Annotated in this window: 58 protein-coding genes and 1 riboswitch (2 of these 59 running past the window's edge); of the genes, 31 read left to right on the forward strand and 27 right to left on the reverse strand. The window is 70.4% G+C overall.

What is annotated here, in order from left to right:
• From C8E87_RS08420 to C8E87_RS46785, 7 genes are all read left to right on the forward strand, one after another.
• Positions 1-339: the 3' portion of a nucleotide exchange factor GrpE gene (locus C8E87_RS08420; protein WP_166661121.1), read on the forward strand. Its footprint begins 204 nt before the window's first position; 339 of the gene's 543 nt are visible here — the last part of the coding sequence; its start codon lies beyond the left edge, outside the window; it ends in the stop codon at positions 337-339.
• Between the two features lie 5 nt (positions 340-344).
• Positions 345-1,970, forward strand: coding sequence for an Hsp70 family protein (locus C8E87_RS08425; RefSeq protein ID WP_133872561.1), 1,626 nt, complete (start codon positions 345-347; stop codon positions 1,968-1,970).
• A gap of 13 nt (positions 1,971-1,983) precedes the next feature.
• Positions 1,984-4,644, forward strand: coding sequence for a SaeA-related protein (locus C8E87_RS08430; RefSeq protein WP_133872562.1), 2,661 nt, complete (start codon positions 1,984-1,986; stop codon positions 4,642-4,644).
• Positions 4,645-4,658: 14 nt separating this feature from the next.
• Positions 4,659-5,858 carry a TRAFAC clade GTPase domain-containing protein gene (locus C8E87_RS08435; protein ID WP_133872563.1) on the forward strand — a complete coding sequence of 400 codons (1,200 nt, stop codon included), beginning with the start codon at positions 4,659-4,661 and terminating at the stop codon, positions 5,856-5,858.
• Between the two features lie 7 nt (positions 5,859-5,865).
• Positions 5,866-8,316, forward strand: coding sequence for a GTPase-associated protein 1-related protein (locus C8E87_RS08440; protein WP_133872564.1), 2,451 nt, complete (start codon positions 5,866-5,868; stop codon positions 8,314-8,316).
• Positions 8,316-9,905, forward strand: a complete 1,590-nt coding sequence (locus C8E87_RS08445) for a TRAFAC clade GTPase domain-containing protein (RefSeq protein ID WP_133872565.1) — start codon at positions 8,316-8,318, stop codon at positions 9,903-9,905. Before C8E87_RS08440 ends, C8E87_RS08445 begins: the two co-directional genes overlap by 1 nt.
• A gap of 106 nt (positions 9,906-10,011) precedes the next feature.
• Positions 10,012-10,386, forward strand: a complete 375-nt coding sequence (locus C8E87_RS46785) for a CATRA system-associated protein (RefSeq protein WP_369076866.1) — start codon at positions 10,012-10,014, stop codon at positions 10,384-10,386.
• On the opposite strand, the gene C8E87_RS08450 is transcribed toward C8E87_RS46785, so the two are convergent.
• Entirely contained in the window at positions 10,316-10,921 is a 606-nt protein-coding gene (locus tag C8E87_RS08450; protein WP_133872566.1) for a TetR/AcrR family transcriptional regulator, read from the reverse strand. The two genes, C8E87_RS46785 and C8E87_RS08450, sit on opposite strands and share 71 nt — an antisense overlap.
• Before the next feature lie 103 nt (positions 10,922-11,024).
• Between C8E87_RS08450 and C8E87_RS08455 the strand changes: the two genes are divergently transcribed.
• The 3 genes from C8E87_RS08455 to C8E87_RS08465 are packed head-to-tail and all read left to right on the forward strand — an operon-like array spanning position 11,025 to position 14,427.
• Positions 11,025-11,807, forward strand: a complete 783-nt coding sequence (locus C8E87_RS08455; protein ID WP_133872567.1) for an SDR family NAD(P)-dependent oxidoreductase — start codon at positions 11,025-11,027, stop codon at positions 11,805-11,807.
• 1 nt (position 11,808) lies between these two features.
• The gene (locus tag C8E87_RS08460; protein ID WP_133872568.1) at positions 11,809-12,936 is read left to right on the forward strand and encodes a DUF5938 domain-containing protein; all 1,128 of its coding nucleotides are present in this window, start codon (positions 11,809-11,811) and stop codon (positions 12,934-12,936) included.
• Positions 12,937-12,939: 3 nt separating this feature from the next.
• Positions 12,940-14,427 carry an acyl-CoA synthetase gene (locus C8E87_RS08465; protein WP_133872569.1) on the forward strand — a complete coding sequence of 496 codons (1,488 nt, stop codon included), beginning with the start codon at positions 12,940-12,942 and terminating at the stop codon, positions 14,425-14,427.
• On the opposite strand, the gene C8E87_RS08470 is transcribed toward C8E87_RS08465, so the two are convergent.
• The 7 genes from C8E87_RS08470 to C8E87_RS46305 all read right to left on the reverse strand — a co-directional run bounded on the left by C8E87_RS08470 (position 14,418) and on the right by C8E87_RS46305 (position 22,550).
• A complete protein-coding gene (locus C8E87_RS08470; RefSeq protein WP_133872570.1) occupies positions 14,418-15,611 on the reverse strand; it encodes a DUF1996 domain-containing protein in 1,194 nt (397 codons plus the stop codon). The two genes, C8E87_RS08465 and C8E87_RS08470, sit on opposite strands and share 10 nt — an antisense overlap.
• Before the next feature lie 84 nt (positions 15,612-15,695).
• Entirely contained in the window at positions 15,696-16,016 is a 321-nt protein-coding gene (locus C8E87_RS08475; protein ID WP_133872571.1) for a hypothetical protein, read from the reverse strand.
• On the reverse strand, positions 16,016-16,540 hold the full coding sequence (locus tag C8E87_RS08480) for a hypothetical protein (RefSeq protein ID WP_133872572.1): 525 nt from the start codon (positions 16,538-16,540) through the stop codon (positions 16,016-16,018). The genes C8E87_RS08475 and C8E87_RS08480 overlap by 1 nt, the downstream gene beginning before the upstream one ends.
• A gap of 24 nt (positions 16,541-16,564) precedes the next feature.
• Positions 16,565-17,155 (reverse strand): class I SAM-dependent methyltransferase, encoded by a 591-nt coding sequence (locus C8E87_RS08485; protein WP_133872573.1) that lies wholly within the window; start codon positions 17,153-17,155, stop codon positions 16,565-16,567.
• 103 nt (positions 17,156-17,258) lie between these two features.
• Positions 17,259-20,780 carry a helicase HerA domain-containing protein gene (locus C8E87_RS45385; protein WP_239080498.1) on the reverse strand — a complete coding sequence of 1,174 codons (3,522 nt, stop codon included), beginning with the start codon at positions 20,778-20,780 and terminating at the stop codon, positions 17,259-17,261.
• Entirely contained in the window at positions 20,780-21,400 is a 621-nt protein-coding gene (locus C8E87_RS08495) for a hypothetical protein (protein WP_133872574.1), read from the reverse strand. Before C8E87_RS08495 ends, C8E87_RS45385 begins: the two co-directional genes overlap by 1 nt.
• Positions 21,387-22,550: an endonuclease domain-containing protein gene (locus C8E87_RS46305; RefSeq protein ID WP_275409126.1), complete on the reverse strand. Its 1,164-nt coding sequence runs from the start codon at positions 22,548-22,550 to the stop codon at positions 21,387-21,389. The genes C8E87_RS08495 and C8E87_RS46305 overlap by 14 nt, the downstream gene beginning before the upstream one ends.
• Before the next feature lie 348 nt (positions 22,551-22,898).
• Here C8E87_RS46305 and C8E87_RS08505 point away from each other — a divergent pair, with 348 nt between their 5' ends.
• From C8E87_RS08505 to C8E87_RS08530, 6 genes are read left to right on the forward strand one after another with little or no spacing between them, the layout of a single operon-like run.
• On the forward strand, positions 22,899-23,666 hold the full coding sequence (locus C8E87_RS08505) for a hypothetical protein (RefSeq protein ID WP_133872575.1): 768 nt from the start codon (positions 22,899-22,901) through the stop codon (positions 23,664-23,666).
• A 4-nt stretch (positions 23,667-23,670) separates the two neighbouring features.
• The gene (locus tag C8E87_RS08510) at positions 23,671-24,024 is read left to right on the forward strand and encodes a hypothetical protein (protein WP_239080500.1); all 354 of its coding nucleotides are present in this window, start codon (positions 23,671-23,673) and stop codon (positions 24,022-24,024) included.
• Positions 24,025-24,033: 9 nt separating this feature from the next.
• The gene (locus C8E87_RS08515) at positions 24,034-24,405 is read left to right on the forward strand and encodes a YbaB/EbfC family nucleoid-associated protein (RefSeq protein ID WP_239080501.1); all 372 of its coding nucleotides are present in this window, start codon (positions 24,034-24,036) and stop codon (positions 24,403-24,405) included.
• A complete protein-coding gene (locus tag C8E87_RS08520; protein ID WP_133872576.1) occupies positions 24,398-24,712 on the forward strand; it encodes a type VII secretion target in 315 nt (104 codons plus the stop codon). Before C8E87_RS08515 ends, C8E87_RS08520 begins: the two co-directional genes overlap by 8 nt.
• Complete coding sequence (locus C8E87_RS08525) at positions 24,709-25,401, forward strand: WXG100 family type VII secretion target (protein WP_133872577.1); 693 nt, start codon at positions 24,709-24,711, stop codon at positions 25,399-25,401. The genes C8E87_RS08520 and C8E87_RS08525 overlap by 4 nt, the downstream gene beginning before the upstream one ends.
• Positions 25,402-25,447: 46 nt before the next feature.
• The gene (locus C8E87_RS08530) at positions 25,448-25,729 is read left to right on the forward strand and encodes a hypothetical protein (protein ID WP_133872578.1); all 282 of its coding nucleotides are present in this window, start codon (positions 25,448-25,450) and stop codon (positions 25,727-25,729) included.
• Between the two features lie 73 nt (positions 25,730-25,802).
• Here the strand turns inward: C8E87_RS08530 and C8E87_RS08535 are convergent, their stop codons facing one another.
• The 13 genes from C8E87_RS08535 to C8E87_RS08595 form a co-directional block, all read right to left on the reverse strand.
• Entirely contained in the window at positions 25,803-26,990 is a 1,188-nt protein-coding gene (locus C8E87_RS08535) for a Gfo/Idh/MocA family protein (protein WP_133872579.1), read from the reverse strand.
• Between the two features lie 27 nt (positions 26,991-27,017).
• On the reverse strand, positions 27,018-28,064 hold the full coding sequence (locus C8E87_RS08540) for a substrate-binding domain-containing protein (protein WP_133872580.1): 1,047 nt from the start codon (positions 28,062-28,064) through the stop codon (positions 27,018-27,020).
• 48 nt (positions 28,065-28,112) lie between these two features.
• Positions 28,113-29,129, reverse strand: coding sequence for an ABC transporter permease (locus C8E87_RS08545; RefSeq protein ID WP_133872581.1), 1,017 nt, complete (start codon positions 29,127-29,129; stop codon positions 28,113-28,115).
• The gene (locus tag C8E87_RS08550) at positions 29,126-30,733 is read right to left on the reverse strand and encodes a sugar ABC transporter ATP-binding protein (RefSeq protein WP_133872582.1); all 1,608 of its coding nucleotides are present in this window, start codon (positions 30,731-30,733) and stop codon (positions 29,126-29,128) included. Before C8E87_RS08550 ends, C8E87_RS08545 begins: the two co-directional genes overlap by 4 nt.
• Positions 30,730-31,956 (reverse strand): ROK family transcriptional regulator, encoded by a 1,227-nt coding sequence (locus C8E87_RS08555; RefSeq protein ID WP_133872583.1) that lies wholly within the window; start codon positions 31,954-31,956, stop codon positions 30,730-30,732. The genes C8E87_RS08550 and C8E87_RS08555 overlap by 4 nt, the downstream gene beginning before the upstream one ends.
• Positions 31,957-32,203: 247 nt before the next feature.
• On the reverse strand, positions 32,204-33,316 hold the full coding sequence (locus C8E87_RS08560) for a YihY/virulence factor BrkB family protein (RefSeq protein ID WP_133872584.1): 1,113 nt from the start codon (positions 33,314-33,316) through the stop codon (positions 32,204-32,206).
• Between the two features lie 265 nt (positions 33,317-33,581).
• Positions 33,582-34,394, reverse strand: a complete 813-nt coding sequence (locus C8E87_RS08565; protein ID WP_133872585.1) for an ABC transporter permease — start codon at positions 34,392-34,394, stop codon at positions 33,582-33,584.
• Positions 34,395-34,479: 85 nt separating this feature from the next.
• The gene (locus tag C8E87_RS08570) at positions 34,480-35,238 is read right to left on the reverse strand and encodes an ABC transporter permease (RefSeq protein ID WP_133872586.1); all 759 of its coding nucleotides are present in this window, start codon (positions 35,236-35,238) and stop codon (positions 34,480-34,482) included.
• On the reverse strand, positions 35,238-36,161 hold the full coding sequence (locus tag C8E87_RS08575) for an ABC transporter ATP-binding protein (protein WP_133872587.1): 924 nt from the start codon (positions 36,159-36,161) through the stop codon (positions 35,238-35,240). Before C8E87_RS08575 ends, C8E87_RS08570 begins: the two co-directional genes overlap by 1 nt.
• A gap of 39 nt (positions 36,162-36,200) precedes the next feature.
• Complete coding sequence (locus C8E87_RS08580) at positions 36,201-36,725, reverse strand: hypothetical protein (RefSeq protein WP_133872588.1); 525 nt, start codon at positions 36,723-36,725, stop codon at positions 36,201-36,203.
• Complete coding sequence (dnaG, locus tag C8E87_RS08585; RefSeq protein ID WP_133872589.1) at positions 36,722-38,581, reverse strand: DNA primase; 1,860 nt, start codon at positions 38,579-38,581, stop codon at positions 36,722-36,724. The genes C8E87_RS08580 and dnaG overlap by 4 nt, the downstream gene beginning before the upstream one ends.
• Before the next feature lie 11 nt (positions 38,582-38,592).
• Positions 38,593-39,807 (reverse strand): deoxyguanosinetriphosphate triphosphohydrolase, encoded by a 1,215-nt coding sequence (locus tag C8E87_RS08590; protein WP_133872590.1) that lies wholly within the window; start codon positions 39,805-39,807, stop codon positions 38,593-38,595.
• A 9-nt stretch (positions 39,808-39,816) separates the two neighbouring features.
• Positions 39,817-40,191 (reverse strand): VOC family protein, encoded by a 375-nt coding sequence (locus C8E87_RS08595; RefSeq protein ID WP_133872591.1) that lies wholly within the window; start codon positions 40,189-40,191, stop codon positions 39,817-39,819.
• A 283-nt stretch (positions 40,192-40,474) separates the two neighbouring features.
• Here C8E87_RS08595 and C8E87_RS08600 point away from each other — a divergent pair, with 283 nt between their 5' ends.
• The 6 genes from C8E87_RS08600 (at position 40,475) to C8E87_RS08625 (ending at position 45,186) form a co-directional block, all read left to right on the forward strand.
• The gene (locus tag C8E87_RS08600) at positions 40,475-40,855 is read left to right on the forward strand and encodes a roadblock/LC7 domain-containing protein (RefSeq protein WP_133872592.1); all 381 of its coding nucleotides are present in this window, start codon (positions 40,475-40,477) and stop codon (positions 40,853-40,855) included.
• A gap of 11 nt (positions 40,856-40,866) precedes the next feature.
• Entirely contained in the window at positions 40,867-41,928 is a 1,062-nt protein-coding gene (locus tag C8E87_RS08605) for a DUF4388 domain-containing protein (protein WP_239080502.1), read from the forward strand.
• A gap of 35 nt (positions 41,929-41,963) precedes the next feature.
• Positions 41,964-42,449, forward strand: a complete 486-nt coding sequence (locus C8E87_RS08610; protein ID WP_133872594.1) for a roadblock/LC7 domain-containing protein — start codon at positions 41,964-41,966, stop codon at positions 42,447-42,449.
• A 70-nt stretch (positions 42,450-42,519) separates the two neighbouring features.
• Complete coding sequence (locus C8E87_RS08615) at positions 42,520-42,891, forward strand: hypothetical protein (protein WP_133872595.1); 372 nt, start codon at positions 42,520-42,522, stop codon at positions 42,889-42,891.
• 72 nt (positions 42,892-42,963) lie between these two features.
• Complete coding sequence (locus C8E87_RS08620) at positions 42,964-44,040, forward strand: DUF2786 domain-containing protein (RefSeq protein ID WP_133872596.1); 1,077 nt, start codon at positions 42,964-42,966, stop codon at positions 44,038-44,040.
• A gap of 57 nt (positions 44,041-44,097) precedes the next feature.
• Positions 44,098-45,186, forward strand: a complete 1,089-nt coding sequence (locus tag C8E87_RS08625; RefSeq protein WP_133872597.1) for an MFS transporter — start codon at positions 44,098-44,100, stop codon at positions 45,184-45,186.
• Between the two features lie 134 nt (positions 45,187-45,320).
• Here C8E87_RS08625 and dusB read toward each other — a convergent pair whose 3' ends face one another.
• Positions 45,321-46,439 (reverse strand): tRNA dihydrouridine synthase DusB, encoded by a 1,119-nt coding sequence (dusB, locus tag C8E87_RS08630; protein WP_133876709.1) that lies wholly within the window; start codon positions 46,437-46,439, stop codon positions 45,321-45,323.
• A gap of 54 nt (positions 46,440-46,493) precedes the next feature.
• Between dusB and C8E87_RS08635 the strand changes: the two genes are divergently transcribed.
• The gene (locus C8E87_RS08635) at positions 46,494-46,958 is read left to right on the forward strand and encodes a hypothetical protein (RefSeq protein WP_239080503.1); all 465 of its coding nucleotides are present in this window, start codon (positions 46,494-46,496) and stop codon (positions 46,956-46,958) included.
• Between the two features lie 37 nt (positions 46,959-46,995).
• On the opposite strand, the gene C8E87_RS08640 is transcribed toward C8E87_RS08635, so the two are convergent.
• The 3 genes from C8E87_RS08640 to C8E87_RS08650 all read right to left on the reverse strand — a co-directional run bounded on the left by C8E87_RS08640 (position 46,996) and on the right by C8E87_RS08650 (position 49,308).
• Entirely contained in the window at positions 46,996-48,375 is a 1,380-nt protein-coding gene (locus C8E87_RS08640; RefSeq protein WP_133872598.1) for a glycine--tRNA ligase, read from the reverse strand.
• Between the two features lie 79 nt (positions 48,376-48,454).
• Positions 48,455-48,949: a hypothetical protein gene (locus tag C8E87_RS08645; RefSeq protein WP_133872599.1), complete on the reverse strand. Its 495-nt coding sequence runs from the start codon at positions 48,947-48,949 to the stop codon at positions 48,455-48,457.
• A gap of 17 nt (positions 48,950-48,966) precedes the next feature.
• Complete coding sequence (locus C8E87_RS08650) at positions 48,967-49,308, reverse strand: antibiotic biosynthesis monooxygenase family protein (RefSeq protein WP_133872600.1); 342 nt, start codon at positions 49,306-49,308, stop codon at positions 48,967-48,969.
• 31 nt (positions 49,309-49,339) lie between these two features.
• Between C8E87_RS08650 and C8E87_RS08655 the strand changes: the two genes are divergently transcribed.
• Genes C8E87_RS08655 through C8E87_RS08685 form a run of 7 tightly spaced genes read left to right on the forward strand, consistent with a single transcriptional unit; the run spans position 49,340 to position 53,555 of the window.
• A complete protein-coding gene (locus tag C8E87_RS08655) occupies positions 49,340-49,597 on the forward strand; it encodes a DUF6703 family protein (protein WP_438866027.1) in 258 nt (85 codons plus the stop codon).
• Between the two features lie 49 nt (positions 49,598-49,646).
• The gene (locus C8E87_RS08660; RefSeq protein WP_133872601.1) at positions 49,647-50,567 is read left to right on the forward strand and encodes a metal ABC transporter substrate-binding protein; all 921 of its coding nucleotides are present in this window, start codon (positions 49,647-49,649) and stop codon (positions 50,565-50,567) included.
• On the forward strand, positions 50,567-51,346 hold the full coding sequence (locus C8E87_RS08665) for a metal ABC transporter ATP-binding protein (RefSeq protein WP_133872602.1): 780 nt from the start codon (positions 50,567-50,569) through the stop codon (positions 51,344-51,346). Before C8E87_RS08660 ends, C8E87_RS08665 begins: the two co-directional genes overlap by 1 nt.
• Before the next feature lie 2 nt (positions 51,347-51,348).
• Positions 51,349-52,227 carry a metal ABC transporter permease gene (locus tag C8E87_RS08670; protein WP_133872603.1) on the forward strand — a complete coding sequence of 293 codons (879 nt, stop codon included), beginning with the start codon at positions 51,349-51,351 and terminating at the stop codon, positions 52,225-52,227.
• Positions 52,224-52,526: an ArsR/SmtB family transcription factor gene (locus C8E87_RS08675; RefSeq protein ID WP_133872604.1), complete on the forward strand. Its 303-nt coding sequence runs from the start codon at positions 52,224-52,226 to the stop codon at positions 52,524-52,526. The genes C8E87_RS08670 and C8E87_RS08675 overlap by 4 nt, the downstream gene beginning before the upstream one ends.
• On the forward strand, positions 52,523-52,930 hold the full coding sequence (locus tag C8E87_RS08680; protein WP_133872605.1) for a Fur family transcriptional regulator: 408 nt from the start codon (positions 52,523-52,525) through the stop codon (positions 52,928-52,930). The genes C8E87_RS08675 and C8E87_RS08680 overlap by 4 nt, the downstream gene beginning before the upstream one ends.
• A 16-nt stretch (positions 52,931-52,946) precedes the next feature.
• Positions 52,947-53,555 carry a hypothetical protein gene (locus tag C8E87_RS08685; RefSeq protein ID WP_133872606.1) on the forward strand — a complete coding sequence of 203 codons (609 nt, stop codon included), beginning with the start codon at positions 52,947-52,949 and terminating at the stop codon, positions 53,553-53,555.
• Here C8E87_RS08685 and C8E87_RS08690 read toward each other — a convergent pair.
• Both C8E87_RS08690 and C8E87_RS08695 read right to left on the reverse strand, forming a co-directional pair.
• Positions 53,521-54,069, reverse strand: a complete 549-nt coding sequence (locus tag C8E87_RS08690; protein ID WP_133872607.1) for a DUF6328 family protein — start codon at positions 54,067-54,069, stop codon at positions 53,521-53,523. The two genes, C8E87_RS08685 and C8E87_RS08690, sit on opposite strands and share 35 nt — an antisense overlap.
• A 31-nt stretch (positions 54,070-54,100) precedes the next feature.
• A complete protein-coding gene (locus C8E87_RS08695; RefSeq protein ID WP_133872608.1) occupies positions 54,101-54,922 on the reverse strand; it encodes an alpha/beta fold hydrolase in 822 nt (273 codons plus the stop codon).
• Between the two features lie 62 nt (positions 54,923-54,984).
• Positions 54,985-55,087, forward strand: a riboswitch (TPP riboswitch).
• A 72-nt stretch (positions 55,088-55,159) separates the two neighbouring features.
• On the opposite strand from C8E87_RS08695, the gene C8E87_RS08700 reads away from it, so the two are divergent.
• Positions 55,160-55,360, forward strand: the 5' portion of a protein-coding gene (locus C8E87_RS08700) for an ECF transporter S component (RefSeq protein ID WP_133872609.1). The gene runs 372 nt beyond the window's last position; only the first 201 of its 573 coding nucleotides appear in the window; it begins with the start codon at positions 55,160-55,162; the stop codon falls past the right edge of the window.

Consider the following 55,360-nt stretch of genomic DNA (forward strand, 5'->3'; position numbering starts at 1 on the left):
CTCTACGACGGCCTCGCCCAGCAGGCCGAGCGCCTGGCCGGCGAGCCCGGACGGGACGCCGACCAGCAGTTGTGGGCCGGGTTCGCCGACGATGTCGCGATGGCCCTCGCCCGGTACGGCGTGGACGTCGTCACGGCCGAGCCGGGTGAGCCGTACGAGCGGGGCCGGCACGTCGTGGTGGGTTTCGTCGACAACCCCGATCCGGCCGCCGGCGGGACGGTCGCCCGCACGCTCACCGCCGGGCTGGTCGATCAGGAGACCGGCGCGATCCGCCGGCCGATGCGGGTGCGATTGTTCCGGGAGCCGGCCGCCGTGCTGAGCACGGGAACGGCGGGCTGACCATTATGGCGATCTTCGGAATTGACCTGGGAACGACCTACTCCTGTATCGCGCAGATCGACGACACCGGCCGCCCAGTGGTGATCAAGAATGCGATCGGCGAGGATTCGACGCCGTCGGTGGTCTTCTTCGAAACGCCGGAAAACGTGGTCGTCGGCCGGGAGGCCAAGAACTCGGCGCGCATCTATCCCGATCTGGTCGTGTCCCTGATCAAGCGCCGGATGGGCGAGGACCACGCCGAGCTGGAATTCCACGGCGTCGTGCAGACCCCGGTGTCGATCTCGGCGTTCATCCTGCAGGAGCTCGCCCGTGCCGCCCAGCAGATCGGCCACGTCCCGGTCCGCGACGTCGTGATCACCGTGCCCGCCTACTTCGGGGTGAAGGAACGCGAGGCGACCCGGGCCGCCGGGGACGTGGCCGGCCTCAACGTCCTGAACGTGGTGCCCGAGCCGGTCGCGGCGGCCCTGCACTACGACGCGTTCGGCGCGGCGGGCGGCGAGCGCACGATCCTCGTCTACGACCTCGGCGGCGGCACCTTCGACACCACCGTCATCAAGATCTCCGACCGGGAGGTCACGGTCGTCTGCACCGACGGCGACCACCACCTCGGGGGCGCCGACTGGGACGAGCGGATCGCCGACCTGCTGCTCCAGCGCTTCCTCAAGGATCACCCCGACTCCGACGCGGGCGACAGCGACGAGTTCCTGCAGGAGCTCGCGGTGGCCGCCGAGGACGTCAAACGCGCGCTGAGCAGCCTCGAGAGCCGCCGGCAGAACATGCGGTGGAACGGCGCCAGCAGCCGGCTCGAACTGAGCCGCCAGGAGTTCGAGAACGCCACCGCCGACCTGCTGGAACGAACCCACGACATCACCCTCCGGACGGTCACGACGGCCCGCGAGAAGGGGGTCGAGCGGTTCGACGACGTGCTGCTGGTCGGCGGGTCGACCCGGATGCCGGCGGTGGCCGGGATGTTGCGGTCCCGCTTCGGGTTCGAGCCCAAGCTCCACGATCCCGACCTGGCCGTCGCCAAGGGCGCCGCGCTCTTCGCGCTCATCGAGTCGGTGCGGATCGCCCTGCCCGGCTCGGCGGCCGACGGGGAAGCCACCCCGGCCGTGCTCGCCGAGGCGGCCGCGGATCTGGGGATCGATGTGGACAGCATGAAACAGCTGGCGGGCAAGCGGGTGACCGCGGTGGTGCCGCGGGCCTTCGGCGTCAAGGTGCTCGCTCGCGACGACACGGACGCCGATCCCGACGGTTTCATCGTCGACCACCTGCTCCGGGCGAACAGCCCCCTGCCGGCCGAGCCTCCCGCTCAGACCTACGGCACCGCGTACGAGGGCATGGTCGGCATCACGCTGGAGATCTGGGAGCAGGCCGGGGCCGCCGAATCGGCGCGGCTCACGGACAACGCCAAGATCGGCGAGGGCCGGATCGAGAACCTGCCCCCGATGCCGGCGAACTCCCCGGTCGAGGTGACCTTCGCGATGGACGAGATGGGAACCCTGCGCGTCCACGCGGTCGAACGGCGCACCGACAAGGAGCTCCTCATGGAACTGGCGATCAGCGGCCTCAGCCAGGACAGCCTCGACGAGGCCCGATCCGCCGTGGCGAAGTACGCCGTGGGCGCTTGACCGGGAACCTGTCGTGGGCGCCGAGTGGGAAGAGGAATACAAGGTCAGGGTGCTCGATCCGGCCCGGCAGGCCGGGAACGAGCCGCCGCAGGACTTGTTCACGCGGTACGGGCTCACGGGCGCCCACCAGACCCCGGAACGGTTCGACGACCGCGTCCAGGAGGTCGTCCGGTACTGGAACCGGCTGCTCAACACCCGCGTGTACAAACCACTGGCGAACGCGTTGCTCACCGCGCACCAGGAACTGCGGAAGGCGGAAGCGCTCAGCCCGGCCGAGTTCACCCGCCGGCGTGACGAGGCCCGCGCCAAGGCGGCCGAGCGGCTGGCCGGGTGGATCGCCACGGTGGCGGCGGGCGTGCCGTACGTGACCCGCGGCGCGCTGGCCCACTTCGTCCGGCTCGGCGGCGGAATCCTCACCGAGAAGGAGGTCCGTAAGGCGCTCGCCGACGGTGGCGTCAAGCTGATCGATCCCGAGTGGGACCTCCCCTCCCAGGCCCCCGTGCCGGCCGCCGGGGCGGTGCCGCGCAACCTCCGCGTCCTCGGGCTGCGCCTTTCCCCGCAGGTGGTCTTCGCGGCCGAGGCGCTCGACGGCGGGTTCCGGATCAAGGACGGCTTCCGGCTCACCGGCGGCGACGGCGGCCGGCTCACCGCCGAACTCCTCCACCAGGCGAAGCAGGAACAGGCGAAACGTCCGCACGACACCCGCAAGACGGCCACCGAGACGGTCCTGACCACGATGCTGACCGCGTACGCGACCGGGGACCTCGATCGCCTGGTGCGGTGGGAGGCGGCCGAGATCGTACGGTCGGCGCTGGCCAACGGCCTGCCACCGACGCTCGCCGCCGACGCCCTGAACGAGCTCGGGCTGGACCGGGGTGAGGCGCTCGAACTCGCCGTCACCGTCGCCGCCGCCGGACCCGGCCGGACAACCGGCCCACCGGACGACGTCAACGCCGTCATCGCCGCCGAACTGGTGGCCGGGCGTCTGCGCGCGGCCCAGGCCGAGCTCGCCACCGCGCCCGAGAAGGCGGTCGACAAGGAGGTCCGCGACCGCGTCGACCGGGCGGCGGCCGCCGTCGACGAGTTCGCCGGGAAAGCCGGTGAGGCCGAGCGGGAGGGCCGGACCGAGGACGCCGCCTGGTTGCTCGCCGAGGCCATCCGGTTGGCGGCTGACGATGCGGGCCTGGTCGCGCACCTGGCTCGCTTCCCGCCGCCGGAGCCGGCCGAGGTGGTGGCCGGTCCGGGGCCCGGCCGGGTCACCCTGCGCTGGCAACCGAGCAGGACCCGGACCGGCGAGGTCTCCTACCGCGTCGTGCGTCGCGACGGCCTCCCGGCGATGTCGCCCGAGGACGGGGATCCGGTCATCGAGACCACCGCCACCAGCGCCTCCGACACCGCTCCCCCGGTGGCCCGGCCGGTCGTCTACACCGTCTTCGCCGTGCGGGGCGATGCCGTGTCGCGCGGGGCCGCAGCCGGCCCGGTCGTCCTGCTGCCGCCGGTCACCGGCCTGACCCTCACCGGCGACGGACATGCCGTCACCGGCTCCTGGCTCGTCGACCCGGCCGCCGTCCAGGTCACGGTCACGTGTACCCGGCTCGACGGGGACGGCCCGCCGCGGCCCGTCGCCACCCGGCCCGGCGCGGCCACCGGGTTCGTCGATCCGGAGGCCGAACTCGGCGTGGCGTACAGCTATCGGGTCACCGTCCACTATCACGGACCGGACGGCGAGCGGCTCGAGTCGGAGGCCGTCGCCGGTCACATCGTCGCCGACCACCCGCCGGCCGCCGTGCCCGACCTGAGCGCCGAGGTGGCGCCGGGCGACCGCGCACCGCACCTCGCGCTCAGCTGGACAGCGCCGCGGGGCGGGCGGGTCGAGATCCGGCGCGCCACGACCGCGCCGGCCTGGAACGAAGGCGACACCGTCCCGGCCGCCGAGGCCGACGGACACGGCGAGGTCATCGCCACCGCGGCCGGGCCGGACACCACCGGCCGCTGCGTGGCCAACGCGCCCGCCGGGCAGGGCCGGTTCTTCCTCACGGCCGTCACCCGTGGTCCCGGCATCGCCGTCATCGGGAACACCGTCGCCCTGGAACTGACCGCGCCGGTGAGCGGCCTGCGGCTGCGCCGCCGGGGCGCCGACGTCCACGTGTCCTGGATCTGGCCCGAGGACGCATACGAGGCCCGGGTCGAGTGGTCCACGAACGAGACGGCCGGCAATCGCACCTACGGCCGCCGCGAAGTGCGGGACAGCGGCGGCGTCCTGCTTCCGCTCGGGCTCGGCGCCGTCTCGATCTCGGTCCGTACGGTGGTCCGCGAACGCCACGCCGAGCTGCTGTCGGTTCCGGTCGCAGCCGAGCTGCCCGGCCGGTCACCGCGGGTGCTCTGGTGGCTCGAGCGCACCCGGATGCCCCGCCCGCGGCGGACCCTGCTGCTCAGCACCGACCAGCCCTGCCAGATCCCGGAGCTGGAACTCACCCTCGGTGAGAAGGGCGGCGACGGACGGCCCGAACCGGAGGTGCTGATCCGGCTCCCCGGGCGCTGGCTGCCTGCCGACCGGCTCAGCGCCGTCGACGTCACCTCCGCCGTGCCGGGCCCGCTCGTGCCGTCGGTGCGCTGCGACTTCGCCGAACCGCCCCCGCCGCCCGGCATCAGCCTGGCTCAGCGCCGAAAGTGAGAGGAGACCGGAGCATGGCCGCCCGGCTGCACTGCCCGTACTGCTACCTCCCCCTGCGCCTGTCACAGGTCGAGTTCCGATGCGCCGGACGGGTCGGCGACAACGGCCGCCGCTGCGAGGCCTCCATCGACTCGCTGCTGGCCGCGCACACCGGCGACAACACCCCGCGCCACCCCGCTTTCCAGGCCGACGGCAGCAAGCGGTCGGCCGTGCACCCGGACTGCCGGGTGCGGACGTACCTGCGGATCTGCGGCCACTGCCACAGCCAGCTGCCGACCCATTTCGGCGAGGCCGACACCCGGCTCATCGCCCTGGTCGGGGCCAAGGAGAGCGGCAAGACGGTGTACATGACCGTCCTGCTGCACGAGCTCCAGCACCAGGTCGGCAACCAGTTCGGCCTCGCCGTGCTGGGCGCGGACGAGCACACGATGGAGCACTTCCGCACCGAGTACGAGGACACGCTCTATCAGGACGGACGGCTGCACCAGCAGACCCGTACCGCCGTGGGCGACCGGGGACGGCGGCCGTTCGTGTTCAGCGTCTCCCGGGTACGCCGGCGCCGCATCGGCCGTGAGGTCGTCGATCGCAGCCTGTTCTCGTTCTTCGACACCGCCGGCGAGGACCTGCGCTCGGCCGAGAGCGTCGAACGGCACGTCCGCTATCTGAGCGCCGCCGACGGCATCGTCCTGCTGCTAGACCCGCTGCAGATGCGCGGCGCCCGGCCGCTGGCCGACCCGGGCACGCTGCTGCCCGAGCAGGGAGCGCCGCAGGACGACCCGGCGAACGTCCTGTCCCGGATCACGAACCTGCTGCACGACGCGCTCGGCACCCCCAAGGGCAAGCGGATCAAGCGGCCGATCGCGGTCGCCTTCACCAAGATGGACGCGCTCGACGGCACTTTGCCCGAGGACAGCGCGCTCCTGGCCAACTCGCCACGCGACTCCGGCGGGTTCGACCAGGGCGACAGTCTCGCCGTGCACGACGAGATCGGCGCGTTGCTGGACAAATGGCAGGGCGGCGGCATGCAGACGGTGCTCGAGCAGAACTACGACCACTACCGCTTCTTCGGCCTCTCCGCGCTGGGCGCCGGCCCGGTCAAGGACGAGCACGACGCGCAGCGCGTGTCCGGGTACGGGGTCCAGCCCCGCCGCGTTCAGGACCCGTTCCTCTGGCTGCTCAGCACGTTCGGCACCATCCCGACGAAGAAGGCGTAGGCCCGGCATGGCGTTCGGTCAGATGTACTACACCTCCTGCCGCCGGGGGCTGTCCGGCGCGCCGGGCTTCCAGTTCCACGCCGTGAGCCCGGGCCTCGGGCCGGACGTGCTGCGCGACGCCGAGGCGCTCACGTCGTACCAGCCACCCCGCGCGCTCACGCTCACGCCCAGCGCGGAGAACATCCGCCGGGCGCCGGTGAACCTGTGCTTCCGGCCAGGCCCCGTCGCCCTGTTGTCGAACGTCGTCTACGTCGGCACGGACTACTCCCGGCGCCCGGGCAACTATTTCGCGCACACTTTGGTCAGCCGGGACCCGGGGGCGGATCTGGGCCCGGTGCTGCCGATCGAGCTGTGGCGGGCGCCGTTCTGGGCCTGCGAGGAGATCGACGGAACCGAGTTGCCCGAGCTGGCGGGGCCGCCGCCGGCCGGCGCGATCGACCGGGCCGAGGTGGCCGCGTTCCTCAGCGGGCATCCGGGCGTACGGCATCTGCCGGCGCTGCTGACCGCGGCCGACGAGACCGTACGGACCCACCGGCGCAAGGTGGTCATCGTGGGCGCCGACTCCGACGAGGTGGCCCGGTGGATCGCCACGCTGAGCTACCTGCTGCCCCCGCCCACGGCCGCCCGGATGTCGTTCGCCACGTACGACGGTGACCCGCGCTACAGCCGGATGGACGTGATCGGCTCGACCGGGGACGCCGGCCTCGACCTCGGCGCCGACGAGCTCACCGCGTACCACCTGTTCGACTTCGCCGCCGACCGGGTCAGCGACGTCGCCGTGCACCCGCTGGCCCGAATCCTGGCCGAGCTCGAACCGGCCGTGTCGGACGCGGCGTGGTCGCGCGTCACCCGGATAGCGGCCGGCGACGAACAGTCCCTCGACGACTGGCTGCCGGTCGTCGCGGCCGCCCTGATGACCTGGCCCAGCGGGCCGGAGAGCGCGCGTGACGAACCGGCCGCGGTGGCCGCCTGGCTGGCCCGGCACGGGGAACGGCTGGAACCCGGCACGGTCCGGGAGGTCGGGCGGGCCGTGCTGGCGCTGCTCGCATCCGAGAACGGCGAGGACTGCCTGCGCGCCCTGCACGATCTCGGCGCCGCCGCAACCGGCTGCGGATCGGCCGAACTGCTGGAGGCGGCCGAGGTCAGGACGGTCGACGTCGTCGCGGCGACCGTTCGCGCGGACGGCCTGACCAGCGCGCCGGAGCTGAGCCTGACGTCCGCCCGCGCGCGGGCCCGGGCCGAGCAGTGGCTGGCGGCCGACCTGCCGGGCCTGCCCGCCACGGTGATCGGGACCCTGGCCGGGTGGGCCGGCTCGGCCGGGCTGTCCCTGGACGAGGAGGCCCTGGAACGGGCGGGCGAGCGGATCGTCGGCCCGGCGGTGCTGCACGCCCCCGGTGACGGCCCGCTCCGCGACGCGCTGGCCCGGAACGCTCCGCTGCGCACCGGCGTCGCCCGGTATCTGGAGTCCGTCGGACCCGACGAGCTCGACCGCATCGTGAGGGCTCTCGGGGAAGGGCTGGCCGAGCTGCTCGGCCCGCAGATGAGCTCGGCCGGGCCGTGGACGCGCCGGGCCGCCGTGGTGGCCGAGGTCCGGGCCGGCCGGCGCGACCCGGTCGACGGGCTGGCGGCTGTGCTCGACACCGCCGAGGGGCCGGGCGAGGCGTTGCTCGGCCTGCTCTTCGGCGACCGGCCGTGGACGCTCGATCAAGCACGCCGGATCCTGGCTCTGCTCGGCAAGGAGGGCACGGAGGCCCCGGCCGTGGCGCGGCGGATCGAGGACACCGTTCTCGCCGAGGGGGACGAGGAGGGCGTCGAGGCGTACGCCCGGTTCTGTCTCGGTTTGCGGCCGACCGGCCTCTACCCGCGCCTCGGCGGGCCCGCCCGGACCCGGATCGACCTCATGGCGGAGCTGTCTGGCTGGATCGACCGTCTGGCCGAGGCACGCAAGGAGCACAGCGGCCCGCTCACCGAGTTCCGCAAGTGGACGGCGAAGCACGACGCCGCGGAGCAGCGCCTGATCGAGGCGGTGCTGGCCGCCCGCTTCGACGACTTCTACGCCTCGGTCCGGGCCCGGCTGCTGGTCGACCTGCCGGGGGTGCGTCACTCGTACTGCGCCGGGCTGTCGAAGTCGCTGAGCCGCCGGACGATCGACTTCGAGATCGCCGCGACCGCGTTGCTGACGCTGGCCGCGGTGGCCCGGATGAACCCGGCGCCCCCGGTCCGGGCCGCGGTCGCCGAACTGGACGCCGTGCTGCGGCGCAGCGTCGGGCGCTGGAACGGGCGCACCCAGCAGCGGCTGCTCGAGGTGCTCGCGCTGGACGCCCGGCCCGCCAGCGTCACGTGGATAGACCGCTGGATGCGGCAGCAGCCACCCGGGATCCTCGGCCGCATGCGCGGTCTGTTCGGGGCAGGACGAGGCGCGGACGAGAGCGCCGGAGCGGGACGGCGGGGTCTCTGATGGCAGCGAGCGGACGCAACCCGGGTCACTACACCTACTACACGTACACACCGCCGCCCCGCGACACCGCCAAGTACTGGCGCCTCGGCTTCTGGGTGGTCGCCTTCCCCGTCATCGTCGGTTTCGGAACGGTGCTCCAGGCGGGGAAGTCCGTCATGGCGTACACGAGGGGGGTTGCCGCGGCGCTCGGCATCGGCAAGGACGCCCAGGAGCTGTCGCCGCCGGTGCCCGCGTACGAATGGGACGGCCGCCGGGAACCCGCCTACGTGCAGTACCTGTTCGGCCAGGCCTGGCGCGACGTCCGGCACACCATCGCGGTGGCGCTGCGCCGGCAACAGGAGAGCTTCAAGGCCGAGGGCGGGCGCGTCCTCAAACGACACGTCCACCCGCCGGAGGACGACGCGGCGGACAAGCGCAACCCCGTCCTCGGTGTCGCCCAGCTGGTATCGATCGGCCTGGGCGCGCTGGTGGCCGGGCTCCTGCTGCTGGTGGCCCTGGCCGCGCAGGCGGTCGTGCTGGGCCTGTTCTGGGCCGGCGCCATCGCCTTCCTGTACGCCCTGCGCCTCGCCGACTCGGGCGTGCTCTACGTACGCCGCATCCGCCGGATCACCTGCCCCAACCAGCAGTGCCACGAACGGGTGCCGTACCCGAGCTACAAGTGCCCCGGCTGCGATGTCCTCCACCACGACGTACGCCCCGGCAAGTACGGGATGATCCACCGGACCTGCCGCTGCGGCCGCCACATGCCCACGCTGCTCATGCTGGGCAGCCACCGGATGAAGGCGGTGTGCCCGCACTGCCTGAAGGAGCTCGAGGAGGGCGCCGGGCGTACGCGTGAACTGATCCTTCCCGTCTTCGGCTCGCCCCAGGCGGGCAAGACCCAGCTGCTCGCCGCGGTCGCCCTGGCCACCGTTTCCCTGCTGGACCGGGCCCGGGGGCAGGCCGAGCCGGTCGACGACTACAGCCGCACCTGGATGCGGACCGTGACGGACCTGCGGGCGCGCGGGGGCAGCGTCACCAAGACCACGAAGGCCAGCCAGCACGCGGTCTCCCTCCGGCTCTCGAGGAACGGCAGCCGGGTGGTGCTCAAGATGTTCGACGCCGCCGGCGAGACGTTCCAGAGCGCCGAGGGCATCCGTGACCTGGTCTATCTGCGCGGCGGGGGCACCTTGCTGTTCGTGCTGGACCCGCTGTCGGTGCCGGCGCTCTGGAAGGGGCTGGACGAGGACCGCCGCAGCCGGCTGGAACCCCTGCGGGCGGTCAGCGAGCCGCTCAAGGTCCTCGAGGAGACCGTCCAGACGCTGCACCAGATCGACATCGACACCCACAAGTTCCGGCTCGCCGTGGCGGTCAGCAAGTCGGACCTGGTGGCGCCCGAGCTCGCCGCGGCACACGTCGGCGACGACCGATCCATCCGCGAGTGGCTGGCCGGACCGCTCGACCAGGGACTGCTGGTCCGGTCGGTGGAGCACGAGTTCGGGACCGCGAGGTTCTTCCTCACCACGGCCACGCTCGCCGATCGCACCGTGCACGCAAGCGTCGAGACCCTGGCCACCTGGGTCCTCGACGGTGAGGGGATGAGGGTCTGATGGACGTCTATCGGCGATGGCGGCGGGGCCTGTTCGGCACCTGGCTGGCGCTCGGGGTGCTGGCGGTGCTGACGGCCGGGATCCTGCTGGTCTGGGTGACGACACCGTGACCCCGCCCCGGTGGGATGCGACGGAGGCTTTGACCGTCCTGACGGACATGTCGACGTGGACGCTGCCGCCGGACAGGTGGGAACTGGTCACCGAGATCCTCGACGAGTTCCTGGAGGCCTGCCACGGCCAGGACACCGAGGCGTGCGAGGCGGCGGTGGCCGATCTCAGCCCGCACGGTCCGGTGCGGGTCACGCGGATCGGCGCGGCGCCACCGACCGGCATCCCCCAGCCCGTCCTGGACAGACGTAACGTCCTGGTGCACGCCTTGTCCGGCAGGCCGGCCGTGCCGCCGGAAACGCTCAGCGCACCAGCAGGGGAAGCACCGCGCGGACCTGAGCGGCCAGACCGTCGAGAACAGCCTCACCGGTGATGGTGTAGGCCAGCAGCGCCTGGTGGAACAGGCCGTCGAGCATGGCGTAGGCGGCCGCCGGGGTCACCGCGGGCCGGGCGTCACCCAGGGTGGCGTAACGGTCGATCACCCGCCAGATCATGGCTTCCAGGGTGGCGTCGATCTCGGTGATCGCCTCGCGCAGGGACTCCTCGAACATGCTCTGGGTGCGCAGGTCGTACCAGAGGCGATGCATCGGGGCCTCGTCGCGGATGGTCTGGGCGAGCTTGGCCGCGAAGGCCTCGACCAGCTCGCCGGGGGTGGTGGACTCGGCGACCACGGCGTCGTAGCGGGTCACGCAGCGGGCCTTGTAGTGGCGGACGCTGTAGATGACCAGCTCGGTCTTGTCGGAGAAGTAGTAGTGGACCACCCCGTGGCTGAACGGGGAGTTGCCGGCGATCTCGCGCAGGCTGGCGCGCGCATATCCCAGCTCGCCGAGGGTCAGCAGCGCGGACTCGGCCAGCTCGTCGCGGCGGCGGTCGAACTTGTCGGCCGGGCGGGACCTCGCAGGGGGCACGAGGTCATCCTACGGCTTGACGCTCGTCCAAAGTTTTCTTGACAACTGTCAAAGACAGGCATGTGATGTAGGTCTCTCGGAAGCGAGCGGAAAAGGGGCCCCCATGACACCGATCGATCTCACCGGCCGGCGCGCGCTGGTCACCGGCGGCGCACAAGGCCTGGGCGAAGGCATGGCCCGCGCCCTGGTCGCCGCGGGAGCGCACGTCGTCGTCGCCGACCTGCAGGACGAGCTCGGCCCCAAGGTCGCCGAATCGCTGGGCGACGGGAACGGGTTCGTGCACCTCGACGTCACCGACGACGACAACTGGGCGGCCGCCGTCGAGCAGGCGACCGGGATCCTGGGCGGGCTCGACATCGTCGTCAACAACGCCGGCGTCGAGATCACCAGCCTGATCGTCGACCTCGACCCGGCCGCCGTCCGCAAACAGCTCGAGGTCAACCTGCTCGGCACGGCGCTCGGCATCAAGCACGCCTTCCGGGCCATGCGCGCCCAGCGGAGCGGCGTGGTAGTCAACGTCGCCTCGGTCGCCGCGACCATCGCCTTCCCCGGCATCGCCGTCTACTCGGCCACCAAGTCCGGCGTCGACCGCCTCACCCGGGTGGCCGCCATGGAATCCGGAAAGCTGGGTTACGGCGTACGGGTCAATTGCATTTATCCCGGTCTGGTCCCGACGGCCATGGGCGCGGGGCTGGCCAACGACGTGGCGCGGCTCGGACTGTTCGGCTCCCCTGAGGAAGCGGTCGGCGCGGTTGTCGACCTGACCCCGAGCGGGCGGCTGGGCGAGGTCGGCGACATGGCCGACGCGGTGGTGTTCCTGGCCTCCGACGCGGCACGGTTCATCAACGGCGTGGGCCTGCCCGTCGACGGCGGAATGGGGATGTGACATGGCCGCCAAACCCGTCGTCGTCTACGGCGCCTCCGGCTACACCGGCAGACTGATCTGCGAATACCTGCGCGAGTACAACGTCCCGTTCGTGGCCGCCGGTCGCGACGCGGCCAAGCTCAAGCAGTCGATGCACGAGAACGTGGCCGGCATCGAGACCGCCGACTACGAGGTGGTCGAGGTCGGCCACGACACCAAGGCGCTGGCCGAGCTGTTCGCCGGGTCGTCGGTGGTGTGCAACACGGTCGGGCCGTTCAGCGTCTACGGGCCCGAGGTCGCCGAGGCGTGCCTGGCCGCGGGCACGCACTACCTCGACACCACCGGTGAGCAGGACTGGATGATCACCTGCGACGAGAAGTACGGCGCCGACTTCGCCGCGGCCGGTCTGCTGCTCGCGCCGGGCATCGCGCAGATGTACACCACCGGCGAGATCGCGGCCGAGCTGTGCCTGGAGAAGCCGGGACTGGACACGCTGGACATCGCGGTGTTCTGGGGCGGCAGCCCGACGATCGCGTCCACGCTGACGATCCTGGTCAACGCGGCCACCTCGGGCGCCCACCGGCTCGAACAGAACCGGTACGAGGCCTGGGATCCCGACGCCGGGCTGTATCAGCTGGTGCTGCCCGGTCAGCACGAGCTCGCGCTGGCGCTGCCGTGGGGCGGCACGTCGCACCCGGTCTGGTACCGCCGCGATCCGCGGGTCGCCAACGTCAAGGTGCTCGGCGGCGTGTTCAACCGGGCGCTGATGAACGGCGTGCCGCAGATCGTCGCCGCGGCCGTGGAAGCGACCAAGGACATGCGGCCCGAGGAGCGGTACGCGGCCCTGACCGCCACCGCCGCGCAGGTCATGAACGTGATGCCGCCGCGCGAGAACCCCCGGCTCAACAAGTCGGTCGACTCGGTGCACGCCTCCGGGCCGCTCGGCCGCGCGCACTGCGTCATCTACGGCAACTCCAACTACAAGCAGACCGGCCTGATGCAGGCGTACGCGGCCTATCACCTGCTGCAGCAGCCGCCGCGCCGGGTCGGGTTCGCCTCCGGCTGCCAGGCGTTCGGGCACCGGGAACTGCTCGGGGTGCTGGAGAGCTTCGGCCTGGTGCGCGAGCCGACGGTCACGGTGGAGCGCTGAGGGATGCGGCTCGTCGACTACCTCGACAAGGGGGCCTCGCTCGACCCGGACGCGCCCTGCTTCACCACGGAGGGACAGACCCGCACGTACGGGGAAGTGCAGGAGCTCAGCCGGCGGGTGGCGGCGGCGCTGGCGTCGCACGGCGTCGCCCCCGGCGACCGGGTGGCGGTGCTCTCCGGCAACGACCCGACCGCGTTCACGTGCGTGTTCGGGATCAGCCGGGCGGGCGCGGTGTGGTGCCCGATCAACCCGCGCAACGAGGCGTACGAGAACAAGGAGCTGCTCGACCTGTTCGGCTGCACCGTGCTGCTCTATCAGAAGGCGTTCGCGCCGCTGGTGGACCGGATCAGCGACGGGCTGCTCTGCCTCGAGGTGGACGGCCTGGAAGCCGGCGGCGTCGTCGACCGGCCGGCCGTGGACGACCTGGCCATGATCGTCGGGACCGGCGGCACCACCGGGCGGCCCAAGGGCGTCGAGCTGACCGGGGCCAACCTGGAGGCGATGACAGCGATCACGCTGATGAGCTACCCGTGGCCGGACAGGCCGGTCTATCTGGCGCTGGCCCCGCTCACCCACGCCGCTGGGGTGCTGTGCTTCCCCGTGCTGGCCAAGGGCGGCGAGATCGTCATCATGCGCAAACCCGACGTCGGCGAGTTCGTCGCGCTCATCGGCGAGCATCGGGTGACGCACACCTTCCTGCCGCCCACGCTCATCTACATGGTTCTCGCGCACCCGGCGCTGGACGACGCCGACCTGTCGTCCCTGCGATGCTTCTGGTACGGGGCGGCGCCGATGTCAGCGGCCCGGCTCGAGGAGGCGCTGCGCCGGATCGGCCCGATGGCGCAGCTGTTCGGGCAGACCGAGGCCCCGATGATGATCTCGACCATGGCGCCGGCCGACCATTACGGGCCGGACGGCAGCGTGGCGGTGTCCCGGCTCTCCTCCGCCGGACGCCCGTCACCGCTGGTCACCGTCGCCATCATGGGCCCGGACGGCGAGCTGCTGCCCCGGGGCGCCACCGGCGAGATCGTGTGCCGGGGTTCGCTGGTGATGCGGGGCTACCACCGCGACCCGGACGCCACCGCGGCCGCGTCGGCCCACGGCTGGCACCACACCGGCGACATCGGCTACCTCGACGACGAGAACTACCTGTTCATCGTCGACCGCGCCAAGGACATGGTCATCACCGGAGGCTTCAACGTGTACTCGACCGAGGTGGAGCAGGCCCTGATGCAGCACCCGGCCGTGCAGGACTGCGCGGTGATCGGCCTGCCCGACGACAAGTGGGGCGAACGGGTGACGGCCGTCCTGCAACTCCGCCCGGGCGCGACGGTGGACAAGGCCGAGGTGGCCGCGTTCGTCAAGGAACGCCTGGGCAGCGTGAAGACGCCCAAGCAGATCGAGATCTGGGAGGAACTGCCCCGCTCGAAGGTCGGCAAGGTGCTCAAAGCCGACCTCCGCTTCCGCCTCGGCGGCGCCGATCAGCTGTAGTAGCCGTCGTTGTCGCAGGTTCGGCGCTCCCGGACGCAGTTCTTGGTCCGCTTGTTCATGGCGTCGGCGTCCCACATCACAAAGGCGTCGCCATGCATGGAGGAGGCGCTTTTGCCCTGCGGATCGGAGGACAGGTAATAACCCGCGCGCGTGCCCTTGACCCCGTACTGGATGTCGAAGGTGATGGCCGGGATGCGTACCGGATGCGTGGACGGGCAGCGCTTCTCATCCCCGTACGCGACGTGGTCCTTGTGGCTGGGGCTGTCGAGGTGCTTGCCGTCCCAGCAGTCCGGGAACTGCAGCATGAAATGCAGGGTGGCGGGCTTGCCACAGATGGGCCAGTTGCCGTTCGTGCTGCGGGCGACGCCGTCGAGGTCGCCGGGGCCGTAGAAGGCGCAATAGAACTGGCCTTGGGCGCCGCGCGGGGTGGGCACCTTCTTCTTGGCGTCGCCGGCGATCAGGCGCAGGCCGTTCGGCATCGGCATCACGTCCGACGAGTCCCGGCGCAGCGAACGGTAATAGACGCGGAAACCCGTGGTCTCGACCGGCGCCCCGGTCGCGTTGTCGTAAAGAGTCGGGACCCAGTACGCCGAATGGTCCTGCGCCGGTTTGCAGGTGCTCGCGGTGAACTTCATCAGGTCGCCGGCCGTGGTTCCCGCGTCGAGTCCCTTGTTGCCGTGGAACGAGTGCATGTGCGAGGCGCCCGGCAGCCCCGGAAACACAATCGGATCATCCGCGCGGCGGTGGCTGAATTCGCAGTCGGCCCGGAACTCCGGCAGATCCCCGACACCGGCCGGCACGGGGTCGACCTTGCGCGCCTGGTACGTGGCGACCTGCTTCTGCCACGCGGCTCGATCAACCGGGACCCAGCCCGCCCGCGGCGCCGCGACCGGCTTGACCGGGGTGGCCCCGGGAGACGGTAGGGCCGTGACCTTCCTGCTCGGCCCGGCGCCCGGATTCGGAACATCCGGGCTCGCGGCGCTGGGACCTGCGGCACTGGCGCCTGCGAGCGCGGGTGCCGGCGTGTCCTTCGCGTTGCCGCCGACCAGCGACACAGCCACCGCCGAGCCGGCGACGGCCATCACCGCAACCCCCGCGAGGAGCACCACCGCGACCCGCCGGGGTCGACGCCGATGACGAGCCTGCGGCACACCCCTACCGAACATTTCCGTCGGATCCGACATTGGCCGCTCCTCACCCGAGGTTTCTCGATCACCGGATGAGGAGACGGCCGCCCCACCGACCGATAACCAAAACTTCGACGCCGACTAACCGTCGTACGGGTCCGGGGGGATCAACCTGATCTCGGGGATGACGGCCGCTCTCTCCTCGGGTGTCGCGTCGAACGACAGCATCTCCGCGTCCTCGGGAATGCCGACGCGTGACAGGAAAATGCCGTCGTGCGCCGCATCGCACCACAGAGTCGCGAAACCGATCCGGCTCTCGGGGCTTCCTGTGTACGTGATGTGCAGCCGCCCGCCGTCGCCGTCCGGGCAGGGCGGCTCTACCCGCTCCGGCCAGGCATCGCGAATCCGGGTGAAGGCATCGAACCACGCCTCCCACCGCTGCTGCGACTCCGTCATCGCCATCAGTCCGACCCCGCCTCGAGCAGATGTTTGTGCGCCTGCCACCACCGTTCCTCATAGGCGTAGGCCCGGCTCTCATAAGCCGCGCGACCCGCCTCGTCCCAGGGGAACTCATGACCGTTGCGCAATTCGTCCAAGTGGAAGCGTTCGTGCGCCAACGTGCGAGCCAACTGTTCCTCGTTCATGAAGGCGTCGCGAGCCAGCTTGATCTCACCGTCGGGCATCGTCACACCATAGAACTCCCGCCCCGGGCCCGAGCCGCGGCGGTTCTTGTCCAGCGAGAACCGGACCCCGTGCATGTCCAATCCGTACTTCTCCGCTATGGCGAGGACGTTCTCCCGGCTCATCAGGATCTTTGCGCCGTTCCGGACGATGCCGTCGCCCTCCCGGAACAGGCCTCGAGCGCCCTGGCCACCCGCTCGGCCCGCCCGGGCGGCCTCGCCCACGGAGGCCTGGCCCGCGGCGATGTCGGTGACACGTGGCCGCGGGGTGGTCGGCTTGTGCGGATGTCCGGTGGGTCTGCCCACCCGCCCGAGGGTAAGGAAGCCCCGCTACGCCGCGCGGAGGACGGCGACCAGGAAGTCGGACTCTCGTGTGAAGGGGTGCAGGTCCCAGGTGCCCAGCAGGAGGTCGGGGGTCAGGGCGGCCGTGGCCGCGTCGGCCAGGAAGTCGTCGAAGGGGTAGCCGCGGCCCGCGCCGAAACCGGCGACGAAACGGGCGCCGTCGCGTAGGTGGCGTGCGGCTCGGCGGAGGATTTCGACGCGGGTGCTGGGGGCCACGAAGGTCATGACGTTGCCGGCGCAGACGATCAGGTCGAAGGCGCCGGGCAGGTCGAGCTCGCTCAGGTCGCCGACCAGCCATTCGGCCTTCGGGTGGTCGGCGCGGGCCGCCTCGATCAGCTTCGGGTCGAGGTCGACGCCGACGACGTCGTGGCCGGCCGCGGCGAGGTAACCCCCGACTCGGCCGGTGCCGCAGCCGGCGTCCAGGATCCGGGAGCCGCGCGGCGCCATCGCGTCGGCCAGCCGCGCCTCGCCGTCGAGGTCGGCGCCGGACTCGGCCAGCTTCCGGAAACGGTCGATGTACCACTGGGAGTGGCCCGGGTTCTCGCCGAGAAGTCTGAGCCAGCCGTTCTCATCAGTCATCGCCCCGATGCTAACCGGCGGCCCGCTTCACCAGGTCGGCAATCCGCCGCTCCACCTCGGATGTGAGCGCCTACGAACCCCCGCTTCGTGAATCCTGATCGCTTCAGCGGCGGGCCCGTTCGACCACCTCCTCCACGGTCAGCGGGCTGCGCGGGTGGTGGGTCAGCGACAACGGCGTACGGATCTTGCGGGGTGCTGCCCCCTCGGCGGCCAGGTAGAACTCGCCCGTGGTCAGGCGGGAGATGTCCGGGACGTCGCCGCCCTTCGCCTTGGCCATGTCGCGGGCCGCCTCGATCTGGATGGGGCTGTTCATCAGGCCGTACAGCTGGGTCGCGGCGTTGCCGGGGATGCGGTTGTGCAGGTTCTTCGGCGCCTGGGTGGCGAAGATCAGGCCGAGGCCGTACTTGCGGGCCTGCGCGGCCAGCACCAGCGTGCTCTGCGTGCAGGCGGTCATGGAGCCGGACGGCGCGAACGTCTGCGCCTCATCCATGATCAGCAGCCCCAGCAGCGGGCGGTCGCCGGCCGGGTTCCTCTTGATCCAGGCGAACAGCGCCATCTGCAGCTGGTTGACGAAACCTTGCCGGGCCTCGTCCGAGGGCAGGCCGACCAGGCTGATCACCGAGACCCGGGCCTGCTTGCCCGGCTCCGGGGTGAGCAGGCGACCAGGGTCCATGGGGGTGCCCTCGCCGCCGAAAAGCGGGTCGTTGACCATGGCCGCGGTCAGCGTCTGAGCCAGCCCGAGCGCGATCTTGTCGGCGCCGTCGATGTCGATCAACCCGTCGGGAAGGCCACTCAGCGTATCGATCAATCCCCTGAGGCGGCTTCCCCCGCGCCGTCCGTAATGCTCCACCGCGGTACGCAACACGGCCAGCCCCAGCTGCGCCTTCGTGGTCTTGCCGGTCACCCCGGCCCGTGGGGCGAGCGACGCCACGGCCGCCTCCACCGCCTCGGCGAACTCGTCCGGATCATCCCGTACGCCGCGGAAGTCGGGCAACGGCTGGAAGGTGAGGGGGCGGCCGGCTGCGCGTCTCGGCGTCCAGACGACCACGTCCGCACGGGAAAGGTAGTCAGCGGCCTTCGCCTCGTCGCCGGGTCGCCAGGCCGCGGGCGGTTCGGGCCAGGGCTCGCCGAGACGGGCCAGGTCGTTGTTGGGGTCGAGCACGATCGCCGAGACGCCCTGCAGGGCGCACTCCTCGACGATGCGGCGGATCAGCACCGTCTTGCCCGAGCCGGAACCGGCGAAGATGGTCGCGTGCTTTCGCAGCGCCTCAAGTTCCAGCCGTACGGGGTGACCGTCCTCATGCCCGTAACCGACGGTGAAGGCGGGCCCGGCGGTGGTCGACCCGGTGATCACGGGTTCTGCCCTCGCGGACGCCGATCCACCACCACCCAAGTCAGAAATATCCGGCTTGTTCGGCTGGAGGCCGTTCGCCTCTGATCTGTGCGATGCGGCCACTGATTGGTGCGATGCGAAGACGCTCATCTCTGAGGCCGGGACGCTCACCCCCGAAGCGGGAACGCCCACCTCTGAGGCCGGGACGCTCACCCCCGAAGCGGGAACGCCCACCTCTGAGGCCGAAACGCTCACCCCCGAAGCGGGAACGCCCACCTCTGAGCCGGGAACACCCGCCCCCGCAGCGGCGCCCAAGGCGTGTGCCAGGAAGGACAACCCGTGCGCCGGGCGGCGTTCGGTCAGCCAGCCCTGCAGGTCCATCGTGGTCTCGCTCAACATCACCCGCAGCGCCGAGAGGGTGCGCAGGTCGTCCTCGCTGAGCGGCAGCGTCCCGCCGCCCTGCTCCTCCAGCTTTCGCAGGGCCGCCCGCGTCTGCTCCCCCGCCGACCACGCTCCGTTACGCAGGAGGAAGAGCCGGCGCTTCGGCGTGCCGGCATCCACGGCCGCCGCCACCGACGCCTTACGGACGCGGGCGAGGGCCGCGGTGGGGTGATGCTGGTCGCTGATCGCGCGGAAGCTCCAGTGCGCCTGGTCCTCGGTCTGCTCGTTGAGGGTGAGCCGCAGCCGCGCGTGCAACGGTGGATCGTTGCTCGGCGGCGGGTCCACGTTGAAAGCGTCGCCGGCGTCGCCCCGTTCGAGGATCCAGGCGGTGAGCCCGGCGGCCAGCAGCGACGGCATCAGCTTGTCCTCGGTGTCCCGAGCCAGCGGCGCGACGACGTCGGCTGCCTTCCGCAGCTCGTCGAACCGGGCATCGAAGCCGGAGCCGCCACCGACTTCAGATCCGCCATCGACTTCGGATCCGCCGTCCACATCGGAGTGACCGGGCACATCGGAGTGACCGCGCGCATCGGAGCGCCCGACCACACCGGAGAGGGCGCGCCCATCCGAGCGCCCGACCACACCGGAGCGACCATCGACGTCGCGCGGGCCGGCCACGACCGTACGGCGTAATGGTTGTCCCGCCGGGGACGCCGGATCGCCGAGCCGTTCCAGAAGCCGTACGGTGTCGTCGTCTATGCACGCCCGGACGTGCTGGTCGATCTCTTTGAGCAGCTGCCGCGGGGTGTACCGCCCGGCACGCGCGAACGCCTGCGGCGCCACCGGCCACGTGGGAAACGGCGGGGTGAACCCGATCTCCTGGTAACGCGACCCGAACCGTTTCTCCACGATCGCCCACGCGAGGTCGTCGTCGTTGATGCGCTGCAGATGCGGCGTCAGACGGAACCGGTCGGCCACCGTGTCGGCCGCCGCCGTCGAGATGATCGTCCACGAGTTCGGGATGCAGGCCAGCACGGTGAGCGTACGGCGGGTGATCTGACGCAACGTCATCAAGCCGTCGGCCATCCGGGCGAGCATCAACGCCTGCTCCGGGTCGACGACGGCGCTCGCCGCCAGCGCCGGGTCGCTCTGCACGGCGACCTGGGCGATCAGCGTGTCGATCTGGTCGATGGCGATCACCGACGGGCCGGTGAGCGCGAGCAGCCACGACAGGTCCTGGACGATCAGCTGCGCCTGACGTGGCGCCCGGCGCATCCCCCAGGCGTGCCGCTCCCCCGGCACGTTCTCCTCGCCCGAGATGAAGTAGTTCTCGGCCAGGTCACGGTGGGCAACGTCATCGGAGGCGGCCAGCGCCAAGGCCCGGGCCGTCTCCTGGCTCGACCGCGCCACCTGCCGGTCGAACGCGCCGAGCCCCTCGATGAACGCGTCGAGGTCGGCACGGGTCAGATCGGTCTCCCCCATGACCGCCCGGCGGGCTTTGCGCGGCGCGCCGACCATCGCCGACAACCGGCGGAGCAACAGGGTGAGCTGGGTCTGGCCGGCACCGGGCACGGGACGGGCCAGCCCGTCGAGCATCGCGGCCAGCACGCTGTCCCAGAAACTTCCCGCGTCGAGCAGGCTGACCAGGAAGAAGTAGCCGTCGCGGGCCTGCACCTGTTGCCGCACCCAGCCGAGCAGATGCGTCTTGCCGGAACCCCGCTGCCCCTGCACGACCAGGCCGACCGGGCTGGCGTCGCGGCTCTGCGCGGCCTCGGCGAACCCGTCCGAGATCTCGCGCAGCACCGGCACGTGCAGGCCGTCGACGTGGAACGGCAGCGGCCGCCAGATGTCGTCGGGAACCGGCGCCCAGTTGAAGCGCAACGCCTTGAGCGCCGCCCGCTGCTCGTCGTCCATCACACCCCGACCGCCAGCAGATGGTTGTCCTGCCCGCCGAGCCGCAGGGCAGCCTCGTGGTCGGCCGCGGTGAGGGTCCTCTGGTTCGACTCGGGGACGATCGTGACGGCGCCGCTGTCGCTGAGCTGCCGCAACGCCTCGTCGAGCTGCTCGCGCGGCACGTCGGCGAAGAACGGGCGCAGCCGCCGCAGGCTCACCCAGTCACCGCTCTTCGCGGCCAGGGCCTGGACGGCGCTGAGGACGCGCGCGTTGAGATCGGAGGGGGCGCGCATCTCCGTACGGGCGAAAAGCTCGGTGAGGTTGGCGGCGCCGCTGCGTTCGACGATCCTTTCCCGGAGCTGGGTGTGCAACGCGGTGAGCGCCGCGCCGAGCGCGCCGCCCCCTTTGAAGTTCAGGTCGCTCTGCATCCGGACCCAGCCCTTGTCGTCGAGCTGCAGCGCGGTGGTGCGCCCGCTCTTGCGGCTGGCGACGTAGTGCAGCCGCTCCAGCTTGACGCGGGTCGGCTTGCGCACGTCGAGCCCGTACCTGTCCCGCAGCTCGGTGTTGAGCACCTCGCGGGCCTCCACCATCAGCACCACGAGGATCGCGGCCTCGGAGGGGGTCAGGTCATCGCCGGCCATGGTGGGATCCTTCCGCGTGGTCACGGCGCCGGGCACGCACGTACGTGCCGATCTGATGCACCACGGCGCCGAGGTCATGGGTGATACGGGCGTTGGTGAAGCGAAGAACGGCATAACCGTCCAGCTGAAGCTGCACATCCCGGCGGCGGTCCGCTTCGAACCGTACGGGGTGGCAATGCTCGGGTCCGTCGATCTCGACCACGCACCGTTCCTGCGGCCAGAGCAGATCCAGCCGTACGGGCGGGGTGAGCTCGTTCGTGCGATAGTCCTGGTTCCAGCGCCGCCCGGCCGCCCACGGTTCCACGGCCAGCGCGGCCTCAAGGGCAGCCTCCGCCGCACTCGCCGGATGCGGCCGCCCCCGATCAGCACCGCTCCCAGCACCCGGCCCAGCCACGCCCGCGACGCTCCCGGCGCCCGACCCACCCGGCCCAGCCACGCCCACGTCGCTGCCCGCGCCCCACCGGCCCGGCTCGGCCACGCTCCCGCCATCCGACTGGCACTGCGCGTCAGCGGAACTTTGCCAGCCGCGATCGGCGCTGCCACGGGCGGACGTGGCGATTGCGGGTCGCGCCACGGGGACACGATCGCCGGCGGCACCGAGCAGCCACACAGCCGGGCCTCCGTTGTGCACCAGCCACTCGGCACCGGCGACCACCGAATCGCGGCGGTCAGTGATGAGACCCTCCGTGGCCTGACCGAGCGTCACGTCAACCAGCAACACCGTGCGACGGCGTCCGAAGGCTTCGGCGACCAGGCGGGCCAGTTCCCGCGCCCGGATCCGCAACGGCGGCGGCGTGGACGACCGGCGGCCGGTCAGCGCGAGCACGGCGAGATCAGTCAGGAACGTCCGGGAGAAGCGGCTCTTGTTCGCCATCTCGGCAGCGAGCAGCCGGGCCGCGGCGAGGCCGCCCACGTCGGGTCGTGCCGCGCTTGCTTCGGGAAGCCAGGCCGGCAGCAATTCCACAGCTGCCCGCTCGAGTTCATCGACCGCCGCCGCAGCGAACTCCCCCGGCGTGGCGCATCCGCCGGACACACGGCCCACAATCGGCGCGAGACCATCATGATCGCCGGCCACCGCCCGCGCGAGATCATCCACACCCACGCCCACTACCGAGACAACCCGATCAAGCGGAACATCCGCGACGGTCATGTCTGCGCACATTCCGCGGTCAGTGTTCTCAGCCCTCTCACCACCGCACCCCGACATCCCCGCAACAGCCTACGAATACGATCTTCGAACCGCCATTGACACGCGCGTGACCCTTTTCTCGCCGAACGGCCGATTGCCGCAAGTCACCGTGATGCCAGCCGGAATCCACCCCGCGTGATCACCCTTCCTCCTGCGCTTCCCCGGATAGTCGGGTCGCACGACACGAGATCCACAACGAAAGAGAAGTTGTTCAGCGGAGGTGATCATTGGAGGCGGGCGTCCGAGGTTCATTGACCCGGCACAGTAGGAAGGAGGGGTGAACGCTGGAGGCAAGGGACGTGCACAGCTATGACTGCACGCCCTCGTGGGCACGGCGACGACACTCCTGAGCCCGAACGCCAACAGGACAGCCCGGACGGCGAGGACGATAGGGACGGCGACGACAAATCGCCTGGCCGATCGGGTAACAACGAAGGCGGCGAGTCCGGACTGGCCGGGAATCAAGCGGTCCTGGGACGGGTGGCCGAACAAGGACGAGCGCACCGGCACCGGAATACCGCCGGCACTGACCCGGCAAGCGGGACTGGACTGTCCGCGACTTCCGATGACGATGTCGAATTCAGCGCGGCGATGAGTCGATATGACCAACTCGGCGCAGAGCCCCCCATCGTCAACATCGCACGTAACGACAGCGAATTCACGGATGACGGAGCCCATACCCTCCTGCATCACGGCCCGGACGTCACCCTGCGCCGTGCGCCGACCGGCCGGACGATCGAAGGCCGGATCTACGGCGACGATCCGTGGGATCACCCCGAGACGAGGTCCTACCGATGGACCGATCACACCACCATGAATCGCGAGATCAACAGATACGTGCGCGAGAACTGGGAGAACATCCGGAACGATTTGGCGCTGACCTTGCGGCACAAGGGCGGCTTCGACGCCCGCCATCGCGTCGGCGAGGGCTTCTATAACAAGGGCATGCACGGCGCCGGGCCACGAGAGGCTGAATACGGCGCGACGAGCCTGGTAGTGGTCAGGATCAAGCTGCGGCCTGGATCAGACCCGCCCCTGCTGTTCATCGACTCGGCTTACCCGTCCGGATTACTGTAGGGCCGTGAACCAGCCGCGACTTCCCGAACCGCTGCGGGCCCGCATGGCGGAGTTGGAGGCTCGCTCCGCTCTGCAGAAGGTGCGCGACCTGTTGCAGAGCTACGTGATGGATGCCGGCGGCATGCAGGGAGTGCGCGCCGAGTTCGAGCACACGGCTCAGGCCACGACCCGATTCCTCAGACAAGAGCTCGATGCTCTGGAGTCGGTTCTCGCCGACGAGCTGCCGCCTGGGACGCTGCTGCGCCTGGTCGAGGACGACGCCAACTGGGGACTCGATGACCCCAGCGACGCAGGAGCCGCCGCATTTCTCCGCGAAGTCGCTGACATCCTTCGATCGGTCATTGACTCCGCGCGGTAAGAAGAAAGGGTGACCGAGCCACTACTGGATCCGGACAGTTCTCGTGAGTATCTGCGGGACTGGAAGGGGCGTGTCGATCGGGCCGCCGCCGCCGCGCAGGTCATGAGTGAGCGGCTCGGGCAGGCCCGGATCAGCGCCGCCGACGGGAACGGGCTGGTGGAGGTCACCATCGACTCCGGTGGAGTGTTGCTTGATGTCCGGTTCACCGAGCGGATTCAGCGAGTGCCGCCCGAGGCTGTTTCGCGGGCCGTGATGGGGGCGCTCGGCATCGCGCGCAACAAGGCAGCGCGGCTCACGAAAGAGATCATCGACGAGACGTTGGGGCCCGATTCCCTGGCCGGGCGGATGATCGCGGAACAACGGGGTGCGCGCGATGAGTGACGGCTTTCAGGTCGACGCGCAGCAGATCCGGGCCCACGCCACCAGGATCGACGGCATTCAGCAACGGTTCGCGGCCGTGAAGGCGGCCAGTTCGGCCATTGTGCGCGACGATGCGGCGTACGGGCTCCTTTGCGGCTGGATGGCGGGCATCCTCGAGGCGCGGCACGCGAAACAGGACGAGCTTTACGCGTACGTGGAGGAGAATCTGCGCCTGGCGTCGGAGGCGCTTGTCCGCACCAGTCAGGATTACGAGGTCGCCGACGACGCGGCCGCTGATCGGCTGCGCCGGGCGGGTGGGCTGGGATGACGAATCTGATCGCCGTCGCGTCGACCGGGCCGGGCACGTCGGGCGCCTCGCTCGTCGACAGTTTCCAGGGGTTGCACCAGACGATCGCCGGGGGCAGCTGGGTCGATCAGGCGCTGGCCGGTGGGGCGTTCGCGCTCGAGGCGGCGTCGGCCGTGCTCGACCCGTTCAGCACGTTGCTGGCGAACGGGCTGGGCTGGGCGATGGAGTATTTCGAGCCGCTGCGTGAGGTCCTCGACAAGCTGGCGGGCATGCCCGAACGGGTCGCCGCGCACGCCGCCACCTGGGAGAACATGGCCGGTGAGCTGGCCGCGATGTCTTCCGATCTGCAGGGTGCGCTGGCCGGTGACCTGCCCGACTGGACGGGGCCGGCCGCGGCGACCTATCAGAGCCTGATGGCCAACAACGTCGACGCGCTGGGCGGGCTGTCCTCGCTGGCGTCGACGATGGCGGTGTCCACACAGGCGGCCGGCAATCTGGTCATGTTCACCCGTGACCTCGTACGGGATCTGATCGCCGACCTGGTGGCGCGGGTGATCGTGTGGGCCGCCGAGGCGTTGCTGATCGTGACGATCCCGGTGGTGGCGGCGCAGATCGCGTCGGCCGTGATGAAGTGGGCGGGGCGGATCCTCGGGTACACGACGGCGCTGGTCACCAGCCTGAGCAACCTGACCCGCCTGGTGAACGGCTGACGAAGATCACCCGCCGGGGTGCGTGCGGTCGTGTCATTGTCGACGTGTGGAAGATCAGCGCCGGGCGCCGGCCTATTTGGACGAGATTCGCGCGCTCATGCACGAAGCGGCCGACGATCCCGCCGCGATCCTGGCGGCGCTGGAAGGGCATCTCGAGACCGAGGAGTTCGCGACCAGTATGTACCTGCTGTGGGGCCTGATCGGCGACACCGGGTACGCGGCCGACGCGGCCCGCGAGTGGCTGGCCCTCGATCATCGCGATCGTGACGCCGTACGGGGTTATTACGACCACTGGTTGTTCGAAGTGTGTGGATATCAGAGGCCGTGAGAAGTTCCGTCGCGGGCCGGACCGGCGCGGGGCGCAACCGCGCCGTCCCTCGCCGGCCCGCGACGGACGTCTGTCAGGCCCGCTGCAGGGCCGATTCCACGGTGGTCCACTGTGCCGACTCGGCCGAGCGGCTCACCGCGTCCAGCACCAGCTGCACCTGCAGCGCGTCGGCGAACGACGGCGTGGGCTGCTGCCCGGCCGCGATCGCCTCGATGAGGTCACGGACCTCGTGGGTGAACGTGTGCTCGTAACCGATGCCGTGGCCGGGCGGCCACCACGCCGCGATGTACGGGTGGTCGGCCTCGGTGACCAGGATCCGGCTGAAGCCCTGCTCGGCCGAGGGCAGCGCGGCGTCGTAGAACTCGAGTTCGTTCTGCCGTTCGAAGTCGAACGCGAGCGAGCCGAGGGAGCCGTTCACCTCGACCCGCAGCGCGTTCTTGCGACCGGTGGCGAACCGCGTTGCCTCGTACGTGGCCACAGCTCCCCCGTCGAGCCTGGCCAGGAACAAGGCGGCGTCGTCGACGGTCACGTCACCCAGTCCGCTGCCGTCGGCGGCCGCGGCGGACAACCCGGCCGACTCGGCGGTGAGCGGCCGCTGCTTGATGAACGTCTCGGTCAGCGCCGACACCGAGGCGATCGACTGCCCGGTGACGAACTGGGTCATGTCGATGATGTGGGCGCCGATGTCACCCAGCGCCCCCGAGCCGGCGAGTTCCTTGCGCAGGCGCCACACCAGCGGGAACGACGGGTCGACGATCCAGTCCTGCAGGTACTGGGCGCGGACGTGCCGGATCGTGCCGATGCGCCCGCCGGCCACCATCTGCCGCATGAGCGCCACGGCGGGCACCCGGCGGTAGTTGAAGCCGCACATGGCCCATACGCCGGACGTGGCCGCCTGGGCCGCCGCGTCGGCCATCTCGCGCGCCTCGGCCACCGTGTTGGCCAGGGGTTTCTCGCACAGCACGTGTTTGCCCGCGGCCAGCGCGGCCAGCGCGATCTCGGCGTGGGTGTCGCCCGGGGTGCAGATGTCGATCAGGTCGATGTCGTCCCGTTCGATCAACGACCGCCAGTCCGTGGTGTGCTCGTCCCACCCGAGCTTCGCGGCGGCGGCCGCCACCCCCTCCGGGGAGCGGCCGCTGACCGCGGTCATCCGTGCCGACAGCGGCAGGTCGAACGCATGGTTGACGGTGCGCCACGCCGTTGAGTGCGCGGCTCCCATGAACGCGTAGCCGACCATGCCGACCCGCAGCTGTTCCGACATCGATTCTCCTTATCGCCAGGCGGCTCGTCAGAAGCCGAGCTTCGCGTACTGGTCCGCGTTGTCCTTGGTGATCGTCTCGGAGGCGAGCGTGATCTCCTTGGGCACCTGCAGCTCGACCAGGTCGCTCATGCCCTTGCCCTGCCCGATGAGCCGGGCCAGCGAGATGGCCGAGGAGGCCATCGACGGGCTGTACGTCACGGTCGCCTTGAGCACCGAGTTGTCGGCCTTGATCTGGTCGATGGCCGCCTTCGAGCCGGCCCCGCCGACCATGAAGAACTCGCTGCGGTTGGCCTGCTTGATCGCGGCCAGCACGCCGATGCCCTGGTCGTCGTCGTGGTTCCACAGGGCGTCCATCTTGGGCAGCGCCTGCAGCAGCGCGGTCGCGGCGGCCTGGCCGGAGTCGGCGGTGAACTCGGCCGGGCGCCGGTTGGCGACCTTGAACCCGTACTCGGCCAGCGCGACCTTGAAGCCCTCGCTGCGCTCCTGGGTCAGTTCGAGCGAGTCGATGCCGGGGATCTCGCCGATGATCGGGTTGGCGACGTTCTTGGCCTTGAGCTGCTCGCCGATGTAGTGGCCGGCGGCCAGGCCCATGCCGTAGTTGTCGCCCTTGATCTGCAGCCGGTACGCGGCCTGCGACGGGAAGGCCCGGTCCAGGTTGATCACGGGGATGCCGGCCTTCATGGCCTCGAGGCCGGCCGAGTCGAGCTCCTTGCCGTCGTGCGGCAGCATCACGATCACGGTGGGCTTCTGGGCCACCAGGGTCGAGATGGCGGCGCGCTGGGCAGCCGCGTCGGCGCCCGCCTCGACGGCCTTGAACTCCACGTCGGTGTACGCGGCGGCCTGGGCCTTGGCGTTGTTGGTGATGGCCGCGATCCAGCCGTGGTCGGCGGCCGGGGCGGAGAACCCGATGACGACCTTTTCGCCGGGGGCGGCGTTGGGGTTGGCGTTCGTGTCGGTGTTGGTGTTCACCTGCGCGTTGTTGTCGGGTTCGTTGCTGGTGCAGGCGGTGAGAAGGGCGCCGGCGCCGACGGCCGCGCCGCCGAACAGAATGCGCCTACGGGACAAAGCGGACATGATTCCTCCCAAGGGGGTACCCGGCCGAGCGGAACCGGGCGAAAGAGGTCAGCGCTTGAACAGGTGGGTGAGCGATTGGTACCGGAACTGCTGGATCAGGACGGCGGCCACGATGATCCCGCCCTTGACCATGTTCTGGACCTCGGTGGAGAGGTTGTTGATGGCGAACAGGTTGGTGATGGTGGAGAACACCAGCACGCCGAAGAGCGCGCCGACGATGGTGCCGCGGCCACCGCTGAGCAGCGTGCCGCCGATGATCGCCGCGGCGATCGCGTCGAGTTCGTAGAGGTTCGCCATGGCGGCCTGGGCGCTGGTCGCCTGGGAGGTGAGCATGATCGCGGCGATGCCGCAGCAGAGACCGGACAGCGCGAACAGCAGCATGGTGTGCCGCTTGACGTTGATGCCGGCGAGCCGGGCCGCCTCGGGGTTGCCGCCGACGGCCACGGTGCGCCGCCCGAACGTGGTGCGGTTGAGCAGCACCCAGCCCACCACGACGACGGCGGCCAGGATCCACACCAGCAACGGGATGCCGAGCGGGCGGGTGCTGGCGATGTCGTTGATCGTGCTGTTGGTCGAGATCTGGGTCTGCTTGCCGGAGATCTGCGCGGCCAGGCCCCGAGCCGCGACCATCATCGCCAGCGTCGCGATGAAGGACACCAATTTCCCGTACGCGATGAGGACGCCGTTGACGAGGCCGACAACTGTGCCGACGACGATCGCGGTGAAGATCATGCCGCCGGCCCCGTAGCTCTGGGTCGCGAGCGTGGTGGACCAGACCCCGGCGATGGCGACGATCGCGCCGACCGACAGGTCGATGCCGCCCCCGATGATCACGAAGGTCATGCCGACCGTGACCACACCGATCGCCGACGCCTGCTGCAGGATCGTCAGGAAGTTGTTCTTGACCCAGGTGGGATCGCTGTACAGGTCGGGTTTCGTGACGATCCCGACGACGATCAGAAGGATCAGCACGCCGACGAGACCCAGATTGCGCAGGGTGTTCTCGTCGAGCTTGCGGCGTTCCTGCTTGACGGGCGCCTCAGGGGGCGCCGTCTGGGTTGTCATGCTGGCTCCCCTTCCAGAATGGACTCAGTCGTGAGCGACCCCGACATGACGAGGTCGAGAACAGTGGCCTCGTCGATCTCGGGCGCCGGCGCTTCGCGGACGATCCGGCCCTCGCGCATGACCAGCACACGATCGGCCAGGCCGAGCACCTCGGGCACCTCGCTCGACACGAGCAGCACCCCGACTCCGCGTTTGGCCAGGTCCTGAATGACCTGGTAGAGCTCGGCCCGGGCGCCGACGTCGACGCCGCGGGTGGGCTCGTCGAGCAGCAGCAGCTTGGTGTCGTCGAGCAGCCAGCGCCCGACCACGACCTTCTGCTGGTTGCCGCCCGAGAGTGTGCGCACCGGGCGCTCGACGTCGCGCGGCCGCAACTCGAGCAGGTCGGCCGTCTTGGCCGCGGCCTTGCGCTCGCCGGCCACATCGGTGAACCCGCCCTTGGCGAACCCGGTGAACGAGGCGAGCGTCATGTTCTTGAAGATCGGCTCGTCGAGCAGCAACGCCTGGCTCTTGCGTTCCTCGGGGGCCATGCCCATGCCCTTGCGCACGGCCCGGCCGACACCGGTGATCCGCTGACCGTCCAGTGTGACAGTGCCGGAGTCCGCGCGGCGCGCCCCGAAGATCGTCTCGAGCAGCTCGGAACGGCCGGAGCCGACCAGGCCGGCGATCCCGACGATCTCGCCCGGCGCGACCGTGAGGCTGGCGTCGGCGAACTCACCCTTGCGACTCAGCCCCTCGACGACCAGCAGCGGCTCGCGCGCCTCGGCGGGGCGGCGCGGCGGGAAGACGTACTCGATGGAACGCCCCGTCATGCGGCTCACCAGGTCGCGTGTCGGCGTGGTGCGCGCGGGCAGGTTGGCCGCGGTGGTGCGGCCGTCCTTGAGCACGGTGACCCGGTCGCCGATCTCGCGGATCTCCTCGAGCCGGTGGGAGATGTAGATGACCGCGATGCCGTGGGCGGTGAGCCCCTGGATGATGCGGAACAGGTTCTCCACCTCATCATGAGCGAGCACAGCGCTGGGCTCGTCCATGACGATCAGCCGGGCGTCGTGCGAGAGCGCACGGGCCATGCTGACGATCTGTTTGCCGGCCGCGGGCAGGTCGCGCACCGCCGTACGGGGTGGGATCTCGGGGTGGCCGAGGCGGGACAGGATCTCGCGGGTCTTCTGGGCCGTGGAGCGCCGGCGGGTGAAGCCGAACCGGGTGTCCTCGTGACCGAGGAAGGCGTTCTCGGCCACCGACAGGTCGTCGACGAGGTCGAGCTCCTGATAGATGGTCGCGATGCCGGCGCGCATGGCGGCCTGCGGCGTGGCCGGGGCGAACGGCCGACCGAACCAGGTGATCTCGCCGCCGTCGGCGTGGTGCACGCCGGCCAGCGTCTTGATCAGGGTGGATTTGCCGGCGCCGTTCTGCCCGAGCAGGCAGTGCACCTCGCCGGCGCGAACCTCGAGCTGCACGCCGTCCAGGGCGCGCACGCCGGGGAAGGTCTTGACCACGTCGGTCAGGCGCAGGACCACGTCTTTCGGGTCGTCGCCGTCGGTGCTGTCCGGCGTCGCCGGCACCTGGTCGTCGGTTCGGAGGTCTTCACGCGAATCGGGAACGGTCATGATGCCTGCTCGAATGCCGTGTCGCTGGCCAGCACCGCGGCGCCGGTGACGCCGGCCCGGCTGCCCAGCTCCGAAAGGACAACGGGAAGGTTGCCGGTGGCCAGGGGCAGCGACCGGCGGTACACCACACTGCGGATCTCGGCCAGCAGCACGTGCCCGAGCTGGGCCAGGCCGCCGCCGATGACGATCATCGAAGGGTTGGCGAAGGACACCAGCGTGGCCAGCACACCGCCGACGCGGCGGCCGCCCTCGCGGATGAGGCGGATACAGGTGACATCACCCTCGGCGGCGCCCTCGGCGACGTCGCGGGCGGTGACCGTGACCGGGGGCTCGGACTGCTCGTCGTCGCCCTGGTTCTCGGCCACGCTCAGGGCGGCGGCGAGCCGCTCGGCCAACGCCGGGGACTCGCCGGAACGGGCGGCCGCGACCGCGTCGCGGGCCAGGGCCGAACCGCTGAACAGGGCCTCGAGACAACCGGTGTTGCCGCACGAGCAGACCGGGCCGTTCGCGTCGACCTGGATGTGCCCGATGTCGCCCGCGCAGCCGTCGACCCCGCGATAGACCGTGCCGCCCAGGTGGATGCCGCAGCCGATGCCCGTGCCGATCTTGACGAAGAGGAAGTCGTCGACCGAGTGCGCGACCCCGCCGTGCCGCTCGCCGATCGCCATGATGTTCACGTCGTTGTCCACCACGGCCGGGCACCCGTGTTCCCGAGCCAGCAGTTCCCGTACGGGATATCTGTCCCAGCCCGGCATGATCGGGGGCGAGACCGGTACGCCGTCACGGAAGCTGACCGGGCCCGGGACGCCGATGCCGACCGCGTCGAGCCGGTCGTAGGCCCCGTCAGTGCGAGCCTTGTGCAGCAGCTCGTTGACCCGATGCAGTATGGTCCTCGGCCCCGAGCGGATGTCGGCGGCCTCACGATAGGTCGCGACCGGCTCCAGCCGCCCGTTGGTGACTTCGATGTCGATCGAGCTGGCGCCCAGGTCGACAGCGGCGAACCGGAGCCGGGGGTCGAGCTCGACCAGCGTCGACCGGCGCCCGCCGCGCGAGGCCGCCATGCCCGCCTCGGCAATCAGGCCCGCCGCGACGAGCCGCTCGACCTCGGCCAGCAGACGCGGGCGGGTCAGCTCGAGTCGATCCCCCAGTTCGGCGCGCGACACGGGTCCCTCGTCGCGCAGCAGGCGCAGGACCCGCAGGTGGGGAGCATCGGCCACGTGCACGAAGGACCTCCGGAGACGCTTAACACCGGAGTAATCCCTCGGTGTTGTGACGGTCACAGTAGGCGTGTTGTGCCTCGGGAGTCCATACCTTCTCGAAGATCATCGCCAACTTTTGTCTATTGGAGCAAAAGTTGGGTTTGTTATCGACCGTTGACCTAGGTCTGCTTCCCCCATTCCGGACCGGCTCGACGGCACATGCGAAGACCCCCGGCCGAGGCGGCAGCCGGGGGTCTTTCGTCCAGCGGGGTCAGTTCGTGCTGAGGCCTTGTTCGCTGCCCTTCTTGAGCTTGCGGTCGTCGCGCAGCTCCAGGAACGGCTCGTCCGACGGGTCGTGGCCGGCGGCGATCGCGCGCCCCCGTTCCAGCTCGGCGTCGAGCTCGGCCCCCAGCAGGATCGCGATGTTCGAGATCCAGAGCCACACCAGGAAGGCGATGACACCACCCAGGGTCCCGTACGTCTTGCTGTAGTTGGCGAAGTTGGCCAGGTAGATCGCGAACGCGCCGGACGCGACCAGCCACAGCACCACGGCGAAGATGCCACCCGGGCTGACCCACCGGAAACCGCCGGTCTTGGCGTTCGGCGAGGCCCAGTAGAGGATCGCGAACATCAGGCTGACCAGCAGGATCAGGACCGGCCACTTGGCGATGTTCCAAACCGTCACGGCGGCCTCGCCGAGACCGATCTTTTCGCCGACCACCTGGGCGAGGTCGCCGGTGAAGACGACGATCACCGCCGAGAGGATCAGCATGATGCCGATGACCGCGGTGACACCCACCCGGATGGGCAGCGTCTTCCAGATCGGGCGGCCCTCCGGCACGTCGTAGACGGCGTTGGAGGCACGCATGAAGGCGGCCACGTATCCGGAGGCCGACCAGAACGCCAGCAGCAGACCGACGATCGCGGCGAACCCGGCCGCGCCGGTGTCCTGCACCTGGCTGAGAACCGTGTTGACCAGCTCCTCGATCTGCTGGTTGTTGGCGATCTCGTTGACCGTGTCCTGCACCGTCTGCTGGCCGTCGTCGCTGAGCATGCCGAGGATCGACACCAGCACCAGCGCGCCCGGGAAGATCGAGAGCACGCCGTAGTAGGTCAGCGCGGCCGCCCAGTCGGAGACGTTGTCCTCGGAGAACTGCTTGAAGGTCCGCTTGAGCGCGGCGAAGACGCCCTTGCCCTTGAGCTGGGCCGGACTGTCCGGGCCGGCGTCGGGCGACGGCGCGGAGAGGTCGTTGCGCTTGTCCTCCCCCGTACGCGTGCTCGCGGCCGCGGCCAGGTCGTAGTCGCGCTCCCCCTCCGACCGGGCGCGCTCAGCCTCGGGCGAGGAATTCGCCTTGTCGTCGTCGTGCTTGTGACCCAGCTTCATCGTCTTCCTCCGGCACCCAGTCCTCGTGTCGGCCGTCCGCTCGTCGCCCTCGCGACTTGCGCCGACGCCTCCCACGTGATGCCCGCCACCAGACAGACCTAACCCCCGTTCCCCCGCCCCGGCTATTTCGACCGTCGCTCAAAGTCCCACGTCAAATCCATCCCCGTACGCATCATGGCCGGTGCTCGTGCGTGGCGGATCCGCCGATCCCGTACGGGGTCCAACCGGCGCCCGCGCGGCAGGAGCTGTGTTGGTGGCGCGACTGTCATTTGCAGAGCTGTTTGGCCATGCGGCGGCCCGCGACGGTCAGGCCCAGCGCCATCAACGCGAGCAGGTAGGCCACGTCGACGAGCTGAAGCCAGCCTGTCGTGCCCGTGCTCAGAGCCCGGATCAGGTCGACCGAGCGATACAGCGGGGTGGCCTCGATCAGCCAGCGCACCGCCGCCGGGTAGGCCGTGGGCGGGACGAACGTGCCGGAGAACAGGAACAACGCGAACTGCCCCGCCGCGATCAGGTCGAAATCCTGCCAGCTGCGGATGATCGTGGCCACCGCCATGCCCAGCGCGCCGAAGGCCAGCCCCACCAGCAGCGTCGCCGGGAGCATGGCCGCCGCGCGCGACCACGTGGTCAGGCCCATCAGCGTCATGATCACGACGAACGCGGCCGAGTAGATGACCCCGCGCACCATCGCCCAGGCCAGCTCGCCCAGAGCGATCTCGATCGGGCGCACCGGCGTGGCCAGGATGCCCTCGTAGAGCCGGACGAACTTCATCTTGCCGAAGAAGTTGAACGTGGTCTCGGCCAGCGCGCCGGTCATGGCCGACGCCGCCAGCATGGCCGGGGCCACGAACTCGGCGTAACCCACCACCTCGCCGCCGGGCAGCGGGATGTCGCCGATCAGCGCGCCCACGCCGACCCCGATCGAGAACAGGTAGAGCACCGGCTCGAGGAAGCCGGACACCATGACCACCCAGTACGCCGAGCGCAGCGTCGAGATGTTGCGCTCGGTCACCGAGGCCGCCCGTCGCCCCGTGCCACCCTCGAACGAGAGCAGCCGCGGCATCACCAACGTCACCATGATTCGGGCCCCCGCCCCATCGTCGAAACCGTCGTCCGCAGCGGGTGAGCTGCCGGGCCGCCGGCCCTCGCGCACGTCACCATGCTCAAATCACCAGCCGGCGGCGGAAACGGGCGTTCGCGAGCCACCAGCCGGCCGCGCACCAAGCCAGCAGGACGGCAACGTGCACCACGCCGAGCGAGCCCGGGGCACGGCCGAGCATCGCGTCGCGGCTCAGCTCGACGCCGTGCCAGAGCGGGAACAGGTAAGCCACCCAGCGCAACGGCGCCGCCAACGACTCGACCGGGAAGAACACCCCGGAGAACAGCGACATCGGCAGCACCGCGAACCGCAGCAGCAGGACCAGATAGCTGTCGCTGGTGATGCTCGCGGCATAGGCCATCGTCGGCGCGGCCGAGGCAAATCCGATCAGCACCGCTACGACCAGCGTCATCGGCGCCCACCAGGAATGCAGCGCGCCGAAGGCCGCGGCCACCGCCAGGAACGCGGTCGCGGTGAGCAGCACCCGGAACAGGACGAAGGCCAGATGCCCGCCGAGGATGTCGGCCACCCGCAGCGGCGCAGCGGCCTGCGCGAAATAGACCTTGAGCCACTCGAAGTAGCTCAGCACCGGCCACGTGGCCTCGCCGAACGCGGCCTGCATGGCCGTAGACGCGATCAGGCCGGGCACGATCCAGTCGAGGTAGGGCACGCCCTCGACGCCGCCGCGCACATAGGCCCCCACCCCCACGCCGAACCCCAGCAGCGTCAGAAGCGGCATGACCAGCGTCGACAGGGCACTCGAACGCCACGTGCGCCGATAGTTGACCAGGTGATATTCCAGGACGGAGAGCGTGGCCGTCATCAGTCCACCAAGGTCCGGCCGGTCAGGTGGAGGAAGACGTCTTCGAGGCTGGAGCGCCGCACCAGCACGCTCGCCGGGCTCAGGGAGCGGCGGTTGACCTCGTCGACGGCGGTGTCGCCGTCGGGAACGTAGAGCAGGATGCGGTCGGGCAGGACCTCGAGGCGGTCGCCGAGGCCGGCCAGCTTGTCCGCGTACGAGGCCTGATCGTCGGTGTGGAAGCGGAGCTCGACCACCTCGCGGGTCGAATACCGCTCGATCAGCGCCCGCGGTGAGCCCTCGGCCACGATGCGGCCGCCGTCCATCACCACCAGGCGGTCGCAGAGCTGTTCCGCCTCGTCCATGTAATGGGTGGTCAGCACGAGCGTCACCCCCTGCTGCTTGAGCCGGAACAACCTTTCCCACACCAGGTGGCGGGCCTGCGGGTCGAGACCGGTGGTGGGCTCGTCGAGCAGCACCATCTCGGGCTGGTTGACCATGGCACGCGCGATCGTGAGCCGCCTTTTCATGCCGCCCGACAGCGGCTCGACCTTGCTGTCGGCGCGCTCGGCGAGCTGCACGAACGCCAGCAGCTCGTCGGCCCGGCGGCGCGCTTCCCTGCGGGGGATGCCGAAGAAGCGGGCATAGGTCGTAAGGTTCTCGCGGACTGTCAGCTCGATGTCGAGGTTGTCGAGCTGCGGGCAGACCCCCAGCTTGGCGCGGATCGCGGGACCGTCGCGCAGCGGATCCATCCCCAGGATCTCCAGCACGCCGCCGCTGGGCGGGGACACGCACCCGATCATGCGCATGGTCGAGCTCTTGCCCGCGCCGTTGGGGCCGAGGAAGCCGAACGCCTCGCCCCGCCGGACATCGACGTCGATGCCGTCGACCGCGGTGAAGTCGCCGAATCGCTTGACCAGGCCGCGCGCGTGTATCAGGGAGTCCACGCGAACGACCCTAGTGAGGGGGTACGACAGAAACGGCGATCAGTCGGGCGCGGCCATCGTGGACCGGGCCGTCGCCACCAGCTCGCCGGTCAGCTCGACCACCGCGGGCAGGGTCACCGGCGTGCCCGAGTCGTAGCGCACGGCCCAGCTCAGCCCGTTCCGCCCCGGCACCCGGCGGCCGACCACCCGCACCCCGCCGGACGGCAACGGGTGGTGAGTCGTGTAGGCCACCGACCTCGTCACCCGGGTGCGGACCTGGTCGGGCACCTGACCGGGTTCGAGCAGCAGCACCGTGACGATCGGCCCGTCGACCAGGACGGTGTAGCCCTCGCGTTCCTCGGCCGTCTCGGCCGGCGTGATCCGCAGCTCACGCCCCGACCAGGCCGCCTTGTGGATCTCGTGCCAGCCCAGCCGCTTGCCCTCACGGGGCAGCCACAGGCCGTGATTGGTCGCCACCACGGCCGCGTCGTCCGCGACCGGCGCCCAGGCCACCACCCTTTCCTCCGGATCGAGCCGCGGCTTGAGGGCCGCCGGGAGCGAGGGCTTGCGCCGAAGGAAGTTCACAGTCCACCTGCCGCCTGGTCGCGCAGGGCCCGAGCCTGCTGTTCGAGCGAGAAGAGCTCGCCGGCCAGGGCGAGATAGGCGTCCTTGTTGGCCACCGGGTTGAGCCGCTGCACCTTGGACTTCAGGTCGCGGATGCGGGTCGTCACCGCGCCCATCTGCAGCCGGGCCAGCGTGATCTGCACGTAGCGCGGCTCCACGACCCCGTCGGCGCGCAGCGGCTCGACCGCGAGCTGCGAGATCATGCCCTGCCCGGCCAGGTCCGTGCAGCTGTCGCGCACCTTCTCGATCCACACCACGCCCCCGCCGGGCACCGAGGAGGCGCCACCGGCCGCCTCGATCGCCACGCGCACCGACCGATAGACCGGGTCGGCGTAGTTCTCGGCGCCGACGACGTCGAACATCGGGCCGGCCAGCACCGGCTCCTGCAGCGCGAGCTTGAGCGATTCCCGCTCGACCAGCCGCTGCGGCGCCTCGGCGGGCTGCGCGGGCCGGCTGTCCCGGCCGTCGGACTCGCCCCGCATGGCCGACGCGACCGCCCGCTGCACCGGCTCGAGGTCCATGCCCAGGTCGCCGGCGAGCTTACGGGCGTACTCGGGCCTTTTCTCCCGGTCTTTGATCTTGGCGACCAGCGGGGCGGCCCGGCGCATCGCCTCGACCCGGCCCTCCACGGTGTCGAGGTCGAACTTGCGCAACGTCTGGCGCAGCGCGAAGTCGACCAGCGGCTCCCGCCCGGCGATCATGTCGCGCACGGCCAGATCACCCTTGGCCAGCCGCAGCTCGCACGGGTCCATGTTGTCGGGGCTGACCGCGATGAACGTGCGCCCGACGAAGCGCTGATCCTCCTCGAAGGCGCGCAACGCCGCTTTTTGCCCCGCCGCGTCGCCGTCGAACGTGTAGATGATCTCGCCGGTGAAGCTGTCGCTGTCCATCAGCAGGCGGCGCAGCACCCCGATGTGGTCGAGGCCGAACGCCGTGCCACAGGTCGCGACCGCCGTGGGCTCACCCGCCTCGTGACAGGCCATCACATCGGTGTACCCCTCGACGATGACCGCCCGCCCGCGCTTGGCGATCTCTCGCTTGGCGTGGTCGATGCCGTAGAGCACGTGCGACTTCTTGTAGAGCGGCGTCTCGGGCGTGTTCAGGTATTTCGGGCCGTCGTCGTCGTCGAACAGCTTGCGCGCGCCGAACCCGATCACGTCGCCCGACAGGTCGCGGATCGGCCACAACAGCCGCCGGCGGAACCTGTCGATCATCGAACCCGACCGGGCTGGCTTGGTCAGCCCCGCTGTGTTCAGCTCGTCCGCGGTGAAGCCCTTCTGCCGCAGGTGCTTGGCGAGCGCGTCCCACGAGTCGGGGGCGAACCCGCAGCCGTAGCGCTCGGCGGCGTCACGCCCGAACCCGCGTTCGGCCAGGAACTGCCGGGCCTTGCGGGCGCCCTGGGTGCCCAGCTGCTCGCGATAGAAGTCGGCGGCGGCGGCGTGCGCGGCGAGCAGCCGCTGCCTCTGCCCGGCCTGCGGTCGCGGCCCGCTCGGCGCCCCGGCCTCGTCGTAGCGCAGCTGGATGCCGGCCCGCCCGGCCAGCCGCTCGATCGATTCCATGAACGAGAGGTGTTCCGCGTCCATCAGGAACTTGATCGCGTCGCCGCCCGCGCCGCAGCCGTGGCAGTAGTAGACGCCGCGGGCCGGGGCGACCGTGAAGGACGGGGTCTTTTCGTCGTGGAAAGGGCACAGGCCCTTGAGGTTGCCGCCGCCCGCGGGCCGCAGCGTCACCGACTCGCTGATGATGTCGGCGATCGACGTGCGGTCGCGGACCAGTGCGATGTCTTCGTCCTTGACCCTGCCCGCCACGGCATACATCCTGCCTCGTCTCAGGCGCGCGCTGCCACCAGGGTCCCGTGCCAGCTCACCGCCGCCGTGTCGGTGAGCGAGGCCACCTGGTCGATCACTGTGCGCAGCGCCTCGGCGTCACTTTCCGCTGCCTGGAACAGGGGCGCAAAGACCGGGTCAAGGGCTTCCGGCGTACGCGTGAGGGCCTCCACAAGCTCAACCAGGATGACCCGCTGTCGCTCGTACCATTGCTCGGCCGCCCGCGTCCGCATCACGTACCGCAAAGCCATGCCCTTGAGCAGCGCGCACTGGTTACGCACAGTTCGCGGCACGATCAGATCCGCGGCGTACCGGCGTACGGGGTCCGTTCCGAAACGACCCTGGGTGGCGCCCACTGCCGACGCCACGAAACGGCCGGTCAGCACGCTGGTCATCCGTTTGAGGCCGACCTGGGCGCGGTAGCTGCCGTCGTAGCCCGCGACCTCGGTCACCACCGGGTCGGTCAGCAATTGATCAAGGACGTCCGCGAGCTCGCCGACCGGCTCGTCGGAGTACACCTCGGCGACGTCCGCGCACAGGGCGGCACGCTCGTCGGCGTCCTCCATGAGCGGGCGCAGGCTCAGATAACCCCCGTGCACGCCGTCCTCGACGTCGTGCACCGAGTACGCCACGTCGTCGGCCCAGTCCATGACCTGGGCCTCCAGACAGCGCCGCTCACCGTGGCCGCCCTCGCGGATCCATTCGAAGACGGGAAGGTCGTCGGCGTACACCCCGAACTTGCGGCGTCCCGGCTGCCGTGCCCAAGGGTATTTGCAGCTCGCGTCGAGCGACGCCCGGGTCAGGTTGAGCCCGGCCCCCGGCACCTTGGCCTCGAGCCGGGTCAGCACCCGCAGGGTCTGCGCGTTGCCCTCGAACCCGCCGCACGGCTCGGCGACCATGTGCAGCGCCGCCTCACCATTGTGCCCGAACGGCGGGTGGCCCAGGTCGTGGGCGAGCCCGGCCACGTCGACCACGTCCGGGTCGCAGCCGAGCCGTTCGCCCATCTCGCGCGAGATCTGGGCCACCTCGAGCGAGTGGGTCAGACGCGTACGCAGGAAGTCGTCGGAGCCCGCGGTGTGCACCTGGGTCTTGGCGGCGAGCCGCCGGAACCCGGCCGAGTGCAGCACCCGGGCGCGGTCGCGCTGGTAGGGCGTTCGTCCGTAGCCGCTGTCCTTGGCCGGTTCGCCGATCCGTCTTTGGGCGTCGAACGCCGTCATGGGATCACCCTATGCGGCGGCCGGGTTCTCCTTGCTTCTTGCGGCCAACACGCAGAACTCGTTGCCCTCGGGGTCGGCCAGCACGACCCAGGGCACGTCGTCGCCCTGCCCGATGTCGGCGTGCCGGGCCCCCATGTCGAGCAGGCGCTCCACCTCGGCCTCCTGGTCGTCCGGGCGCAGGTCGATGTGCAACCGGTTCTTGACCTTCTTGACCTCGGGGTCGCGGCCGAAGAGCAGGCCCGGCAACTGGTCGGCGCTGCGGCGGATCTCCACCTCGTCGGGCTGCTCGTCCACGATCACGTAGTCGAGCGCCGCGGCCCACCAGCGAGCGAGCCGCGCGGGGTCCTCCGCGTCGACGACGATCTGCTCCCATTGGCTCGGCATCCATGTCTCCTTCATCGAAAAGCAGCGATCATGTTACGCGTCCCTCACTATCTTCTCCTGTTCGAAACAGCGCGCCGGCGGGCCGGTGACAGTCCTCGATCCCGTCGGTCATGACGCACATGGGGTGCGACTGGCGACCCCGGTGCGGTCAGAGGATGGCCCACGGTGAGGGCGAGGTCACGTGATCCTGCGGGGCGGAGCCGGCACCGGACCGGAGGCTCGCCGACGGCCGCGGCAACGACGCACGGCCGGGCGGGGAGCAGCGCAGCGCTCAGGAGAACACGTGCCCGGCGTCGACCACTGTCTGCAGGAGGCCATGGCGATCCCTGGCGCGGTCGGCGCCAGCCTCGTCGACTACACCACCGGCTTTCCGATCGCCATGACCGGGGCCGCACCGAATTCCGATCACAAGGCCGCGGCGGCGGGGACGGCCGACGTGGTGCAGGCGGCCACCAGCCGGTCGCTGTTCGTCTCGGCCGTGCCGCACGACCTGCTGGAAGACCTGATCATCACCACCACCGGCGGCTACCACCTGCTGCGGATGGTGCACACCGACTTCGACAGCCGGTTGGTGCTCTACGTCTGGCTCGACCGGGCGCAGGGCAACCTCGCGGTGGCCCGGCGCCGCATGCAGAAACTCGCCGACGAGCTCGTCGCTACCTGACGGGGATGGGAGTGGTTTTGACAGCCTCGATGACCGTCGCGCCGGGGAGCCTGCTCACGCAGGTGGCCGGCGAGCGGCAGACCGGCGCGCTGGTGGTCGGTGGCCACCCGGGCGGCGCGGTCTACGTCCTCGAGGGCCGTGTCATCTATGCCGAGTCACCGGCCGCGCCCGGTGTCGGCGAGCTGCTCACCGCGTCGGGCCGGCTGGCCGGGCGTACCTGGCAGAACGCGCTCGACCTGGGCACCTCCACCGCGCAGGTCGGGCGGCTGCTGGTCGAGCAGGGTCATCTGACCCGGGGCGAGCTGGAAATGTGTGTGCTCGGCGCCATCTACGACGCGGCGTACTTCGCGCTCTCGCCCGCCGCGGCGCCGGTCGACTTCCTGGCCGGGGCGACGCACTGGCTGGGCCCGGTCGTGCACGTCGACCCGGAGGCGGTCTGCCACGAGGTGGGCCGGCGGGTGCGGATCCTCGACGGGATCTTCCCGGACGCCCGGATCGACACCGCGGCGATCGCCCCGGCGACCCGGCCGCCGCGCGAGCGGATCACGCTCACCGCGCTGCAGTGGGAGCTGCTCGTGCACGCGGACGGGCAGCGGACACCGGCCGACCTGGCCCTGCTGCTGGGCAAGGCCGGGTTCGCCTGCGTGCAGGAGCTGCGCCGGATGGCCGCGATGGGGCTGATCGAGCTGCCCGAGACGCCGGCGCCCAATCCCGATCTGGTGCGGCTCGTACGGGGGCGGGGCACTGCCGTCGACGCCCAGCGCCCAGTGGTTGTGCCGGACCCGGCGGACGCGGCCGTTCCCGTGGTCACCGCGGCCCGCGCCGTGGTCCCGGCCCCCGACAGAACAGAACCACCGCGTCAGACAGAGCCGGCCCGTCAAACAGAACCGCCGGGTCCTTCGGTGGCCGACGACGGTCCCACCCAGCCCATCTACCGGCCGGCCCGCCTGGCCCGCCGCAAACCGGGGGCCAAGCTGCCCAAGGAGGTGGCCGGCGAACCCCCGCCGGTGCATCACGGCACCGATGAAGTCCTGCTCAAGCGCATCCGTACCGCATTGAGGGCGTTGCGGTGACGCGCGCACCCCCGAAGGAGAAAGAGAGACCGAGGATGACGGTGGATCCGGCGGTGCTCCAGGAGCTCGACCGCCTGCGAGGCCGGTTGCAAGAACTCTCCGGCAGCGTGCTGGCCACCACCGACGGGCTGGTGGTCGCCCACGACGCGCACGACATCGAGCCGGACAGCATCGCCGCGCTGGCGGCCGCGCATCTCGCGCTGGCCCGCCGGTTCGCGCACGCCGTCAACCACGGCGAGCTGCGCGAGTCGGTGGTGGAGTGCGATCGCGGCTACATCACCTCGTACACGGCGGGCCCGAACGCGCTGCTCACCCTGGTCACGTCCGGTGACGCGAACCTGGCCATGGTGCACCTGGAGGCCCGCCGGTGCGTACGCCGGCTGGTCCGGATCCTGAAATTGGAGAACCCCCGCCCCCGGCCGGAGATCCCGCAGCAGGCGGGACCGCCGAGCCCTCTGGCCCGGCGCACGCCGATGGCCACCCTGTCGACCAATGCCCGGCGTCGGCAGGCCGCGGGCTGAGCCCGCTTGTTCCGAACGGTTCCGCCCATCAGAAGCGGGCCGCCATCCCACCGCACTGGAGGACAAATCCATGGCCGACATGGACACCGCACTCAAAGAGATCATGGAAATCGACGGCGCCATCGGCGTCGCGCTGGTCGACCACACGAGCGGCATGGCCCTCGGCACGGTCGGCGGCGGCAAGGACCTCGACCTGACGGTCGCCGCGGCCGGCAACACCGACGTGGTGCGGGCCAAGCTGCGCGCGATGGAGATGCTCAACATCACCGAGAAGATCGAGGACATCCTGATCACCCTCGACGCCCAGTATCACCTGATCCGCCCGCTGACGAGCCGGGCCGGCAAAGGCCTGTTCCTCTACGTGGCCCTGCGCCGCGACCGGTCGAACCTGGCCATGGCCCGGCACCAGCTCAAGCGCATCGAGAACGACATGGACGTCTGACCGCGTCGTTTCCGCTGCGGAAAGGGAGGGCCGTTCCCGGCCCTCCCTTTCCGCGCTCTACTGTTTTGAGATGTGTCAGTGCAGGAGATCGTGCGCGATGTGGCCGGTGGCGCGATCGGTTATGAGGCCGGGCTCGACGCGCTGACCGTGGCGCCGGCGGCCGAGGTGGACGCGGCGCTCGGCGCGAGCCTGCGGGACGCGTTCGAGCGGCTCTTCAAGGGTGGGTGGCAGCCCGCCGAACTGCACCGGGTGGTGGCCCGGCTGGGCGATCCGGTGAAGGCGGCGCTCGTCGTCGACGCCGCCACGGCGTACGGGGAACGCTTCTCCGATGTTGATCCTCGCTGGCGGGACCAGGTCGCGCGGCTGCCGGCGGGGACCCGGCGACCGGATCGGATCAGCCTGATCGACTCGTCGCTGGGGCTGCTCATCGAGTTGCGGCGGCTGCCTTTGATCGAGGTGCTTCTCCCGCCGCCCGGCACCGCGGCCTTCAGACCGGGCAAATCGGATGCCAAGGTGCTCGAACGCGTCCGGGCGCTGCTGGCCAAGGCGGAATCGACGGACTTCGCGGCCGAGGCGGAGGCGTATTCGGCCAAGGCGCAGGAACTGATCGCCCGGCACAGCATCTCCGAGGCCCTGACCAGCGCGGACAGGGCCGAGGTGGTGCCGTTCGCGCGGCGGATCGGGGTGGACCACCCGTACGAGAGCGAAAAGGCGAGCCTGCTCGACGCGGTGGCGCGGGCCAACCACTGTCACACGGTGTGGTCACCCGAACTGGGTTTCTCGACGGTGTTCGGCTTCGACGCGGACATCGACGGTGTCGAGCTGCTCTACACGTCGCTGCTGGTGCAGGCCAACCGGGCGATGACGCGCGACGAGCCGGCCAAGGGGAAGGCACGGATCAAGGCGTTCCGGCGGAGCTTCCTGGTCGCGTACGGGATCCGGATCTCGGAACGGCTGACCGAGGTGACCCGCCGGCAGCTCGCGGGCCACGACGACCTGTTGCCGGTGCTGCGCAACCGCGACGTCCAGGTTCGTGAGGTCATGCACAAGGCGTTTCCCCGTACGGTCCGGGCGCGCGGCAGCCGCATCGACAGCCTCGAAGGGTGGGAGTCGGGCCGGGCCGCCGCCGACGAGGCCGAAATGGGTTGACCGCCGGGGCAGAATGGGGGCATGTCTCCTCCACGCTGACCCTGGCTCCTGTACGCGGTGCGCGCCTGTTCCGAGGCCGTGCCGCTCTATCCGGTGTACGCGCTGCTCTTCGCCGGCACCGGCCTGTCCACGGCCCAGGTGTCGTCGCTGTTCGCGCTCTGGTCGATCGTGGCGTTCGCCGCCGAGATCCCGTCCGGCGCGCTGGCTGACGCCTGGTCCCGCAAACGCCTGTACGCCCTCGGCGAGCTGATCACCGCGGCCGGCTTCGCGACGTGGACGCTGTGGCCGTCGTATCCGGGGTTCGCGCTGGGCTTCGTGCTGTGGGGGCTGGGCGGTTCGCTGTCGTCGGGGGCGCTGGAGGCCCTTGTCTACGACTCGCTGTCCGCGGCGGGCCGGGCCGGCGACTACGCCCGCATCATGGGGCGGGCCAACACTGTCTCGATCCTGGCCATGCTGGGGGCCACGCTGCTGGCCGCTCCCGCCTGGCAGGCGGGCGGGCATGTGCTGGTCGGCGCGCTGAGCGTCGCCATCAAGCTGGTGGGCGCCGCGCTGTCTTTGCACCTGCCCGAAAAGCGCGGTTCCGAGCCTGCGGACGACTCGCCCGGGGACGGGTACTGGTCAATGCTCAGGAGCGGCCTGCGCGAGACCGCCAGCTCCCGGCCGGTAGCCCGGAAGGTCCTGGTCGCTGCCCTGATCCCCGGCTTCACCGCGCTCGACGAATACTTGCCGCTGCTGTCGACGGACAAGGGCGCGTCGATCGCCCAGGTCCCGCTGCTCTACGCCGTGACAGCTCTGACGATGGCCGCCGGGAGCGCACTGGCCGGTCGCCGTTTCCCGCTACCGGCCGCCCTCACGATCGCCGCCGCCGCTGTGACCGCCGGCGCGCTGATCCCACACTTGGCCGCCATGATCGTCGTATCAGTGGCGTTCGGCCTGCTCGAATACTCGATCATCCGCGCCGAGACCCGCCTGCAGGACTCGATCACCGGCCCGGCCCGCAGCACAGTCCTGTCGGTCGCGGGCTTCGGGGGCGAGGTCTTCGCGGTGGCGCTCTACGCGGTCTTCGCCTTCGACCTGCCGATGAGCACGCTGTTCACCCTCTGCGCACTCCCCCTGCTGGCCACGGCCATGATCGCCCGCCGCTAGTTGATCTCCCGGAGTGCTGCCCCACCCACCCGGGGGCTGGCCCAAGCCTATGAGGTGACGCAAACTCTACGCCGCCCGCAAGCGACAAATCGGAATATCCACAGGCCTCGAGCGATATCCACAGGGCCCGTTTCTCAGCCTCCGCTGTTCTCCATCTCGGCGCCCTCGGGGACGGTGTCGTCGTCGCGGCTGTCCAGCCAGCCGTGCGGCAGCGACACCTTGCCCGGCGCGTTGACCCGCCCACGCGGCTGCCCCAGCTCGCCCACCGGGAACGGCTCCCCCGGGTCGAGCTTGCCCAGCAGGTCGTCCAGCTCGGCCAGCGACGAGATCATCGCCAGCCGCCGCCGCAGCTCGCCGCCGATCGGGAAGCCCTTCAGATACCACGCCACGTGCTTACGGAAGTCGGCACAACCGTGCTTCTCGTCACCGAGCGCGTCGACCAGCAACTCGGCGTGCCGTGACATGATCTTTGCGACCTCGCCGAGCAGGGGCAGCACCGGCTTGTAGCCGGCGCCCTGCGTGAACGCGGCCTCCAGGTCGGCGAAGAGCCACGGCCGGCCCAGGCAGCCGCGCCCGACCACCACGCCGTCGACCCCGGTGTGCTCCACCATGCGCAGCGCGTCGGAGCCTTCCCAGATATCGCCGTTGCCGAGCACGGGAACGTCGAGTGCCTGCTTCAGCGTCGCGATCGCGTCCCAGTCGGCCTGGCCCGAATACCGCTGCTCGGCCGTGCGCGCGTGCAGCGCCACCGCGGCCACGCCCGCTTCCTGGGCGATCAAACCCGCTTCCACGTACGTCAAATGGTCGTCATCGATGCCCTTGCGCATCTTGACCGTCAACGGGATCCCGTACGGGCGTGCCGCCTCGACGGCCTGTCGCACGATGCGCCCGAAAAGCTTGCGCCGCCACGGCAACGCCGAGCCCCCGCCACGCCGGGTGACCTTGGGCACCGGGCACCCGAAGTTGAGGTCGATGTGGTCGGCCAGCCCGTCCTCGCCGACCATCCGCACGGCGGCCGCGGTCACCTCGGGGTCGACCCCGTAGAGCTGCAGGCTGCGAAAGTCCTCGTCCTCGGCGAACGCGATCATCTGGAGCGTCTTGGGGATCCGCTCGACCAGCGCCCGAGTTGTGATCATCTCGCAGACGTAGACACCCCCGCCCTGTTCCCGGCAGAGACGCCGAAAGGCCACGTTCGTGATCCCCGCCATCGGGGCCAGCACGACGGGCGGGTTCACGGCGTGGTCGCCGAGCATGAGCGGTGCAGTCACTCCCCCAGCGTAGTTGCCGGTTGTCCGTACGCTGAATCCATGGAGGCTCGGAAGATCAGCGCGTGGAAGAGCGACTACGTCGTGACCGACCGTGGCCGCGAGATCGCTACGTGGGACAAGTCGACCTGGAAGAGCGGCGGAGTGTTCACGCTTGAGGGGCGTCGCCACACGGTCCGGTCGAACGCGTGGGGCACCAAGTACACGATGACCGACGACTCCGATGTGGTGCTCGCCTCGGCCGAGCGGGTGGGCCGCAAACGCTGGTCGGTCTCGTCCGGCGGCCGGACCTACCACTTCCGCCGCAAGTCCATGTGGTCCGGCGAGGAGGAACTGATCCTCGGCGACATGCGCGTCGGCAGCGTCCGCAAGACCAATTTCTGGGGCAACACCGTCGAGGTCGAGCTGCCCGGCCTCCCCCAGTCCCTGCAGCTCTTCGTCCTGGCCGTCGTCCTCAGCAAGTGGGCCGCCGAATCATCCGCAGCCGCCTCCAGCGGCGCCGGCTGAGGGATGAAGGGCCGCGCGAGACGGCCCTTCATCATTGTCAGCAGCCGGGCAGGCGCTTGATCAAGTAGTCCTCGATCTGGGCCAGGCCGACGCGTTCCTGCTTCATGGTGTCTCGGTCGCGGACCGTTACGGCGTCGTCGGTCAGGGTGTCGAAGTCGACCGTGACGCAGAACGGGGTGCCGATCTCGTCCTGGCGGCGGTAACGCCGGCCGATGGCCTGGGAGTCGTCGAACTCGACGATCCAGCGCTTACGCAGGTCGGCCGCCAGCCCCTTGGCCTTCGGCGACAGCTCCGGGTTACGCGAGAGCGGCAGCACCGCCACCTTGACCGGGGCCAGCCGCGGGTCGAAGCGCATGACCGTGCGCTTGTCGACGCCGCCCTTGGTGTTGGGTGCCTCGTCCTCGTCGTACGCCTCGAGCAGGAAGGCCAGCACCGCGCGGGTGAGACCGGCCGCGGGCTCGATCACGTACGGCACCCAGCGTTCCTGCTTCTCCTGGTCGAAGTACGACAGGTCGACGCCGGAGTGCTTCGAGTGGGTGGACAGGTCGAAGTCCGTACGGTTGGCGATTCCCTCGAGCTCGGCGAACTCGGTGCCACCGAACTGGAAGCGGTACTCGATGTCGACGGTGCGCTTCGAGTAGTGCGACAGCTTCTCTTTCGGGTGCTCGTAGAAGCGCAGGTTCTTCTCGGACAGGCCGAGCCCGAGGTACCAGTTCCAGCGCTCCTGGAGCCAGTACTCGTGCCACTGTTCGTCCTTGCCCGGCTCGACGAAGAACTCCATCTCCATCTGCTCGAACTCACGCGTACGGAAAATGAAGTTGCCCGGCGTGATCTCGTTGCGGAAGCTCTTGCCGACCTGCGCGATGCCGAACGGCGGCTTCTTGCGGGCCGCGGTGGCCACGTTGTTGTAGTTGACGAAGATGCCCTGCGCGGTCTCGGGCCGCAGGTAGTGCAGGCCCTCGGCGCTCTCGGTCGGGCCCAGGTACGTCTTCATCAGGCCGTTGAACATCTTCGGCTCGGTGAAGGTGCCCTTGTTGCCGCAGTTGGGGCAGTTCAGCTCCTGCAGCGAGGACGGCAGCGAGCCGTGCTTGGCCTCGTACGCCTCCTCGAGGTGGTCGGCGCGGAAACGCTTGTGGCAGGACTGGCACTCGGTCAGCGGGTCGACGAAGGCGTCGAGGTGACCGGAGGCAGCCCACACGTCACGCGCGAGGATGACAGCGGAGTCGAGTCCGACGATGTCGTCGCGCTGCTGGACCATCGTGCGCCACCACTGGCGGCGGACGTTCTCCTTCAGCTCCACGCCCAGCGGACCGTAGTCCCAGGCCGAGCGGGTTCCTCCGTAGATCTCGCTGGAGGGGAAGACGAAGCCTCGGCGCTTGGCCAGGCTGACGACGGAGTCGATACGGTCGGCGGGCATGTTCCTCCTACGCCGGCTGGGTGTCGGCGGGGACCTCGAAGGTAGTGATCACCTGGCGTGATCGGGACAAACAGCGAGATTACTCCCCGACCTCGCACACCTCGAACTGGCCCGTCGACTGGTTCTGATCGAGGGAGGCCCTGAGCTGCTCGACCTGACCGTCCTCGAGCGTCGCGGTGACCGGCATGGTCATGGACACGGTGCTGAACCGGCCCAGTTTCCAGTCGGTGATCCTTTCCTCGGCCGCGACGCGCGTGCGGAACTCCGAGGCCGTCTCGCGCCGCCGGGCCTGCTCACAGAGCAACCCGTACGCCTGGTCGAAGCGCTCGCCGCGCAGAGCGTTCAGATAGTCGTCGACGGCGGCGTGCGCCTGCTCGTCGAGAGCGCCCGAGATCGACGTGCCGAGGCCGATGAGCGCGGCCAGCCCGCCACCGCAGACGAGCACGAGCACGCCCGCGCCGATGCCCAGGCCCCAGCCGAGACGCTTGCCCTTGCCCTCGACGGGCGGGGCCGGGAACGGCGGCTGGACACCCGGGCCCTGCGGCGGGACCGGAACATGAGGCGCCGTCGTCATGGCGCCAAGCGTAGTCGTCAGCGCCAGGGCTCGGCGGCCCGGTCGCTCTCGGCCACCTCGACCTTCCCGCCCGGTTCGGCGCTGGCCAGGGTCTCGAACGCGGACGGCTCGTCGATCGACTCGCTCAGCAGCGGGGTCGCGTGGACCTTGACGTCGAAGCCGCCCAGGGCCCGCCGGTAGGCTCCGACGGACTGCCACTCGGTGACCAGGGTCCACCAGTCCGGGTCGTCGAGGGCGCGGGTCAGCCGGCCGGAGACATACCCTGGTCGTTCGGCCAGGGCGGCGAGCGCGGCGTGCGCCCGCTCGACGAAGCCGTCCTGCGTGTCCGGCTGCACGTGAAAGCGGTTGAGCACCAGCATGCGACGAGAGTACGCAGCGACGAGGAGTGACGTGGTGACGCCTTCCGACAACCTGCTCGGGCGCCTGTCCCGGGTGAACCCCACGGCCGCCTTCGTCCTCGCGCTGGCGGTGATGCTCGGTGGCCTCTTCCTGCCGGGCATCGTCGGCGCCGCCCTGCTGTTCGTGCTGGCCGCGGGCCTGGCCGCGCTCACCTTCACGACCTGGCCGGTGCAGTCGGGCTCGACCCGCGCCCTCCGCCTGCTGATTCTGGCCCTGTTGCTCGCGGTCGTGGTGACCAAGGCGCTCTAGACACATGCGCTTTTGACAATCATTATCATTGTCAGAGACAGTGGGTGGTATGCGCCGCCGTCTTCTCTCTGCTCTGCTCGTGCCGGCCGTCGCCCTCGCCGGGTGCGGTGATCAGGCCGCCTCCGGGGAGAAGCCGGAGGACGGGAAGTTCGAGATCGTCACGGCGTTCTATCCGCTGCAGTTCCTCAGCGAGCGGATCGGAGGCGATGTGGTCAGCGTCACCAACCTCACCAAGCCGGGCGCCGAGCCGCACGACCTCGAACTCACCCCACGCCAGGTCGGCCAGATCGCCGACGCCGGCCTCGCGGTCTACATCAAGGGCTTCCAGCCGGCCGTCGACGAGGCCATCGGGCTGGAGGCCGAGGACAAGGGGTTCGACGCTGCCGCGGTCGTGCCCCTGCTGCCCGCGGGCGGCGAGGACGACGACGGCCACGAGCACTCCGAGGCCGAGGGCGGCGAGGACCCGCACGTCTGGCTCGATCCCGTCCGCCTGGCCACGATCGCCGGCAAGCTGGCCGAGCGCCTCGGCCAGGCCGACCCCGCGCACGCCGCCGGATACGCCGAGCGGGCCCGCGCCCTCGGCGCCGAGCTGACCGCGCTGAACACCGAGTTCGCCGCCGGCCTGAAGACCTGCGACCGCCGCGAGCTGGTGACCAGCCACACCGCCTTCGCCTATCTGGCCGCCCGCTACGACCTGCACCAGGTCGGCATCACCGGCATCTCGCCCGAGGCCGAGCCCTCGCCGCAGCGCCTCGCCGCCGTGGCCCGGGAGGCCCGCGAGACCGGCGCCACCACGATCTTCTTCGAGACCCTGGTCAGCCCGGCGGTGGCCGAGACCATCGCCCGTGAGGTCGGCGCCAGGACAGCCGTGCTCGACCCGCTCGAAGGCCTCACCGACTCCACCGGCGACTACTTCACCGTCATGCGGCAGAACCTGGCCACCCTCGAGACCGGACTGGGGTGCAAGTGATGAGTGTCGTCTCGGTACGCCACGCCGCCGTCGGCTACGACGGCCGCGAGATCCTGCACGACGTGTCGATGACCGTGGACGCCGGCGAGGTCGTCGCGATCCTGGGCGCCAACGGCTCCGGCAAGTCCACCCTGATCCGGACGATCCTCGGGCTGGTCGCGCTCGGCCACGGCGAGATCGACCTGTTCGGCACCCCGCAGCGCAAGTTCCGCGACTGGGCCCGCGTCGGCTACGTGCCGCAGCGCCTCGGCGCGGGCAGCGGCGTGCCGGCCACGGTCGGCGAGGTCGTCGCCTCGGGGCGGCTGGCCCGGCGCGGCATCTTCCGGCCGTCCGGGGCGGCCGACCGGGCGGCGGTGCGGGACGCGCTGACCGACGTGGGCCTGCTGATGCGCATCAACGACCCGGTCACCACGCTCTCCGGCGGCCAGCAGCAGCGCACGCTGATCGCGCGGGCGCTGGCCGGCCGGCCCGACCTGCTGGTGCTCGACGAGCCGACGGCCGGGGTCGACGCGGCCAGCCAGGAGGCGTTCGCCGCCGCGCTGGGCCGGTTCGCCGGCGACGGCGGCACGATCCTGCTGGTCGCGCACGAGCTCGGCCCGTTGCGGCCGCTGATCGACAGGGCCGTCGTCGTGCACGAGGGCCGCATCGCGCACGAGGGCGCGCCACCCGAGCCGGCCGGTCACCACGCCGAACCCGACCACGACCATGTGCACCCGCACGCCGTGCAGCCCGCGGCGGGCATCTGCGTGGCCCCGGCCGACCGGATCGTGGCGAGCTGACGATGGACCTCTTCCAGTACGACTTCATGATCCGCGCCCTGCTGGGCGCGCTGATCATCGGCTTGACCGCGCCCGCCCTCGGCATCTATCTGGTGCAGCGGCGGCTCTCGCTGATCGGCGACGGCATCGGGCACGTGGCGCTGACCGGCGTCGGCGTGGGCCTGCTGCTCAACCAGTCCCCCGTGCTCAGCGCGGTGATCGTGGCGGCGATCGGCGCGGTCGGCGTCGAGCTGATCCGCGAGCGCGGCCGCACCTCCGGCGACCTGGCCCTGGCGCTGCTGTTCTACGGCGGCATCGCGGGTGGCGTGGTGCTGGTCGCGCTCTCCGACGACGCCAACAACAACAGCCTGGTGCAGTACCTGTTCGGCTCGCTGATCACGACGTCGCCCGAGGACATCGCGGTGATCGCCGTGCTCGGGGCGGCCGTGCTGATCGCGATGCTGGTGTTCCGGCCGGCGCTGTTCGCGGTCTGCAACGACGAGGAGTACGCCCGGGTCAGCGGCCTGCCGGTGCGCGCGCTCAACCTGCTGATGGCCGTCACCACCGCCGTCACGGTGACGATCGCCATGCGTACGGTGGGCCTTCTGCTCGTCTCGGCCCTGATGGTGATCCCGGTGGCCGCCGCGCAGCAGGTCACCCGCGGCTTCCGCACCACGATGGCCGCCGCGATGGCGATCGGGCTGGTCGCGGCGGGCGCCGGGGTGGTCGTCTCGGCCGAGGCCGACACCCCGCCCGGCGCCACCACGGTGATCCTGGCGCTGGCCGTCTTCGTGGCGATCACCGTCGGGGCCGCGGGCCTGCGGATGGTGCGCCGGCATTCCCAGCCGCCCCGCGAGGTGGAGCCGCCCGACGTCGTTCTGCAGGAGGCCCCGGTCCGATGACGACGACGAGCGGTTACGAGGCGTACGAGTCGGCAGGTGAGCTGCTGCGGGCCCTGTCGGCGCCGATCCGGGTGGCGATCGTGGCAGAGTTGGGGGTGGGCGAGCGCTGCGTCCACGAGCTGGTCGAGAAGCTCGGCGCGCCGCAACCCCTGGTCTCCCAGCATCTGCGGGTGCTGCGCGGCGCCGGGGTGGTGCGGGGTGCACGCCGTGGACGCGAGATCGCATACTCGCTGGTGGACGATCACGTGGCGCACATCGTCGCCGATGCGGTCAGCCATGCCAGGGAGGTCAGGTCGTGAGTGCCGAACAGAACGTCGCGCAGCGCAACACCAAGCAGCGCAGCGCGGTGAGCGCCGTGCTGGCCGAGGCCGAGGGCTTCTACAGCGCGCAGGAACTGCACGCCCGGCTGCGGGAACAGGGTCAGCGGGTCGGCCTGACCACGGTCTATCGCACCCTGCAGGGTCTGGCCGACGCGGGCGAGATCGACGTGATGCGCCCGCCCGGCGGCGAACATCTTTACCGCCGCTGCAGCCAGGGCCACCACCACCATCTGGTGTGCCGTGAGTGTGGTTCGGCGGTCGAGGTCGAGGGCCCGGCGGTCGAGTCGTGGGCCGACAAGGTGGCCAGCCGGCACGGCTACGTCGACGTGTCGCACACGATGGAGATCTTCGGCACCTGCCCGGACTGCGCGAACAAGTCCTGAGTGGGACCCTGGGCCGGTGAAGCTCTACGCCGACCGGCTGCCCACCGCCGTACGCCAAATCCTCACCGACGCCATCGTGGTCCTGTGGATCTATCTGTGGGTTCGCGCGGGTCTGTGGGTCAACGACATGGTCGAGAAACTCGGTGTCCCAGGGGCGAAGCTGGAGGCCGCCGGTGGGGGCATCGCCGACAACCTGAGCGACGCCGGCAGCAAGGTCGACGGCGTCCCGCTGGTCGGCGATCAGCTGGTCAAACCGTTCAACGGCGCCGCCTCGGCCGCCCGGTCGCTGGCCGAGGCGGGCCGTGAGCAGCAAGAGGTCGTCGACACGATGGCGATCGTCGTGGCTCTGGTGGCGGTGTCCGTTCCGTTGGCTCTCGTGCTGTTCCTCTGGCTTCCGCTGCGGCTGCGGTGGATGCGCCGGGCGTCGGTCGCTTCCGCCGTACGCGATCAGCCCGCCGGGCGTGACCTGCTGGCGTTGCGCGCCCTTTCCTCCCAGCCGCTCAACCGCCTGGCCAAGCTCGGTCCCGACATCGCGCAGAGCTGGCGCAACGGCGACGCCGCGGCGGTCGACGCGCTGGCCGAGCTGGAACTCAAGCGGCTCGGTCTGCGGTCTCGCCGGGAGTGACGTCCGTCCCGGCGACCTCCTCGTCCTCGTCCTCGTCGTCCTCGTCGATCCAGTTCCGGCGGAAGAACGGGATGGCCGCCCAGAAGGTGAGGAAGAAGACGGCGGTGATCGCGCTCAACAGGAACGCCAGCGGCCGGTCGAGGATGAAGTCGGTGACCAGCAGCACCGAACTGACCATCGCGACAAGCAGGAAGAACAGCCCGCCGGTGGCCATCCGGTGGGCGTAACGCACCAGCTCGGGCTTGCGGCCCTGACGGAACAGGGCGCGGTGGAAGGCGACCGGCGCGATGATCATGGCGGTCGCCCCGGCCGCGGCCAGCAGCGCCACCACGTACGTGTCCTTCTGGAACTGCGTGACCTCGGAGAACCTGTTGCTGAACGGCAGGGTCAGCAGGAAGGCGAAGAGGATCTGGATGCCCGTCTGCGCGACGCGCAACTCCTGAAGCAGGTCGGCGAAGTTGCGGTCCCAGCGCTGCTTCTCGGTCTCGTGTCGCCCGTACGCCTTGTCCACCATGACGCAGCGGATTCCCCAAAGTGCCCGCGAATCAAACTCCGCCGATACGCGCGAGGGCGGCGTCGGCGAGCGCGGCAGAGGCCTGCTCCGGCACCCAGTGGCTGATGCCCCGCATCGCGACGAGCTGATAGTCGGCCTCGACCCAGTCGCGGGTGCGCAGGGCAGCGGTCAGCGTGACCACGCCGTCCTTGTCGCTCCACACGTACGTGGTGGGCACGCGGACGATTCCCGGGCCGTCGGGCGAGCCGCCGGTTGCCGCGCGATACCAGTTCAGGCCGCCGGTGAGCCGGTCCGGGTCGGTCCGCATCGACTCGACGTACTTGTCGCCCGTACGGCCGATCGGCTTGAGCATCGCGCGCAGCACCGCGCCGTCCCGGGCCAGCAGGAACCGCTCGGCCACCGGCGACTGGAAGATCTTGAAGTAGACCATCCGCGCCCGCTGCGACGCCCGGACCCGTAACGCCAGGCCCAGCGCCTTGGGGTGCGGCACCGAGACGGCGGTCAGCGTACGGACCCGCTCCGGGTAACCCGAGGCCAGCCACCAGCCCACGACAGCGCCCCAGTCATGCCCGATGACGTGCGCGGACTCGATGCCCAGGGCGTCCAGGACGGCCACCGCGTCGGCCGTCGGCTCGGACATGCGGTAGGCCCCGACGTCGGCCGGGCGAGCGCCGGGCGAGGTGCCGCGCTGGTCGATGGCGTACGTGCGCAGCCCTCTCTCATGCAACCGCGGCGCGAGCAGGTCGAACTCACGGTGGTCCTGCGGGAACCCGTGCAGCAGCAGCACCGGGTCGCCGTCGGACGGGCCGCCCTCGTACACGTCGAAGGTCAGGCCTCGCGCTTTGATCTCCATGTGACGGCTCCCTCGCTGTTCCTTGACCGTGACCGGTGTTAGCGTCATCGAAACACACCATGTTTTTCCGACAGGGGAGCGCACAGCGCTGAGAGTGCGGGCAACCGCAGACCCTCGCACCTGATCTGGGTAATGCCAGCGCAGGAAGTTCGGTCTTTTCTCCAGCCGCGTCGTGTCCGGGGTCCGTCCCCGGCGACGGCGTGCGTCTCCTCCCGGTACCCACTGGGAGGTTCTCACATGTTCAACCGCTGGCGGACGATCGACATCGTCATAGCCTCGATCGTCGCCGTGACCTTCGGCGTCATCTTCTGGGCCTGGGGCCTGCTCTACAACGGCCCGGCCGACGCCATCCCCCTGCCCGGCCGCGCCCTGCTCTACGGCGTCTGGCTGGTCCCGGCCGTGCTGGGCGCGCTGATCGTGCGCAAACCGGGCGCCGCC

Origin of the sequence: Paractinoplanes brasiliensis (assembly GCF_004362215.1) — a bacterium.
Lineage (GTDB): Bacteria > Actinomycetota > Actinomycetes > Mycobacteriales > Micromonosporaceae > Actinoplanes > Actinoplanes brasiliensis.

What these genes read in the sequence shown, in the direction of transcription:
- C8E87_RS08540 (WP_133872580.1), bottom strand. Translation starts at nt 28,064, where the DNA reads ATGTCCGCTTTGTCCCGTAGGCGCATTCTGTTCGGCGGCGCGGCCGTC.
- C8E87_RS08505 (WP_133872575.1), top strand. Translation starts at nt 22,899, where the DNA reads ATGACTGCACGCCCTCGTGGGCACGGCGACGACACTCCTGAGCCCGAA.
- C8E87_RS08425 (WP_133872561.1), top strand. Translation starts at nt 345, where the DNA reads ATGGCGATCTTCGGAATTGACCTGGGAACGACCTACTCCTGTATCGCG.
- C8E87_RS08550 (WP_133872582.1), bottom strand. Translation starts at nt 30,733, where the DNA reads ATGACCGTTCCCGATTCGCGTGAAGACCTCCGAACCGACGACCAGGTG.
- C8E87_RS08595 (WP_133872591.1), bottom strand. Translation starts at nt 40,191, where the DNA reads ATGCCGAGCCAATGGGAGCAGATCGTCGTCGACGCGGAGGACCCCGCG.
- C8E87_RS08615 (WP_133872595.1), top strand. Translation starts at nt 42,520, where the DNA reads ATGGCCGACATGGACACCGCACTCAAAGAGATCATGGAAATCGACGGC.
- C8E87_RS08525 (WP_133872577.1), top strand. Translation starts at nt 24,709, where the DNA reads ATGACGAATCTGATCGCCGTCGCGTCGACCGGGCCGGGCACGTCGGGC.
- C8E87_RS08610 (WP_133872594.1), top strand. Translation starts at nt 41,964, where the DNA reads ATGACGGTGGATCCGGCGGTGCTCCAGGAGCTCGACCGCCTGCGAGGC.
- C8E87_RS08545 (WP_133872581.1), bottom strand. Translation starts at nt 29,129, where the DNA reads ATGACAACCCAGACGGCGCCCCCTGAGGCGCCCGTCAAGCAGGAACGC.
- C8E87_RS45385 (WP_239080498.1), bottom strand. Translation starts at nt 20,780, where the DNA reads ATGGACGACGAGCAGCGGGCGGCGCTCAAGGCGTTGCGCTTCAACTGG.
- C8E87_RS08495 (WP_133872574.1), bottom strand. Translation starts at nt 21,400, where the DNA reads ATGGCCGGCGATGACCTGACCCCCTCCGAGGCCGCGATCCTCGTGGTG.
- C8E87_RS08675 (WP_133872604.1), top strand. Translation starts at nt 52,224, where the DNA reads ATGACGACGACGAGCGGTTACGAGGCGTACGAGTCGGCAGGTGAGCTG.
- C8E87_RS08475 (WP_133872571.1), bottom strand. Translation starts at nt 16,016, where the DNA reads ATGGCGATGACGGAGTCGCAGCAGCGGTGGGAGGCGTGGTTCGATGCC.
- C8E87_RS08460 (WP_133872568.1), top strand. Translation starts at nt 11,809, where the DNA reads ATGGCCGCCAAACCCGTCGTCGTCTACGGCGCCTCCGGCTACACCGGC.
- C8E87_RS08565 (WP_133872585.1), bottom strand. Translation starts at nt 34,394, where the DNA reads ATGGTGACGTTGGTGATGCCGCGGCTGCTCTCGTTCGAGGGTGGCACG.
- C8E87_RS08695 (WP_133872608.1), bottom strand. Translation starts at nt 54,922, where the DNA reads ATGGAGATCAAAGCGCGAGGCCTGACCTTCGACGTGTACGAGGGCGGC.
- C8E87_RS08590 (WP_133872590.1), bottom strand. Translation starts at nt 39,807, where the DNA reads ATGACGGCGTTCGACGCCCAAAGACGGATCGGCGAACCGGCCAAGGAC.
- C8E87_RS08645 (WP_133872599.1), bottom strand. Translation starts at nt 48,949, where the DNA reads ATGACGACGGCGCCTCATGTTCCGGTCCCGCCGCAGGGCCCGGGTGTC.
- C8E87_RS08690 (WP_133872607.1), bottom strand. Translation starts at nt 54,069, where the DNA reads ATGGTGGACAAGGCGTACGGGCGACACGAGACCGAGAAGCAGCGCTGG.
- C8E87_RS08650 (WP_133872600.1), bottom strand. Translation starts at nt 49,308, where the DNA reads ATGCTGGTGCTCAACCGCTTTCACGTGCAGCCGGACACGCAGGACGGC.
- C8E87_RS08455 (WP_133872567.1), top strand. Translation starts at nt 11,025, where the DNA reads ATGACACCGATCGATCTCACCGGCCGGCGCGCGCTGGTCACCGGCGGC.
- C8E87_RS08670 (WP_133872603.1), top strand. Translation starts at nt 51,349, where the DNA reads ATGGACCTCTTCCAGTACGACTTCATGATCCGCGCCCTGCTGGGCGCG.
- C8E87_RS08665 (WP_133872602.1), top strand. Translation starts at nt 50,567, where the DNA reads ATGAGTGTCGTCTCGGTACGCCACGCCGCCGTCGGCTACGACGGCCGC.
- C8E87_RS08640 (WP_133872598.1), bottom strand. Translation starts at nt 48,375, where the DNA reads ATGCCCGCCGACCGTATCGACTCCGTCGTCAGCCTGGCCAAGCGCCGA.
- C8E87_RS46305 (WP_275409126.1), bottom strand. Translation starts at nt 22,550, where the DNA reads ATGACCGTCGCGGATGTTCCGCTTGATCGGGTTGTCTCGGTAGTGGGC.
- dnaG (WP_133872589.1), bottom strand. Translation starts at nt 38,581, where the DNA reads ATGTATGCCGTGGCGGGCAGGGTCAAGGACGAAGACATCGCACTGGTC.
- C8E87_RS08570 (WP_133872586.1), bottom strand. Translation starts at nt 35,238, where the DNA reads ATGACGGCCACGCTCTCCGTCCTGGAATATCACCTGGTCAACTATCGG.
- dusB (WP_133876709.1), bottom strand. Translation starts at nt 46,439, where the DNA reads ATGCTCGGCGACCACGCCGTGAACCCGCCCGTCGTGCTGGCCCCGATG.
- C8E87_RS08435 (WP_133872563.1), top strand. Translation starts at nt 4,659, where the DNA reads ATGGCCGCCCGGCTGCACTGCCCGTACTGCTACCTCCCCCTGCGCCTG.
- C8E87_RS08440 (WP_133872564.1), top strand. Translation starts at nt 5,866, where the DNA reads ATGGCGTTCGGTCAGATGTACTACACCTCCTGCCGCCGGGGGCTGTCC.
- C8E87_RS08445 (WP_133872565.1), top strand. Translation starts at nt 8,316, where the DNA reads ATGGCAGCGAGCGGACGCAACCCGGGTCACTACACCTACTACACGTAC.
- C8E87_RS08560 (WP_133872584.1), bottom strand. Translation starts at nt 33,316, where the DNA reads ATGAAGCTGGGTCACAAGCACGACGACGACAAGGCGAATTCCTCGCCC.
- C8E87_RS08660 (WP_133872601.1), top strand. Translation starts at nt 49,647, where the DNA reads ATGCGCCGCCGTCTTCTCTCTGCTCTGCTCGTGCCGGCCGTCGCCCTC.
- C8E87_RS08520 (WP_133872576.1), top strand. Translation starts at nt 24,398, where the DNA reads ATGAGTGACGGCTTTCAGGTCGACGCGCAGCAGATCCGGGCCCACGCC.
- C8E87_RS08465 (WP_133872569.1), top strand. Translation starts at nt 12,940, where the DNA reads ATGCGGCTCGTCGACTACCTCGACAAGGGGGCCTCGCTCGACCCGGAC.
- C8E87_RS08535 (WP_133872579.1), bottom strand. Translation starts at nt 26,990, where the DNA reads ATGTCGGAACAGCTGCGGGTCGGCATGGTCGGCTACGCGTTCATGGGA.
- C8E87_RS08470 (WP_133872570.1), bottom strand. Translation starts at nt 15,611, where the DNA reads ATGTCGGATCCGACGGAAATGTTCGGTAGGGGTGTGCCGCAGGCTCGT.
- C8E87_RS08485 (WP_133872573.1), bottom strand. Translation starts at nt 17,155, where the DNA reads ATGACTGATGAGAACGGCTGGCTCAGACTTCTCGGCGAGAACCCGGGC.
- C8E87_RS08635 (WP_239080503.1), top strand. Translation starts at nt 46,494, where the DNA reads ATGGAGGCTCGGAAGATCAGCGCGTGGAAGAGCGACTACGTCGTGACC.